36 protein-coding genes, 2 pseudogenes and 1 riboswitch are annotated in these 42,576 nt (G+C 58.2%); of the genes and pseudogenes, 14 read left to right on the top strand and 24 right to left on the bottom strand.

The window, feature by feature from the left end:
• Window positions 1-486: 486 nt before the first annotated feature.
• Window positions 487-1,227 carry a class I SAM-dependent methyltransferase gene (locus DC522_RS23265; RefSeq protein WP_116530995.1) on the top strand — a complete coding sequence of 247 codons (741 nt, stop codon included), beginning with the start codon at window positions 487-489 and terminating at the stop codon, window positions 1,225-1,227.
• 66 nt (window positions 1,228-1,293) lie between these two features.
• Here DC522_RS23265 and DC522_RS23260 read toward each other — a convergent pair whose 3' ends face one another.
• From DC522_RS23260 to DC522_RS23205, 12 genes and pseudogenes are all read right to left on the bottom strand, one after another.
• Window positions 1,294-1,725, bottom strand: coding sequence for a recombinase family protein (locus DC522_RS23260; RefSeq protein WP_245444440.1), 432 nt, complete (start codon window positions 1,723-1,725; stop codon window positions 1,294-1,296).
• On the bottom strand, window positions 1,697-1,939 hold the full coding sequence (locus DC522_RS23255; protein ID WP_116530993.1) for a WGR domain-containing protein: 243 nt from the start codon (window positions 1,937-1,939) through the stop codon (window positions 1,697-1,699). The genes DC522_RS23260 and DC522_RS23255 overlap by 29 nt, the downstream gene beginning before the upstream one ends.
• Window positions 1,932-2,201, bottom strand: coding sequence for a helix-turn-helix domain-containing protein (locus DC522_RS23250; protein WP_116530992.1), 270 nt, complete (start codon window positions 2,199-2,201; stop codon window positions 1,932-1,934). The genes DC522_RS23255 and DC522_RS23250 overlap by 8 nt, the downstream gene beginning before the upstream one ends.
• Before the next feature lie 18 nt (window positions 2,202-2,219).
• A complete protein-coding gene (locus DC522_RS23245; protein WP_133239351.1) occupies window positions 2,220-2,516 on the bottom strand; it encodes a helix-turn-helix domain-containing protein in 297 nt (98 codons plus the stop codon).
• Between the two features lie 99 nt (window positions 2,517-2,615).
• Window positions 2,616-3,002: pseudogene (locus DC522_RS23240) on the bottom strand (DUF763 domain-containing protein); the annotation flags it as partial.
• A gap of 58 nt (window positions 3,003-3,060) precedes the next feature.
• Entirely contained in the window at window positions 3,061-4,122 is a 1,062-nt protein-coding gene (locus DC522_RS23235; RefSeq protein WP_116530990.1) for a patatin-like phospholipase family protein, read from the bottom strand.
• Between the two features lie 119 nt (window positions 4,123-4,241).
• Complete coding sequence (locus DC522_RS23230; protein ID WP_116530989.1) at window positions 4,242-5,483, bottom strand: Zn-dependent hydrolase; 1,242 nt, start codon at window positions 5,481-5,483, stop codon at window positions 4,242-4,244.
• Between the two features lie 78 nt (window positions 5,484-5,561).
• On the bottom strand, window positions 5,562-7,001 hold the full coding sequence (hydA, locus tag DC522_RS23225; protein WP_116530988.1) for a dihydropyrimidinase: 1,440 nt from the start codon (window positions 6,999-7,001) through the stop codon (window positions 5,562-5,564).
• A gap of 91 nt (window positions 7,002-7,092) precedes the next feature.
• Window positions 7,093-8,085, bottom strand: coding sequence for an ABC transporter substrate-binding protein (locus DC522_RS23220; RefSeq protein ID WP_116530987.1), 993 nt, complete (start codon window positions 8,083-8,085; stop codon window positions 7,093-7,095).
• Window positions 8,086-8,120: 35 nt separating this feature from the next.
• Entirely contained in the window at window positions 8,121-9,080 is a 960-nt protein-coding gene (locus tag DC522_RS23215; protein WP_116530986.1) for an ABC transporter permease, read from the bottom strand.
• Window positions 9,077-10,003, bottom strand: a complete 927-nt coding sequence (locus tag DC522_RS23210) for an ABC transporter permease (RefSeq protein WP_116530985.1) — start codon at window positions 10,001-10,003, stop codon at window positions 9,077-9,079. The genes DC522_RS23215 and DC522_RS23210 overlap by 4 nt, the downstream gene beginning before the upstream one ends.
• The gene (locus DC522_RS23205; RefSeq protein WP_205769730.1) at window positions 9,993-10,790 is read right to left on the bottom strand and encodes an ABC transporter ATP-binding protein; all 798 of its coding nucleotides are present in this window, start codon (window positions 10,788-10,790) and stop codon (window positions 9,993-9,995) included. Before DC522_RS23205 ends, DC522_RS23210 begins: the two co-directional genes overlap by 11 nt.
• 344 nt (window positions 10,791-11,134) lie before the next feature.
• Between DC522_RS23205 and rutR the strand changes: the two genes are divergently transcribed.
• Window positions 11,135-11,773 carry an HTH-type transcriptional regulator RutR gene (gene rutR, locus DC522_RS23200; protein WP_116530984.1) on the top strand — a complete coding sequence of 213 codons (639 nt, stop codon included), beginning with the start codon at window positions 11,135-11,137 and terminating at the stop codon, window positions 11,771-11,773.
• Window positions 11,774-11,849: 76 nt separating this feature from the next.
• Here rutR and preA read toward each other — a convergent pair whose 3' ends face one another.
• The 8 genes from preA to DC522_RS23160 all read right to left on the bottom strand — a co-directional run bounded on the left by preA (window position 11,850) and on the right by DC522_RS23160 (window position 21,992).
• Window positions 11,850-13,181, bottom strand: coding sequence for an NAD-dependent dihydropyrimidine dehydrogenase subunit PreA (gene preA, locus DC522_RS23195; RefSeq protein WP_116530983.1), 1,332 nt, complete (start codon window positions 13,179-13,181; stop codon window positions 11,850-11,852).
• Between the two features lie 12 nt (window positions 13,182-13,193).
• On the bottom strand, window positions 13,194-14,558 hold the full coding sequence (locus DC522_RS23190; RefSeq protein WP_116530982.1) for an NAD(P)-dependent oxidoreductase: 1,365 nt from the start codon (window positions 14,556-14,558) through the stop codon (window positions 13,194-13,196).
• 474 nt (window positions 14,559-15,032) lie between these two features.
• Window positions 15,033-16,640 (bottom strand): NAD(P)/FAD-dependent oxidoreductase, encoded by a 1,608-nt coding sequence (locus DC522_RS23185; protein WP_116530981.1) that lies wholly within the window; start codon window positions 16,638-16,640, stop codon window positions 15,033-15,035.
• Between the two features lie 49 nt (window positions 16,641-16,689).
• Window positions 16,690-17,475, bottom strand: a complete 786-nt coding sequence (locus DC522_RS23180; protein WP_305777713.1) for an amino acid ABC transporter ATP-binding protein — start codon at window positions 17,473-17,475, stop codon at window positions 16,690-16,692.
• Between the two features lie 49 nt (window positions 17,476-17,524).
• Window positions 17,525-18,499 carry an amino acid ABC transporter permease gene (locus tag DC522_RS23175; protein WP_116530980.1) on the bottom strand — a complete coding sequence of 325 codons (975 nt, stop codon included), beginning with the start codon at window positions 18,497-18,499 and terminating at the stop codon, window positions 17,525-17,527.
• A gap of 44 nt (window positions 18,500-18,543) precedes the next feature.
• Window positions 18,544-19,830, bottom strand: a complete 1,287-nt coding sequence (locus DC522_RS23170; protein WP_116530979.1) for an FAD-binding oxidoreductase — start codon at window positions 19,828-19,830, stop codon at window positions 18,544-18,546.
• 51 nt (window positions 19,831-19,881) lie between these two features.
• Complete coding sequence (locus DC522_RS23165) at window positions 19,882-20,709, bottom strand: transporter substrate-binding domain-containing protein (RefSeq protein WP_116530978.1); 828 nt, start codon at window positions 20,707-20,709, stop codon at window positions 19,882-19,884.
• A gap of 551 nt (window positions 20,710-21,260) precedes the next feature.
• On the bottom strand, window positions 21,261-21,992 hold the full coding sequence (locus tag DC522_RS23160; RefSeq protein WP_116530997.1) for a GntR family transcriptional regulator: 732 nt from the start codon (window positions 21,990-21,992) through the stop codon (window positions 21,261-21,263).
• A 363-nt stretch (window positions 21,993-22,355) separates the two neighbouring features.
• On the opposite strand from DC522_RS23160, the gene DC522_RS37380 reads away from it, so the two are divergent.
• The 3 genes from DC522_RS37380 to DC522_RS23145 all read left to right on the top strand — a co-directional run bounded on the left by DC522_RS37380 (window position 22,356) and on the right by DC522_RS23145 (window position 27,218).
• Complete coding sequence (locus DC522_RS37380) at window positions 22,356-22,691, top strand: PfkB family carbohydrate kinase (protein WP_165820268.1); 336 nt, start codon at window positions 22,356-22,358, stop codon at window positions 22,689-22,691.
• Window positions 22,692-22,850: 159 nt separating this feature from the next.
• Window positions 22,851-23,057: riboswitch (cobalamin riboswitch) on the top strand.
• A 104-nt stretch (window positions 23,058-23,161) separates the two neighbouring features.
• On the top strand, window positions 23,162-26,020 hold the full coding sequence (locus DC522_RS23150) for a ribonucleoside-diphosphate reductase subunit alpha (protein ID WP_116530976.1): 2,859 nt from the start codon (window positions 23,162-23,164) through the stop codon (window positions 26,018-26,020).
• A 79-nt stretch (window positions 26,021-26,099) separates the two neighbouring features.
• Window positions 26,100-27,218, top strand: coding sequence for a ribonucleotide-diphosphate reductase subunit beta (locus tag DC522_RS23145; protein ID WP_116530975.1), 1,119 nt, complete (start codon window positions 26,100-26,102; stop codon window positions 27,216-27,218).
• Between the two features lie 184 nt (window positions 27,219-27,402).
• Here the strand turns inward: DC522_RS23145 and DC522_RS23140 are convergent, their stop codons facing one another.
• The 3 genes from DC522_RS23140 to DC522_RS23130 all read right to left on the bottom strand — a co-directional run bounded on the left by DC522_RS23140 (window position 27,403) and on the right by DC522_RS23130 (window position 31,265).
• On the bottom strand, window positions 27,403-29,025 hold the full coding sequence (locus DC522_RS23140; protein WP_116530974.1) for an ABC-F family ATP-binding cassette domain-containing protein: 1,623 nt from the start codon (window positions 29,023-29,025) through the stop codon (window positions 27,403-27,405).
• 128 nt (window positions 29,026-29,153) lie between these two features.
• On the bottom strand, window positions 29,154-30,152 hold the full coding sequence (locus DC522_RS23135; RefSeq protein ID WP_116530973.1) for a Gfo/Idh/MocA family protein: 999 nt from the start codon (window positions 30,150-30,152) through the stop codon (window positions 29,154-29,156).
• A 21-nt stretch (window positions 30,153-30,173) separates the two neighbouring features.
• Entirely contained in the window at window positions 30,174-31,265 is a 1,092-nt protein-coding gene (locus DC522_RS23130) for a LacI family DNA-binding transcriptional regulator (RefSeq protein ID WP_116530972.1), read from the bottom strand.
• Window positions 31,266-31,424: 159 nt separating this feature from the next.
• On the opposite strand from DC522_RS23130, the gene DC522_RS23125 reads away from it, so the two are divergent.
• The 9 genes and pseudogenes from DC522_RS23125 to DC522_RS23080 all read left to right on the top strand — a co-directional run bounded on the left by DC522_RS23125 (window position 31,425) and on the right by DC522_RS23080 (window position 42,122).
• Window positions 31,425-32,666 (top strand): ABC transporter substrate-binding protein, encoded by a 1,242-nt coding sequence (locus DC522_RS23125; RefSeq protein WP_116530971.1) that lies wholly within the window; start codon window positions 31,425-31,427, stop codon window positions 32,664-32,666.
• Window positions 32,667-32,744: 78 nt separating this feature from the next.
• Window positions 32,745-33,680: a carbohydrate ABC transporter permease gene (locus DC522_RS23120; protein WP_116530970.1), complete on the top strand. Its 936-nt coding sequence runs from the start codon at window positions 32,745-32,747 to the stop codon at window positions 33,678-33,680.
• The gene (locus tag DC522_RS23115; protein WP_116530969.1) at window positions 33,677-34,561 is read left to right on the top strand and encodes a carbohydrate ABC transporter permease; all 885 of its coding nucleotides are present in this window, start codon (window positions 33,677-33,679) and stop codon (window positions 34,559-34,561) included. The genes DC522_RS23120 and DC522_RS23115 overlap by 4 nt, the downstream gene beginning before the upstream one ends.
• A gap of 3 nt (window positions 34,562-34,564) precedes the next feature.
• Window positions 34,565-35,644 (top strand): ABC transporter ATP-binding protein, encoded by a 1,080-nt coding sequence (locus tag DC522_RS23110; RefSeq protein ID WP_116530968.1) that lies wholly within the window; start codon window positions 34,565-34,567, stop codon window positions 35,642-35,644.
• Between the two features lie 72 nt (window positions 35,645-35,716).
• The gene (locus DC522_RS23105; protein WP_116530967.1) at window positions 35,717-36,484 is read left to right on the top strand and encodes a sugar phosphate isomerase/epimerase; all 768 of its coding nucleotides are present in this window, start codon (window positions 35,717-35,719) and stop codon (window positions 36,482-36,484) included.
• A 5-nt stretch (window positions 36,485-36,489) separates the two neighbouring features.
• Window positions 36,490-37,668: a Gfo/Idh/MocA family protein gene (locus DC522_RS23100; protein WP_116530996.1), complete on the top strand. Its 1,179-nt coding sequence runs from the start codon at window positions 36,490-36,492 to the stop codon at window positions 37,666-37,668.
• 13 nt (window positions 37,669-37,681) lie between these two features.
• Window positions 37,682-38,324, top strand: a pseudogene (locus DC522_RS23095) (ThuA domain-containing protein).
• Between the two features lie 87 nt (window positions 38,325-38,411).
• Window positions 38,412-38,750 (top strand): hypothetical protein, encoded by a 339-nt coding sequence (locus tag DC522_RS23090; protein WP_116530966.1) that lies wholly within the window; start codon window positions 38,412-38,414, stop codon window positions 38,748-38,750.
• A gap of 2,169 nt (window positions 38,751-40,919) precedes the next feature.
• Window positions 40,920-42,122 (top strand): nucleotidyltransferase family protein, encoded by a 1,203-nt coding sequence (locus tag DC522_RS23080; protein WP_133239350.1) that lies wholly within the window; start codon window positions 40,920-40,922, stop codon window positions 42,120-42,122.
• Between the two features lie 46 nt (window positions 42,123-42,168).
• On the opposite strand, the gene DC522_RS23075 is transcribed toward DC522_RS23080, so the two are convergent.
• Window positions 42,169-42,576 (bottom strand): transposase (locus DC522_RS23075; RefSeq protein ID WP_205769729.1); only part of this gene is annotated, 408 nt, incomplete at its 5' end.

Genomic DNA, 42,576 nt, shown 5'->3' with positions numbered 1-42,576 from the left:
ATCTGCAAGATCTGGACAGCCGAGCCAAAACGCTTCAGGCTCAATCCAATCCACCACATGCCGGGACTGAACACCTAAGGGCGAAGGACACCTGAGATAGGTCGGTCTTTCCTGGCAGGTCTGTACAGTCATCAACGGACGGCACACATAGGTCCGAACTTCTGGGATTAGCCAGGATGTCGCATGAAAGAGCCTGCCGGACGGCCCTAAGAGCCATGATTTTTGATCCTACTATTAAATATATTTGCTCATTTATTAGCTTAAATGCCTTAAATTTAGAATAAAATCTTTATAAATGCTTCCAATCCCATATCAATTCAAAAATATTTGCATGTTATTTCAACGAATGACTTAGCCTAATAACAAATGGCTAGCCCTATTGCTCATCTAGGCAGATGGCTAACCCTATTGCTCATCTAGTCAGATTTATCAGGTTTTAAATAGACTTCACCGCAGACAAGTTTATGACCAATATTTGGGACTCACATGTACAAACATGTTCCGAAGGCACTCAAAAATCACTTGCGGTGGCCCTATTATGTTGCGTCGGTTGTATCCGAGCTTCAGGGCCGCCACCCGCGTGAGTGTAGCTTATGCGGCTACACAGGATATTTTCGAGCTTTCGGCCACCCTCCACGCTATGACGCGCAATGCCCTAAGTGCCGTAGTCTTGAGCGGCATCGCCTCCTTAAACTTTGCCTGGACCGAAACTCAAAAATTCTGCGCGATAGCGTGGACGCTTTGCATTTTGCGCCCGAACCCATCGTCGAACACCTCCTTCGAGCGAGGGTTCCTCGATATAAAAGCGCTGACTACGAACCCGGATTAGCAGAGCTCACTCTCAATATTGAGGAATTGGACTTACATGATAATTCGTTTGATTTGATCATCTGTTGCCATGTTCTTGAGCATGTTGATGATAGGAAAGCCCTCCGCGAGATGTTCCGCGTATTGCGGCCGAACGGCATTGCTCTGCTGATGACGCCCGTGATCGAAGGGTGGTCGCAAACATACGAGAACCCGAACATCACCTCTACGACTGACCGCCTCTTGCATTTTGGACAAGAAGATCACGTCCGGTATTTCGGATCTGATATTCGGGATCGCATTACAGCAGCCGGTTTCGAGTTGGAGACGTTCGTTGCGATCGAGCCGGATGTCGCGCGCTACGGCTTGGGTCGCGGTGCAAAGGTATTCATCGCACAGCGACCAATTAACGAGGGGTAAGCTATAGATTGCCCCCCTTAGACTGCCAGAACCTCAATCGATATCCTTGAGGCTTGGCCTGCGATCTCAAGCCTCAATCATTCTGGCAATGGCGGCTGCCGCATAGGGCTTGCCAGTGTCCGTGACGAATTCAGCCTGGGCAAGTTCGCCTGCGATCTCCCGCAGGGTGCGCTTGCGGCCCTGGACCTTGTACCGCCGCAGCTTCTTGGCCAGAGCGACCATCTCCGGATTGATTTCGGCGTAGTTCTTGCGGCCCTCAACCTTCACGCCTGTAGCGCGCTTGCGATCCCGCGCCCCTTTCAACTTCGAGACCACCATGGCCTTCTCGAACTCGCTCACGGCCCCGAGAACCTGCCGGATGAGTTTGGCCGTGGGCGTATCATCGAGGAAGGCATCCGGCTTGTCGGCGGCGATCAGATCGATGCCGCGCTCCTTGAGTATCCCATAGCCGGTTTCCTGCACGATCAGATCACGGGCAAAGCGGTTTGCTGTCTCCACAATGATGGTCCGAACACCATTGGAGGCAATGCGCATAGATCTCGGACTTCTCCTGTCCCTTGGTGCCGATCCAGCCCCAGTTCCTCACAAGGCGGATGGTCCCGAAGAGGTCTCGCTCGATCATCAGCGAGTAGAAGCGCCGGATGCCCTGCTCTTGGTTGATCCGGTACAGCACAAGGTGGTGCTTGATCGGAGACTGGAGATCGTCAGGCATCCACCTGCCGTAGCTTCTCAGCGAGGTGAACAGGAAGCGAGTACTCCACTCCCCTGTAGATCCAATCGAGGCTCGCACCGGTCTTGGCAACGATCTTCATCGCTTCATCGAGCGAGATCCGGCGCTTGCCTGTCTCGTAGTTGTAAAGCGCTTGGTCTGAGAAGCCGACAAACTGGCAAAAGGCCCGCGCCTGATCATAGCCCAGCGCCTCGCGGAGCAGCCGAATCCTGCCCCCGATGATCTCTGGTCTATCGATAACCACTTCTCCCCCGACCCTTTATCAGTCGCGCTCCTTGTCAGCCACGACCACTTCCAGCAGGCGCTTGGCGAGCCCATGGGGAAGCATGGCGTCCTGCCCACGATAAATCCAATCGAGTGTGATGTGATACTTGTCGCACAGCTTCATGGCTGCATCGATCCCGATACGGGAGAACCCTGCTTCGATATTGTGCCACATAGTCCGCGCAACGCCGGTCTCGCGAGCGAAGTCGGCCACGGACAGCCCTGTAGTGAGGCGCAGCAGCTTCATCCGATGTGCAATGGCGGGCAGGGTGCGCATATCGAGGCGGATTGGCACGTTTCTCGTTGTTATCTGCCCTACCCTCATCCGCCCCGGCTCTGCCGAATGCCCTGTAACAGGCGGTCCAAGGCTGCTTCAAGTTGAGGGTTTGGCTCAAAGGCTAATGGAGGATGCCAGAGCCGATCCGTCAAAGCCCACGCGCTCGCCAATGGACACCAGCTCTTGCGGTGTCTGCCGCGAATGGCGCCCTCGCCCACCGCACACGTGGATACCGAGTTCTTTTGACAAAGGCGTCAGGCCGCGTTTCAGCGCACCGATGACGCTGGTGGTGATGCCCGACGAATGCCAGTCCATCCCCATAACAGCGCCGAACGACTGGAACCAGAATGGATGTGTCAAGCGGCGTAGCAATTCATCGCGCCCATAATGATGAACGATAGCCTCGCTCATTACGGCACCAAGACGCGTCATGCGGTCAGCAAGCCATTTCGGCACGTGCCCGCTGTGCAGCGGCAGGTCCGCACTTCCTGCTTTTCGTGCCATGAGAAAGGCCCTTCGCCGGCTCTTGTGATCTGTTGTGATATACCCACACTAGCTAAGACTAAGCATTGGTGAGATCAAGCGTGCTCTCGCGCCCCAGAGCCTGAAAGTTCGTTGCCAGCCAGTCGCGAGCCGCGGCGCGGCCCAGATTCTTCAGTTTCTTGAAGAAATCCCACCTTGCATTGAGGCGCGATGACGCAGCATAGATGTCGAGCTGCGCGCCACCATGAATCCGGTGCATCAGCACGCGCTTGTACTCGTCGGTCGAGAGTTTTCCCTCATCGATCAGTCGCCGGACGAATCCGATCGCCCTGAGCTCGTAGAGAAGATTAGCGTTGAAGGTGATTTCGGTCAGCCTGCTGCGGATCTCCTCAGCGGTCCGTGGTGTTGATCGGCGTTCAATAGGATTGATCTGAACGAGCAAGATGTCGTCTGACTCAGCCTCATAGAACAGCGGAAAGAGCGCCGGGTTACCGGTGTATCCCCCATCCCAATAAGGCTCGCCATCTAACTCGACAGCCTTGAAGATCGTCGGCAGACACGCAGATGCGAGAACGTGATCGACGGTCAGTTCCGAGGCCGAAAAGACTCTGATCTTTCCGGTCCAGACATTCGTTGCCGAGACAAAGAGCTTCGTCTCCTGACAAGCCCTGACCCGTTCGAAGTTGATCAACTCGTTCAGCGCATCCTTCAGTGGATTGATGTCCAGCGGATTCAAGTCGTAGGGACTTGCGACATGAGAGAACGCTCCGCTCCATATATTCGTCGACCCGTGAGTTCCGCTCCAGTAGCTCAGGAAGTGGTCGAAGAGAGAGCGCTGAATGGGCGAGAGCCCGCCGTCAAGGCTGACTCTCTTCCAGAACGTCCGCAGTTGCTGGCGAGCGCCATCTCGGCCGCCCTCCAGCCAACCTTCCACGAGGACGACCGCGTTCATCGCACCAGCACTCGCGCCTGTAATTGCCTCAATGGCCAGCCGGCCATCCTCAAGTAGGTAATCCAGGACGCCCCAGGTGAACGCCCCATGCGCGCCCCCGCCCTGCAACGCCAGGGAAACAGTCTTCTCGGCATTCGGACCAACGAGACCGAGCAGCTTGGTAGATTTGGTTGAGGCTCGCCCTGTCATCCCGGTCTCCGTTCATCGTTCCCGGTGCAGGATGTAGCACAAATGCCCCATATGTGCAGGAAGCCTGCGACATCGAGACGAGCAGAGGCCGGCATGTGACTGGCCTCGCATCCTTTAAGCTACTGACTGAAGCGCTGGTCGTATTCCAGAACGGCGTTCAGCAGAACCTGAGCACCGGCAGCGCATTCCTCGGGCGTTGTGCTTTCAGCCTCGTTGTGGCTCAAGCCTCCCTCGCAAGGCACGAAAATCATCGTCGTGGGAGCTACGCGCGCGATATAAGCCGCATCGTGCCCTGCGCCAGATACCATGTCACGAGACAAAAATCCTGCTTTCTCCGTGCCTTTGCGGACTGCGGAAATACATTCAGGATCGAAGCGGACTGCAGGAGAGTCCCAAACCTTCTTCACCGAAAACTCCAGGCCGATTTCCTTCGCGATGGCAGGAATAGCGCTCATGAGCTTGCCCTCCATGGCTTCGAGCACCGCATCGTCCGGATGCCGGAAATCGACCGTGAAGAAGACATGTCCGGGAATCACATTGCGTGAGTTGGGTTTCACCTCCACCAAGCCAACGGTGCCGACGGCGGAGGGTGAATGCTCCAGGGCAATCTGGTCCACGCGATCAATGATACGGGCGGCTCCCAACAGAGCGTTCGTGCGCAGGTTCATGGGGGTCGAGCCGGTATGGGCCTCACGTCCTGTGAGCTCAAGCTCGTACCAGCGCATGCCCTGAACGCCTGTCACGACGCCCACCATCTTTTTCTCGGCTTCGAGAATGGGCCCTTGCTCGATGTGAAGTTCAAACATGGCGCCGAACTTCACGGAACCGGGTGCCGCATCGCCCCGGTAACCAATGCTCTCGATGGCATCGCCGAACTTCACGCCCTGGCGGTCCTCTCGGCTGTCAGCGAACGCTCGGTCGAACACGCCGGCATAGACACCGGAGCCGAGCATCGCGGGTGCGAAGCGCGAGCCTTCCTCATTGGTCCAGTTCACGAGCATCAGGGGCGCATTGGTCTCATAGCCGAGGTCGTGCATCGTCCGCATGACCTCAAGGCCGCCGAGGACACCGAGAACGCCGTCGAACTTGCCGCCTGTCGGCTGCGTATCGAGATGGCTACCGATGGCAATGGGGGAAAGATCGCTCCGCTTGCCGGGTCGCGTGGCAAACATATTGCCGACCTGATCGACAGCGACCGTGCAGCCAAGCGCCTCGCATTGGCTGCGGAACCAGTCGCGCACCTGGCGGTCGAGATCGGTCAGCGTGAGGCGGCAGATGCCACCCTTCTCCGTGCCGCCGATCTTGGCTGTATCCATCAAGCTGTCCCAGAGACGCTGAGGGTTGATGGTAAGATTCTGCATGATGTGATCTCAAGATGAACGCAATGAGTCTTGCTACGGGAGCCCTCCTCCCGCATTCGGGAGGAGGCGAGCGCACAATCAGCGCGCGACGGCCTTCGGCGCAGTATTCGTTTTCCAGAGGCGCTGGGCTCGGGCAAAGGCCGGCAGCGGCGGACGCGCCACGAAGCGGCCCTGGCCGCGTTCGGCCCTGACCTGACCATCCTCCGCTGCAAGCCTGCCACGAAGATAGACCTTCGCCGGAAGGCCTGTGAGTTCGAAACCTTCGAACACGTTGTACTCGATACGGCTAACCTGGGTCTTGGCCGAAACGGTCTTGGTCGCCTTCGGATCCCAGATCACGATATCTGCATCCGCTCCGGGCATGATGACGCCCTTCTGCGGATACATGTTCAGAATGCGAGCCGAGTTCGCAGAGGTGACGGCGACGAACTCGTTCGGCGTGAGCCGTCCCGTATTGACACCTGCGTTCCAGAGCACGGGCATGCGGTCTTCGAGACCACCCGTGCCATTCGGGATATTGCGGAAGTCGCCCAAGCCCATGCGCTTCTGTTCCATCGTGAAGGAGCAATGGTCGGTGGCGACCACCTGGAGCGAACCGGCCTGCAAGCCCGCCCAGAGGCTGTCCTGGTGCACCTTTGGCCGGAAGGGAGGTGACATCACGCGTTGGGCCGCATGATCCCAGCTCTTGTTGAGATAGTCCGTCTCATCGAGCACGAGGTGCTGGATCAACGGCTCGCCGAAAACACGCTTGCCTTCGGCCCGTGCGCGGGCAATCGCATCGTGCGCCGGCTTGCAGGAGGTGTGCACGATATAGAGCGGGCAGCCTGCCATGTCCGCGATCATGATCGCGCGGTTTGCTGCCTCGCCCTCTACCTCGGGCGGACGGGAATAGGCATGAAACTCGGGGCCAGTCTTGCCTTGCGAAATGAACATGTTCTGCATCTGCGCAACGACATCGCCGTTTTCGGCATGGACGAGAGCCGTGGCACCCAATTCTGCGCAGCGTTTGAAAGAGCGGAAGAGGATATCGTCATCCACCATCAGCGCGCCCTTATAGGCCATGAAGTGCTTGAAGGTGTTGACGCCATAGGTGTTCACGATCTCACCCATCTCGCGTTCCACCTGATCCGACCAGGATGTGATGGCAAGATGGTAGGAGTAGTCACCTGCAGCCTTTTCGGACTTGTTTCGCCAGTCACGATAGGCATCAATCAAGGATTGGCCTGCGCCGGGAATGCAGAAATCGACGATAGTGGTGGTTCCTCCGGAGATCGCCGCCTTGGTGCCCCACTCGAAATCATCCGCAGACACGGTTCCCATGAACAGGAACTCCATATGCGTGTGGGGATCGATGCCTCCCGGCATCACGAAGGCGCCACCGGCGTCGACGATCTGTGCGCCTGCAGGTGCTTCGAGATTCTCGCCTACGGCGACGATCCGCTCACCGTCCACCAGCACGTCGGCACGACGGCTCATATCGGCATTCACGACGGTTCCGCCACGGATGAGAAGAGACATGGTCCTGTTCCCTGATCATTTTATGATTGGTGGATGGGGCAAGGCGTGACGCCTCGCCCCAACATTCACTGATATGTACGATGTAAGAGTCTCACATTTTGGCGTCGACGACAGCGTGCGACCAAGCGCCCTCGGGCTTCTTGGTGATCACGGGCGCATCGCCGCCGGAGGAGAGAAGAGTTGCAACCGTGCGGTCGAAATCCGCCGGGTCGAGCTTGCCTTTGGCGGAGGTGTCGAGCAGCTTGGCGATCTCGCCTGCCATCCGCTTCTGGTGCTTCTCGGTTTGCGCGCCGGAAGCATCGTTGTCGAGGACGATGGTGGCTGCCTCTTCCGGATTCTGGCGCATGTAGTCCCAGCCCTTCTGAGAGGCAGCCACGAACTTTGCCATCTTGGCGACGAAGGCAGGATCCTTCAGCTTGTCCTGCATCACGTAGAGGCCGTCCTCGAGTGTTGCGACGCCCTGATCCTCATACTTGAAGACCACGAGCTGCTCCGGCTTGAAGCCCGCATCGATGACCTGCCAATACTCGTTGTAGGTCATGGTCGAGATGCAGTCGGCTTGTTTCTGGATGAGGGGGTCGACGTTGAAGCCCTGCTTGAGAACCTTCACGCCGCCGGCCGATCCATCCGTCTTGAGACCGAGCTTCGCCATCCAGGCGAGGAAGGGATATTCGTTTCCGGAGAACCACACGCCAAGAGTACGTCCCTTCAGGTCCTGTGGTGTCTTGATGCCTGTCTCGGCGCGGCAGGTGAGCATCATTCCGGACTTCTTGAACGGTTGCGCGATGTTGACCAGCGGCACACCCTTTTCGCGGGCAGCGAGAGCCGATGGCATCCAGTCCACGATGACGTCCGCGCCACCGCCGGCGATAACCTGAGGCGGTGCGATGTCCGGGCCACCAGGCTTGATCGTCACGTCAAGGCCAGATTCCTTGTAGAACCCCTTGTCCTTGGCGACGTAATAGCCAGCGAACTGGGACTGCGTGACCCATTTGAGCTGGATCGTTACCTTGTCCGCCTGCGCGAAGGCGGCGCTGGTAAAGCCGAGTGCAAGTGCCCCCGCCAGTAGTGTGGTCCTGATCATTCTTCTCTCCTCTTAAACGCCGCCCACGGTTCCCCTTATGTGCGGTACGACGGATGCCAAAAGGTTGCGCCGCGCTCAATGAGAGCGACAAGCCCATAGAATGCCGAGCCCGCAATCGCTGCGAGCGCGATTTCTGCCCACACCATATCGAGAGACATGCGAGCGACTTCGATCGAGATGCGAAAGCCCATGCCGACGATGGGCGTGCCGAAAAACTCCGCGACGATGGCACCGATCAGCGCGAGCGTCGAGTTGATCTTGAGAGCGTTGAAGATGAAGGGCAGCGCCACCGGCAGCCGGAGCTTGATGAGACTCGTCCAGTAACCCGCTGCATAGGAGTGCATGAGGTCCCGTTCGAGCTTGCCGGCTGCAGCAAGACCTGTGACGGTGTTCACGAGCATCGGGAAGAACGTCATCACCACCACGACAGCCGCCTTGGACGGCCAGTCGAAGCCGAACCACATGACCATGATGGGCGCGATGCCGATGACCGGCAAAGCAGAGACGAAATTGCCGAGCGGCAGAAGCCCCTTGCGCAGGAAGGGAACGCGATCCGCGATGATGGCGACCAGGAAGCCTGAAAGACATCCCATCGCGTAGCCGGACAGAACCGACTTTACGAAGGTCTGGACAAAGTCGTCTCGCAGCAGCGGCAGTGAGGCAGAAAACTTTGCGGCGATGGCGGAGGGCGCAGGCATGAGGACTGACGGAACCCCTGCCCCTATCACGATCACCTCCCAAAGAAAGAACAGGAAAGCGCCGAAAAGAACCGGCACCGCGAGCCCGGTCGCACGGCGCGCAACCGGCTGTTTCAGTTTTAGATGTGACAGACCGCTGATGGCGAAGCCCGTAAGCAGCCACAGGGCCACGATGAAGGCCCAGAAGGCCAATCCAGCTTGTCCTGCGACATCCGGTCGATGCACCAGATAAAGAGCATAGAGGCAGCCGAGAATGGCCAAAGGGGTCAGGATTAGAGCGTGGCGGCTGGCACTCATGCTCGGTGCACTCCCATGCGGCGGTTCACGATCCGCTCCGCCAAGCTTACGATGGCAACCAATATCGAGGCCAAGATGGCTGCACCGAAGAGAGCGGCCCAAATTTGAATGGTCTGGCCGTAGTAGGATCCGGCGAGAAGACGCGCACCGAGTCCGGCCTGTGCACCGGTCGGCAACTCGCCGACGATGGCACCCACAAGGCTGATAGCGGCGGCCACCTTCAGGCCTGCAAAGAGATAGCTCAGCGAAGCTGGAAGACGCAGTTTCCAGAAGATCTGCGCCCCGGATGCAGAATAGGTGCGCATCAGATCGCGTTGGATGGGATCGGGCGAGTTCAAGCCCTTCACCATGCTGATCGTTATGGGAAAGAAGCACAGATAAGCGGAGATGATCGCCTTCGGCAAAAGACCCGTGATTCCGATGGAGCCCAGAACGACGATGATGATCGGTGCGATGGCAAGGATCGGGATTGTCTGGGACGAGATGATCCAGGGCATCAGGCTGCGCTCAAGGGTCTTCACATGGACGATGAGAACCGCCAGTACGATGCCGAGCAAGGCGCCGAGGCCGAATCCTAGGAGCGTTGAGGACAGCGTCACCCACGCATGGAACAGCAGATTGCGCCGCGATGTGATTGCGATGTCGAACACCGTCTTTTTCAGCTCGGCCACAACCTGATGCGGAGCAGGGAGAACAGGTCGCTCTTGATCCAGTGTCCCGAGAAGGATCTCGCCAGTGGTGTGCTGCTCGCCCGTGCGCGAGAAGGCGTCGGTCACACCCTGCCAGTTCATGAAGATGGCGGCCACGTACCAGAGCGCCAGGATTACCAACACGACCACGAGAACGGGACCGGTACTCCCTTCCCGGCGCGGCACCTTGCGGCGCGCTGGAGGCGCAGCGAAAATGAGAGCCTCAGTCGTCATAGGAATGCCCCGCTCTCAGACCCTCGCGGACCCTATGCGCAATCTTCAGGAATTCAGGAGTCTCGCGAATGTCGAGCGTCCGATCACGTCCTAGAAGGCTTGCATCGATGATATCGATGATGCGTCCCGGACGCGGCGACATGACCACGATCTTAGAGGAGAGGAAAACCGCTTCCGGAATGGAGTGGGTGACGAACAGTACCGTCTTGCCGGTTTTATCCCAGAGCTTGAGCAGCTGCTCGTTCAGATGATCGCGCACGATCTCATCCAGCGCACCGAACGGCTCATCCATGAGCAGGAGCTTTGGGTCAAAGGAAAGAGCTCGAGCAATGGACGCACGCTGCTGCATCCCGCCGGAGAGCTGCCAGGGAAACTTGTTCTCGAACCCTTTCAGGTTCACAAGCTCAAGCTGCTTCGATGCCTTCTCACGCCTCTCGGCTTTGGAGACGCCGAAGATTTCAAGCGGCAGTTCGATGTTCTTCTGAATGGTGCGCCAGGGATACAGTGCAGGAGCCTGGAAGACGAAACCATAATCACGGCGCAACCGCGCCTCTTCCGGGCTCACGCCATTGACGTGAATATCACCGCCTGTCGGCTGCTCGAGATCTGCGATCACCCGCAGCAATGTCGTCTTTCCGCAACCGGAGGGGCCGATGAACGAGACGAACTCCCCTTCTGCGATCTGCAGATCCACGTTGGAAAGAGCATAGACAGGGCTGTCCGCTGCCTCATAGGTCAGTGACAACCCCTTGATCTCGACGACAGGCGGCAATGCGGGTTCTTTCATGGCGCCCTGTGCAGCAAGCGTAGCCGGCATCTCGTTGTCACCGATCCATTCATTCGTTACGCGCTTCAGCACTGTCCCACTCTCCAGAGGCTCTGGTCTTGTTTAAGCAAGAATCGTGCCGTTCTCATTCTGCCGGAAATTCCGCGACCCTCATTCGAGGGGATTGCCCTGTTCATAAGCACTGCGCCGCCGCTTTGAGCATCTCGTGAACGACGCCCCCTGACTCTTTCCAGTCGCATCTCACGAGTGATATTGCGCGAGGACACATCCGCAACGTAATGTCCACTCCAGGAAGAACGAGAAGGTTTCGATCGGTGGCTGACGAGATAGGCCAGGACCCGCAAATGTCCTCGCGCAAGACCAGAGCGGGAGAAGCGAATGTTCAACGCATTCTTGACTCGGCTCTGACTGTTTTCGCCGCCTACGGCTTGAGGGGCGCGCGTATCGACCAGATTTCCGAAGCCGCCGGCCTGTCGAAGCCGAATCTTCTCTATTACTTCCGCACCAAGGAAGAGCTTTACACCGCAGTTCTCGCACGAACACTCGATATGTGGCTTGAGCCTCTGCGCGAGCTTGATGGAACGAGCGACCCGCGAGTCGCGCTGAGTGCCTACATTGGCCGCAAACTCGAATACTCCCGCACGCACCCTTCGGCCTCGCGCCTGTTCGCTTTGGAAGTGCTGCAAGGCGCGGCACATTTGAAGGCGGCCCTCACTGGCACCTTGCTTGAAATCGTGGAGGCGAAGTCCCGCATTATTGAAAACTGGATTTCCGAGGGAAAGATGCGCCCCATCGACCCTAAGCACTTCATCTTCGCTATCTGGGCAACCACGCAGCACTATGCCGACTTCAGCGCCCAGATCGAGGCGCTCACGGGCAAGACCATTGCCGACGATGATTTCTACAAGACTACCCACAAGACGCTCACGAGCATTCTCCTCGACGGCGTTCTGCCATGTGGATCTGAAGGATTGGAGGATTGAAGCAGTCATAGCGACGATCCAAGGATATCGATACGCAAATGGAAACGGCGCCAGTCACCCGGCGCCGTCATACTGTTCACTCTGCAGGCTCAAGCGGCTCGAGGGGTTTCTTCGCGACTTGAGGATTGTTCGGGTGTTGGGTCCAGTTGAGGTATGAGCCATCCACGAGGCGCCCTGTGCGACGATCCACTTCGTCCACGAGCGGCACCATCGTGATGCATTTCTCGATTGGACAGATGCTGGCGCAGAGATTGCAGCCGACGCATTCCTCATCGATCACCTCGAAGTGTCGCACGCCATCTTTCAGATGCGTGATCGCCTGATGCGAAGTGTCCTCGCAAGCCACATGGCAGCGGCCGCATTTGATGCAAAGATCTTGATCAATATGCGCCTTCACAGCGTAGTTGAGGTTAAGGTACTGCCAGTCCGTCACGTTCGGGACGGCTGCGCCGACAAAGTCGGGAACCTTGGAGTAGCCGCGCTCGTCCATGAATGCCTCAAGGCCCGTGATCATCTCCTGAACGATCTTGAAGCCATAGACCATGGCTGCGGTGCAGACCTGAACCGTGCCGGCGCCTAAGGCCATGAACTCTGCTGCATCGCGCCAAGTTTCGATACCGCCGATGCCTGAGATCGGCAGGCCATGGGTTGCGGGCGAGCGGGCGATTTCCGCTACCATGTTGAGCGCGATCGGCTTCACCGCAGGGCCGCACATGCCGCCGTGGGTTGCCTTACCGTCCGTATGCGGCCGCGGAATCATGAGGTCGAGATCGACACCGACGATGGAATTGATCGTGTTGATGAGCGACACCGCGTCGGCACCGCCGCGTTTAGCGGCCTCTGCAGGCTTGCGGACATCCGTGATGTTGGGCGTGAGCTTCACGATGACCGGCATGCGCGAATGCGTCTTGCACCAGCGCGTGACCATCTCTACATATTCCGGCACCTGGCCGACAGCCGCGCCCATGCCGCGTTCGGACATGCCATGGGGACAGCCGAAATTGAGCTCGATGCCATCGGCTCCCGTCGCTTCGACGCGGGGAAGAATGCGTTTCCAGGCTTCTTCCTCGCAAGGGACCATGAGCGAGACGACGATGGCCCGATCAGGCCAGCGGCGTTTCATCTCGGTGATTTCCTGCAGGTTCACCTCGAGCGAGCGATCTGTAATGAGCTCGATATTGTTGAAGGCGGACACACGCCGGTCGGGCCCGTGCACGACGCCGTAGCGTGGACCTGAGACATTGACGACCGGGGGGCCCTCCTCACCAAGGGTCTTCCAGACCACGCCGCCCCAGCCGGCGCGGAAGGCGCGCTCGACATTGTATGCTTTGTCAGTGGGCGGTGCTGAGGCAAGCCAGAAGGGGTTGGGCGATTTGATGCCGCAGAAATTGACGCTGAGATCGGCCATGACTCTCTCCCCTTATTCCGCTGCCATCGGCACGAAGCCTTGAAGGGTGCGATCGATCGACAGGGCTGCCTGCTTGCCATCCTCGACAGCCACCACCGTGAGATCGCGCCCCCCAACCACGCAGTCGCCGCCAGCCCAGACATCCGGCAACGACGTGCGGCGATCAGCATCAACCACAATGCGTCCACCATCGAGATCGAGCACATCGCTCGAACCTTCGAGAACCTGCGGCACGAAGAGCTGGCCGATGGCTTTGAAGAGCTGATCCGCCGGCAGTTCGAAAATCTCGCCCGTATCGACAAGGCGCCCATCGCGCTCCACCGTTGCCGCGAAGGTAACGGACCGGAGCACACCGTCCTCGCCATGTACAGCGACAGGTCGCGCCCAGTGACGCACCACGACGCCTTCAGTGAGCGCCAATTCCTGCTCGTAGCGGCTGGCACCCATCTGCTCTGCACCACGACGGTAAACGATGGTCACTTCCTCGGCCCCGAGTTTCTTCGCTTGCACCGCAGCATCGACAGCTGTCATGCCGCCACCGACGACCACGACGCGCCGACCAATCGGCAGCTTGGAGAGATCAGTCGACTGGCGGAGAGCCTCAATGAAAGCCACCGCATCCTCGACGCCGCGCAGCCCGCCATCGTCAATCCCGAGTGAGTTCACCGCCTGAAGGCCGAGGCCGAGGAAGACGGCATCGAAGTCGCGCCGCAGCTCGGTCAGGGTGTAGTCGCGCCCGAGCATTTGATCGCACCGCAGCTCGATACCTCCGACGCTCAGAATCCAATCGACTTCGGCTTGCGCGAAATTGTTGGTCGATTTGTAAGAGGCGATCCCATGCTCGTTGAGACCGCCCGCCTTCTGCCGCTTGTCGAATACCACCACGTCGTAACCAAGCGTGGCGAGCTTATGCGCGCAGGAAAGGCCTGCAGGGCCTGCTCCTACTACTGCGATCCGCCTACCGTTCGGCACACCGTGCTTGTAGAGCTGGCGCCCCGAGGCCATGACCACGTCGGTGGCGTGACGTTGGAGCTGTCCGATGATCACGGGTTTTCCTTCCGCCTCGTTGCGCACGCAGGCCTGCTCGCAGAGCGTTTCCGTAGGGCATACGCGGGCGCACATGCCGCCAAAGATGTTTGAGTCGAGAATGGTCTTGCCGGCGCCTGTCGCATTGCCGGTGGCGATCTGTCGAATGAAGAGCGGAACATCGATGCTCGTCGGACAAGCCGCGACGCAGGGAGCGTCGTAGCAGAACAGGCAGCGCTCTGCCGCCACTCGCGCCTCATGAGCATCGAGAGGAGCATGGAGATCAGAAAACGCGTTACAGTAATCGCCCGAGGGCAGCCGCCCGGCTCGAATATCGGGTGCTGAAGACATAGGTCCTCCTGCGCGCTCGAGGCGCGTTTTACAGGCTGTCGATCCGTTCACCTCGGCCCGCCTCTTTTGGACAGGCTCTTGTTTGACCATCCGATCAAAACTTTTGAATACTGTCAAACACTGTTTAGAATGATTTTTATTGGCACGACCTTCCAAGTGTTCGCCGAGCATCTGCGAAAGGTTCGACCAAACAACGCGAAAAGCACAAGGATTCGGCAGTTGGATACAATCCTCGGCTGAGCGTGCCCGTAGACGGGCGATGTGTGCCTAAAATAGGTTCACGCGGAGCTTGCGCCTCTTCGGTGAAAGAATGCGTGAGGTTCAAGTTCAATGAGAGCTCCGGCACGGCACGAAGCTCCCGACGATCCAGGCGTATTCGGTCTCAGGGCGCATAATAGAGTAGAATCGGCACTATGATGCCGGCTCTGAGATGATCGATCCTGCTTGTCTATCTGAGGGCAGCCGCGAGGCGCGTCAGCTCAACCGCCGCATGTCGGCCATGACAGCGCGCGCTGCGTTATGGCCGGGCGCGCCCGTGACGCCACCACCCGGATGCGTACCTGCGCCACACATATAAAGACCTGTGATCGGGGCGCGGTAATCCGCGTGACCCAACATTGGTCGAGCACTGAAGATCTGGTCGAGGGTCAGAGCGCCATGGAAGATATCGCCGCCGATCAGGCCGAAGGTCCGCTCGAGATCGAGCGGGCTCGTGATCTGCCGTCCTACGACACTCTCCTTGAAGCCGGGAGCATAACGGTCGACAGTGGCTACCATCAGATCAGCCACCTCCTCGCGGTGATCGTCCCAGGAGCGGCCATCCGAGAAGGTCGGTTGGACATGTTGGCAGAACAGGCTTGCCACATGCGCGCCCTTGGGTGCGAGGCTGTCATCGAGGGTCGAGGGGATCAGCATCTCCACCACCGGCTCGCGGCTCCATCCGAAATGCTTCGCGTCGTCATAGGCATGGTCCATATAGGCGAGCGACGGTGCGATGATGATGCCAGCGGTATGGTGATCGGCCACCTCTCGTCCAGGAAGAGCCGTGAAGCTCGGCAAGGATGAGAGCGCCACATTCATGCGGAATGTGCCCGAACCCGACTTCCAGCGCCGCATACGGTTCAGGAAGTCCGCCGGCAGGGCATCTTCCGGGACCAGCTTATCGAAGAGCAGTTTGGGGTGGACGTTGCCAGCCACGGCGCGCGAACGGATCGTACGCCCGTCCTTCAGGACGACACCAGCCGCCCTGCCCTTCTCGACGATGACCTCGCGAACCGGGGCGTTGGTCTCGATCTCGACGCCGCGCTCGCGGGCGGCCTTCGCCATGGCCTGCGTGATAGCGCCCATTCCGCCGATGGCGTGGCCCCAGGCGCCCTTCTTGCCATTCACCTCGCCGAAGACGTGGTGAAGCAGCACATAGGCCGTATTCGGCGTATAGGGACTCGCAAAATTGCCGACAATGGCATCAAAGCCGAAGGCCGCCTTCACGCAATCCGTCTCGAACCAGCCGTCGAGATAATCGCCCGCTGATTTGGCAAAGAGATCAAGGAGCGCTCGCCGATTTGCCATGGAGAGCCCGCGCAAGCGATTACCCGTCATCAGAGCGCGCCAGCCCTCTGACAGAGCCGCACGCCAGCCGCCGGCTACGAGGTTCGGAGGCTGCTGAAGCACGAGATCGCGGAGCACGTCAGCAATTGCGTCAATTTCGCTGGAATAGGCATCGTAGCGCTCGGCATCCTTGGCACTGAACCGCGCGATCTCGGCACGGGTGACGCCCTCGCCGATCTTCAGATACTGGTCATTAGGAAGCGGCAGGAAGTTGGACAGGCGGCGTTCGACAACTTTCAGCCCATGACGTGGCAAGTCCAGATCGCGAATGATCTTGGGGTTGAGCAGGCTTACCGTGTAGGAGGCCACGGAATTGCGAAAGCCGGGATAAAATTCCTCAGTGACGGCCGCGCCCCCCACGACGGAACGCTGCTCGAAAACCTTCACCTTGTATCCGGCCGACGCGAGATAAAAGGCGCAGACGAGACCGTTGTGCCCTGCCCCGATGATGACAATATCGCAATCGCTTGCCACGCTTCGCTATCCCTAGTCCGGTGATTTATCTGTAATTATTGAGCCTAGATCAGTGAAGGATCTGGCTCAAGAAGGTACGAGCGCGCAGCTCCTTGGGATTCGAGAAGAACTCGGACGGTGTGCCTTGCTCGACAATCTCGCCGCGATCCATGAAAACGACCCGATCGGCCACTTGTCGGGCAAAGCCCATCTCGTGTGTGACGACGGCCATGGTCATGCCCTCACCGGCGAGCTGCGTCATGGTGTCGAGCACCTCCTTGACCATTTCGGGATCGAGCGCAGAGGTCGGTTCGTCGAACAGCAGGATGTCGGGCTGCATCGACAGGGCCCGTGCAATGGCTACACGTTGCTGCTGTCCGCCGGAGAGTTGCGAGGCATATTTATGAGCCTGGTCCGGGATGCGTACCTTGCCAAGATAATGCAGCGCCCTGTCTTCTGCCTCCTTCTGCGAGACGCCGCGCACGAGCCGCAACGCGAGCGTGCAGTTTTCCAGCACCGTCAGGTGAGGAAACAGATTGAACTGCTGGAAGACCATGCCGACCCTTTTCCGCACTGCCTCCACGGCTTCGGGCTTTCGGGTTAACGCGATGCCATCGACAATGATCTGTCCCTCCTGAAAACTCTCAAGCGCATTGATAGTGCGGATGAGCGTCGACTTCCCCGAACCCGAAGGGCCACAGATGACGAGCTTCTCACCGCGGGTAATGGTGAGGCTGACGTTCTTCAGGGCTTGAAAGGTGCCGTACCATTTCGACAGGTTCTTGATCTGGACGGCAGGGATTGCTCCCATGGATTCAGGCGCCGTTTCCACGAGAGAGAGCTTTTTCTTCTGCATCACGAATGAATCTCCTCTCAGACATGCCTGGTTCCGGTCGTGACAATCGTCATCGCACTTGGGCCCTGTTGAAGCGCCGCTCGATGCGCGTCTGGATGAGTTCCAGAATGATAGACAGGATCCAATAGATCAGCGAGGCGGTGATCATCATTTCCACATGACGGAACTCGGTCTGTCCCTGGGTGCGGGCAAGATACATGAGCTCCCACACGCCAACCACAGACACCAGCGAGCTGTCCTTCAGCATGGCGATGAACTGGTTTCCTGTCGGCGGAATGATGATGCGCATGGCCTGGGGAAGGATGATGCGGGTCAACGTGTCTCTCGGCTTCAACCCAAGAGCGCGGGAGGCCTCCCACTGGCCCTTCGGAATGCTCTCGATGCCAGCGCGGAAGATCTCGGTCATGTAGGCACCGTAGCAGAGCGACAGGGCCAGGATACCTGCGGGAACCGCGTTGATGACGTATCCAAGCTGCGGCAGACCAAGATAGATCATGTAGATCTGCATGAGCAGCGGCAGGCCGCGGAACAGAGAGGTATAGAAATTCGCTATTCCTAAGGCGATTCCGTTGGAGGACAGCTTGGCGATAGCGCCAATCATCGCCAGGACGGATGCGACGACAATCGAGATGGCCGACACATACAGGGTCGTCACCAAGCCCTGCGTGAGCAGGAAACCGATCTTGCGGCGGATGAACTCGAAACTGAGATCGAACGAATAGAAAAACAGCAGGACGAGAAGTGCCAGTTCCACCCATACGGCATACATCTGATGTCTGATGCTGAGCCGCATCACCACGGCCACGTTCAATGCAACGACAGCCGTGATGACCAGGGCGACAATGACGTTTGCCGCAAACGGTGAACCCTCCGCCAAGCCAAAAAGTCCCGCAAGCGCTTTGCCGAGTGATGTGGCTCCAGCCTGCGTGTAGAGAAGAACGCTGAAGAGAAGCCCAAGACCCGGAATGTAGATGGACGGTCGGGACAGCAGCCTCGGGTAATCGACGTTATCGGCGTAATGCATCAGGCCAATCCTCTCTCAAACCCATTTCAATGGCAGCATCAATTTTAGGCCGACTTCCGCTCTCGAAAGAGATCCGCCGCCTGATAGGCCCAGTATGTCAGCTGAGCGGCTACGCGGCCGGCAATCCAGCCATTCCAGGCAAGACCGAAGGGAGCAAACAATTTGTACCGATCCGTCTCACCGAGGATCGCTTCTGCAATCACGCGCCCGCCGATGGCGGTGGTGTTCATTCCGTGTCCGCCAAAGGCCGTGCAGTACCAGACACCAGGCTGCAACCGTCCAATCTGAGGCATCATGTGGCGCGCATAGGACATCAGGCCCGACCAGACGATCTCGACATCGAGATCCCTCAGCTGCGGGTAGGTCGAGACCATCGTCTTGTGCAGCAGATGGCCGAGAAGGCGCGGCTCCGTCGTACGTGTCGTGATCTTGCCACCCCAGAGGACACGTTCGCCGCCATCGACGACGCGATAATAGTCACCTGCACGCCGGTCATCGCCGATAGCCGCATCGGTTAGAATCGCGCTCGCAATCAGCCCCCGGTTAGGCTTGGTCAGCATCACATAGGTCGCGATGGGCAGATAGCTATGCTTGAGCTGTGGAATGAGATTTCCCGTGTAGCCGCCTGATGCAATCACCAAATCATTCGCGTCAACCGAGCCATGTGCCGTTTTGGCGATCTTGGTCGCACCATTCAGGGCAACCGCAACGGCAGCCGATCCTTCGTAAATCTTACCTCCTAACCGCTCGATTTCCGCAGCAATTGCCTGGGCATAGGTGAGAGGATTAAAATGGAAGGCATTAGGATCAAACAGAGCCTGGTAGTAGCGCGGCGAGACGAGCAGCTGCTTCAATTCATTCCGGCTCTTGAATTCGATCTTGTAATCGAATTCCTTTTCCAGCCAATCGCGATGTGCCTTGAGATCATCCGTCGCCTCGTAGCGTACAGCGCCCAGGATGCCATGGGTCGGCTTTGCATCTTGAATGGCGAAGGCGTGGACGTTCTTCAGAACATCCTCCATGCCTTCGATGGAAAGGCGGTGCAGCTCCTTGGCATGATCCGCGCCGACCATCCGTTGGATGTTCTTGTAGCGGGCCGCCCAACCGGGGCTCACGAAACCGCCATTGCGCCCCGAGGCGCCCCAGGCGACGCGGTTGGCTTCCAGCAAACAGACCTTCCGGCCTTTCCGCACCAGTTCGAGAGCGACTGTCAGGCCGGCCAGCCCCCCACCCACAACACAGACATCAGCCTTCACGCGCCCTTCGAGCGCCGGTCTCTGGACAGCATCCGGACCCAGTGCCCGGCGGTAATAGGTTTCGATGTAGGACATGATCGGTTGTGTCGTGTTGCGGGTGGGAGATTTAATCAGGTTGAGGCAAGTTTACTTGCTGTAATCTGCGCCGTACCACTTCGTGGTCAGCTTGCTCAGAGTGCCGTCATCCTTCATGCTCTGGATGATGCTGCCGAGCTTGGCGGTCCATTCCGGATCACCCTTGTCCGTCACCACTACGAGTGGCTCCTTGAAGGCAGCGTCGCCGGGCAGGATCTTCACTGGATACCTGTTTTTGATGGCGTTCTGGGCGGTCTGCTCCGGTGCGATCACCGCATGGATGCGCGTGCCGTCGCCTAAACGCAGATCGTCGAATGGCAGCATCGAGTCGGCATAGGTCTTCACCTCACCGGGTGTCAGCGTATACTGGATCGGCGGAATGCCGGGGGCATCGATTTCGAGACGGCGATTGATGTAATCCTCGGAGGTCGTTCCGGTCTCGACACCGATCTTCTTGCCATTCAGATCGCTGCGCGAGGCGGCCTTGCTGTCTTTGTGCACCACGAACACATAAGGGCTGTAGTAGTAGATGCCTGCGAAGTCGATCACCTGGGCGCGCGCCTTGGTGGGCGTCACGGAGCCAACGGCCACATCGAATCGGCCATGCCAGCGACCGCCGGTCATCACGTTCCATTCCGGCGTCTCGAAGCTTACCTTTACGCCGAGGCGCTTGGCGATTTCATTGGCGACGTCCACGTCAAAACCAACGAGCTTGTTACTGTCATCAAGGTAGCTCTGCGGAGGCCACCCGCTGTTGGTCGCCACCTTCATCTCACCGGCCTTCATAACCCGGTCCATGGTCGGGCCAGCCTGAGCCGCTGTATTCATGGCCGAGACGAATCCCAGGGCCACCATTGTGCCAAGAAAGAGCTTACGCATCCTTCATCTTTCCTCTTGTGGTTGGATAACAAGGCGATAGGTTTTTCCTATTTCTTGGAGCCGTAGCTCACGCCCAGTGCGACTGAGCGTCAAAACAAGCTTCCGCCCCATCAGGCGATGGAAGCTCTGAAAATCTTTTGAGAGAAGGACCGGTTCGAAACAAAGACACCGGACGGCTCGCCCTACGCTAACCACACTTGGAGCCGCGCAGCCGGGCAACACTCGTCTCAGTGACCGAAGGGCTGCGCATGGACTGATCTAAGCAGTTCCAGAATCCGCAGCCTGCGAGGCTCATGTTCCGCAACCTGCCGAAAGCGATCAGCCTTCAGCACACGCGAGTTGCTGCGAAATCAGCCACTTATTCATTTGAACTCTCCCTCACGGCGTTTTCGCCAATTTATGTTGTCTGACAGCAGACGACTAATCTTCGTTGCTGTCAATAGCGCAGACGCTAGGGAAGGGAAAGTTTCAGCCGCTTCAAGCCTGAGTGGGAGACGCACCCGGGTATACTGCCTAAATCCAGAGTTCAGGCAAGAAGCTAAGAGACGGCTTTATTTGCGGATGAAACTGAACGAGAAACGACTGCCGCGATGGTAGTCCTTCGCGAAGACTACGGGAACTCCTGTCGGTGTGAAAGCTGTTTCCGTGATCAAGAAAGCCGGACCAAAATCATGCAGGTCGTTTCTCTCGCTGACATCATGCGGCAGCATGACGGACGCAGCAACCGCTGCGGACATTCGCGGACGCATGTCATGACGCTCCAGCAGATCGAGTAAGGATCCGCTCCAGTCGATGTCGTAGAGACGATCGGAAGCGACGGATCGCGGGATATAGTCGAGGCAGTAGACCAAGACCTCCTCCCTCTGCATCCGTAGCCGTTCCAGGCGAATGACTCGAGCACCGGGGGAGAGACGCAAGGCTGCCTGCACTTCCTCTGATGCGACCTCCTCGGAAATCGACACAACCTTGTTGGTCGAGCGATATCCCGACTTGTGCATCATATCCGTAACGCTCTCGAAGCAGGTGATCGGCCGCTCAACTTGGAGAGCCGCCGCGGCAGAGACAAAGCGGCCCTTGCCATGCTTCACATAAATGGCGCCATCCTGCTCTAGAAGCTTCAACGCCTCTCGCAGAGCCGGCCGCGAGATCTGAAACTTCCGGGTGAGTTCCGCCTCCGTCGGCAGCTGATCGCCTGGTTTTAGACCCCGCTCCTCGATTAAGGCGCTAATCGCATCGCGCAGTTGTAAAACTATGGTTCGCTCGTCTCGGAGCGGAGTGATCAGGGACATATCGGGCTCAGCTCACTCTTGAGGCTAGTTGTTAGCCCACGCAGAATGGAACGATCTTTAGCCTGGGCGCAAGTTTCTCAAGCAGCCCCCTTTGGCGGTCCAGCATCCAGGTCTCTCCTCCTGTCAAAATCGTAAACCTGACCAATGGATAATAAAGCCCGGCATTAAACAGGCTTGACAGCGTGTAGTTTCCCAGTCCCTAGGCGTCAGACGACTGTCATTAAGCCGTCCCCAATTCCGACATTGCTCAGGAACCCACATGCTGAGCTTCGATGAAGAGCGTTTCTTCAGGTTCTGTTGCAGATAGGGTAGGTCCATATCGTATGGCTCGACGATGGAGGCGCTCTGCGTCGTACATTGAGCGCCTTCGGGATCAGTGTCTCACAGGACATCTCTACCAACAGCGATGCTCATCATCTCGGTATTGAAGGACTCGATGTTGCCTTTGCCTCTGCTGAAGAGGATTTGGATCACGCGGAGCAGCTCCTGAATACCCTTCTTTCAAGAGGCACGAATCTCGCTGTTGTGACATGCGGCTCTCGCGGCAGCATGGATTCCGATGACACCCGCATAAGAAGGACAGGCATCAAACCTGTGGAGGTCGTGGATACGATTGGAGCCGGCGACAGCTCTATTGCCTGGTACTCCAGCGGACAGGACCTCCAAAGACCCTGGAAATGGGACGAGATATAGCGACCGGGGCTCGCTGCCATGTCGGTGGCTTTCCGCAACCGGTGCTCCCTCTCTGAGGCCGGAGACATTGTAAGGCTGACCTTGAGCCGCCCAAGGAAGTTGGGGACACGCACCGCCGCACCTACCTTCACTATATTGACGGAAACCGCCTCACATGCACTATATATTGTAGTCATGGGTCTTCGGATTCGCATCCGAAGCTAAGAGGGAATCCGGTGAGCCTTAAGGGCAAATCCGGGGCTGCCCCCGCAACTGTGAGCGACGAGTCTCCTGCCATCACATGTCACTGGTGAGCCATCACCGGGAAGACCGGCAGAAGGTGATGACCCGCAAGCCAGGAGACCTGCCCAGGACTGACGATCATGTCCTCGGGCGGGGTGCCCCGAAGGATCGCTCTGCTCACCGCGTATGATATGCACGGTCTGCCTCGCGTTCCTCGGCCCATGCCCCCAACATTTTGGGGTTGCCGAATGTCAAATTCTCTCTCCACGACACAGACCGCTACTGCGGTGCCTTTCGCCTCTTCCGCAGAGCCGCCTGCTTCATCTGCATCCGGCCACCGCATCATCCGCCGTAACGGCAGTGTCACGCCTTTCGATGCCGCGAAGATCGGGCTGGCACTGACCAAGGCTTTTCTCAGCGTCGAGGGTTCGACGGCTGCCGCCTCCCGTCGCGTCCATGAAACGGTTTCATCTCTCACCACAGAGATCGTTACCGCCCTCACCCGCCGGGCTGAAGCAGGGTGCACCTTCCATATCGAGGAGGTTCAGGATCAGGTCGAGCTCGCTCTCATGCGTGGTGGGCATCACAAGGTGGCTCGCGCCTATGTTCTTTATCGCGAGCAACGCGCCGCCGAGCGGGCCAAGGCTGCGCCGGCACTTACGCCTCAAGAGCCACCGCTGCACATGACGCTGGCCGATGGCACGCGAGTTCCTCTGGACATGATGCGTCTGCAAGTGCTCGTAGCAGAAGCCTGTCAGGATTTCGCAGATGTCGCAGCGAACGACATCTTGGCCGAGACCCGGCGCAATCTTTACGATGGCATCCAAGAGGCGGAGCTGGCGCTCGCGCCCGTTCTGGCCGCACGCACCCTGGTTGAACGGGAGCCGAACTACTCCTTTGTCAGCGCCCGCCTGCTGCTCGACAACCTACGCAGGGAGGCTCTGAGTGCCGTCTATGGTGAACGGCAGCAGGCCACGCAGGCTGAGATGGTTGAACGTTATGCCGAGTATTTTCCGAAATATGTGAAAAAGGGAATCGAGGCAGAACTGCTCGACCCTGAACTCGGGCGCTTCGACCTTCGTCGTCTGGCAGCAGCGCTGAAACCGGAGCGAGATCTGAACTTCCAGTATCTCGGCCTGCAGACCCTCTATGATCGCTACTTCCTGCACATTGCGGGCACCCGGTTTGAATTGCCCCAAGCATTCTTTATGCGCGTGGCAATGGGCTTGGCTTTGCGCGAGATTAACCGCGAGGAGAAGGCGATCGAGTTCTACGATCTCCTGTCCTCCTTCGGCTTCATGGCCTCGACGCCAACCTTGTTCAATGCCGGCACGACGCGTCCACAACTCTCCTCTTGCTTCCTGACAACCGTCCCAGACGACCTCGATGGCATCTTCAAGGCTGTGAAAGACAACGCGCTGCTCGCCAAATACTCGGGCGGCCTCGGCAATGATTGGACCCCGGTGCGCGGTCTGGGCGCTCATATCAAGGGCACCAATGGAGAAAGCCAGGGCGTCGTGCCTTTCCTGAAGGTTGCAAACGACACGGCCATTGCTGTGAACCAGGGCGGCAAGCGAAAAGGCGCTGTCTGCGCCTATCTCGAGACATGGCATATCGACATTGAGGAATTCCTGGACCTCAGGAAGAACACCGGCGACGACCGCCGCCGCACCCACGACATGAACACCGCCAACTGGATTCCGGACCTGTTCATGCAGCGCGTTTCCGCGGACGGTGTGTGGACCCTGTTCTCGCCAGACGAGACGCCAGATCTGCACGATCTCTACGGCCCGGCTTTCAAGGAAGCCTATGAATCCTATGAGGCCAAGGCTGCACAGGGCGCCATCAAGATCTTCCGGCAGGTCCGAACGGTGGATCTTTGGCGGCGCGTGCTCACCATGCTGTTCGAGACGGGACATCCCTGGATCACCTTCAAGGACCCTTGCAACATCCGCTCGCCTCAGGGACATGTGGGTATCGTGCATTCGTCCAATCTCTGCACGGAAATTACCCTCAATACATCGCCTGATGAAGTCGCCGTCTGCAATCTCGGCTCCATTAATCTCGCCCATCACGTGACGTCACAAGGAATTGACCACGAGCGTCTAGCGCGCACGGTAGCGACCGCCATGCGGATGCTCGACAACGTGATCGACATCAATTTCTACACCATCCCCGAGGCCCGTCGCTCAAACTTGCGTCATCGCCCCGTCGGCCTCGGGCTCATGGGCTATCAGGATGCACTCCACACCCTTCGCCTGCCGATCACATCCGAAGGGGCTGTTGCCTTTGCTGACGAGAGCATGGAGATCATCAGTTTCCATGCCATCTCGGCGTCTTGCGATCTCGCCGCAGAACGCGGTCGTTATCCGAGCTTCGAAGGCTCGTTGTGGTCGCAAGGAATTCTCCCCATCGACTCTCTCGAGCGGCTTGCGGAAGCCCGCGGAGGACTGGAACTCGACCGCTCGGTGACCCTCGACTGGTCCTCCCTGCGCGAGCGTGTCATGAAGATTGGCATGCGCAACTCCAATGTCATGGCCATCGCGCCGACAGCGACCATCTCGAATATTTGCGGGGTCTCGCAATCCATCGAGCCGACCTTCCGCAACCTCTATGTGAAGGCCAATATGTCGGGCGATTTCACTGTGGTGAACCCGGCGCTTGTACATGACCTGAAGGCGCGTGGCCTGTGGGACGAGGTGATGATTGCGGACCTGAAATACTTTGATGGAAGTCTCGCTCCCATCGACCGGGTTCCAGACGACCTCAAGGCACTCTATGCAACGGCCTTCGAGATCGAACCATCCTGGCTGATCGAAGCAGCGGCGCGCCGTCAGAAATGGATTGATCAGGCGCAGTCGCTCAATCTCTACATCGCCAATCCGAATGGACGAAAGCTCGATGGCATGTATCGCCTAGCCTGGGAGCGCGGGCTCAAGACGACCTATTACCTGCGCGCCACGGCTGCGACCCATGTGGAGAAATCGACCCTCAGGAGGACGGACGGCAAGCTGAACGCCGTGCAGGTTACCCCGGCTCTTGCAAGCGATACATCTGAGGCCAAGGCCTGCTCCATCGACGACCCCGCCTGCGAAGCCTGCCAGTAAGCGGCTTCTGCCTTCTCGATCCTCTCTGCACGGCCGCGCTCGCATGCGCGGCCCATCTCGATCATTCAAGGAACCTTCTATGCTCGACTGGGATACCCCTCGGAACACTGCTCAACCCACGTTCATTCCCTCTTCCTCCCTCGCCGATACGACGGGCCTTGGCTCCATCGACCGCAGCGGCGGGCGTGTCAGTGTGGATGAGAAGGCAATGATCAATTGCCGCGCCGATGTGAACCAATTGCTGCCACTCAAATATAAATGGGCGTGGGAAAAGTATCTCGCGGCCTGCAACAATCACTGGATGCCGACTGAAGTTTCCATGCAGGCGGATATCGCACTGTGGAAGTCTCGCGACGGGTTAACGGAAGACGAGCGGCGCATGGTCAAGCGTAATCTGGGCTTCTTCGCAGCCTCGGAGAGTCTGGTTGCCAACAACATTGTTCTCGCAATTTATCGGCAGCTCACCAATCCGGAATGTCGCCAATATCTGCTCCGCCAAGCATTCGAGGAGGCGGTCCACACGCACACTTTCCAATACATCGTCGAGAGCCTTGGCCTCGATGAGGGCGAGCTGTTCAACATGTATCGCGAGGTTCCTTCGATTACCGACAAGGCCGCCTGGGCGCTCAGGCACACACAAGGAATCGAGAATCCCTCATTCGTTACGGGAACTCCGGAAGCAGACCAGGCTTTTCTGCGCGATCTCATCGCTTTTTACGTCGTCTTCGAAGGTATGTGGTTCTACACGGGCTTCGCGCAGATCCTGGCTCTGGGCCGTCGTAACAAGATGGTCGGGATCGCGGAGCAGTACCAATACATTCTACGCGACGAGAGCATCCACCTGAATTTCGGGATCGATGTCATCAACCAGATCAAGATCGAGAACCCGCATCTCTGGACGCTCCCCTTCCAGGAGGAGGTTCGCCAGATGCTACGCGAGGCAGCAGATCTTGAAGCGGCCTATGGCCGGGACACTATGCCTCGCGGCCTCCTTGGCCTGAATGCGACCTTGTGCGAGCAATACATGCACTTCATCGCCAATCGGCGCTGCGCTCAGCTTGGCTTGAGCTATGTCTTCGCCGAGGTCGACAATCCCTTCCCCTGGATGTCCGAGGCGATGGACCTGAAGAAGGAAAAGAACTTCTTCGAGACTCGCGTCATCGATTACCAGAGCGGCGGCGCTCTGGCTTGGGACTAGAGCATCGTGCGGAAAAGTGGATCCGGTTTTCGCTGACGCGGACCTCCGGTTCCGCTCTCAACGATGCTCTGCTTGGAAGAGAAAGCATCGGATGGGTCCCAAAAGTGCAAATCCACTTTTCACGTCCGATGCTGTAGACAAAAAGTGAGGCGGGGCGCTCGACAGTGCCCCGCATTTGCTGAACTTAGTGCCGCAGACCAGGCGCCTCTTGGCCGGTACGAGCTACGTATTCGGTATAGCCACCGCCATACTGGTGAATGCCTTCCGGCGTGAGCTCAAGAACCCGGTTTGACAAGGCCGCCAGGAAGTGACGATCGTGCGAGACGAAGAGCATGGTACCCTCATAGCGCGAGAGCGCCTCGATCAGCATCTCCTTGGTCGCCATGTCCAAGTGGTTCGTGGGTTCGTCGAGCACCAGGAGGTTCGGCGGATCGTATAGCATCTTGGCCATCACGAGACGCGCCTTCTCGCCGCCTGAGAGCACGCGGCATTTTTTCTCTGCATCGTCGCCCGAGAAGCCGAAGCATCCGGCGAGCGTGCGCAGCGAGCCCTGCCCTGCCTGCGGGAACGATTCCTCCAGGAATTCGAACACGGTGAGCTCACCGTCGAGCACCTCCATGGCGTGCTGGGCGAAATAGCCCATCTTCACGCTGGCGCCGATGGTGACTGTGCCCTGGTCGGGCTCCGCAGTGCCCGCCACGAGCTTCAGCAGCGTTGACTTTCCGGCACCGTTAACGCCCATGACGCACCAGCGCTCCTTGCGGCGCACCGCGAAGTCGAGACCCTCGTAGATGCTGCGGCTGCCATAGCTCTTATGCACGTTCTTCAGGCTGATTACATCGTCGCCTGAGCGCGGCGCGGGAAGGAACTCGAACGCTACGGATTGACGCCGCTTGGGCGGCTCCACGCGTTCGATCTTCTCCAGCTTCTTCACCCGGCTTTGCACCTGCGCGGCGTGCGAGGCGCGGGCCTTGAAGCGCTCGATGAACTTGATTTCCTTGGCGAGCATCGCCTGCTGACGCTCGAACTGCGCCTGCTGCTGCTTCTCGTTCAGCGCACGCTGCTGCTCGTAGAACTCGTAATCGCCAGAATAGGTGGTGAGCGAACCACCGTCGATCTCGATGATCTTGTTGACGATACGATTCATGAAGGCGCGGTCGTGCGAGGTCATGAGCAGAGCGCCCTCATAGCCCTTGAGGAACTCCTCAAGCCAAATGAGGCTCTCAAGATCGAGATGGTTGCTCGGCTCATCGAGGAGCATGGCATCAGGACGCATGAGAAGAATACGGGCGAGTGCCACGCGCATCTTCCAGCCGCCGGACAAGGCGCCCACATCACCGTCCATCATCTCCTGGCTGAAGCCCAGGCCATCCAGCACCTCGCGGGCGCGACCTTCGAGCGAATAGCCATCGAGTTCCTCGTAGCGCGCCTGCACCTCGCCGTAGCGCGCGATGATCTCGTCGAAATTTCCCGCCTGATCCGGGTCCGCCATCGCGGCCTCGAGCCTCTTCAGTTCGGCCGCCACTTCACTGACGGGGCCAGCCCCGTCCATCACCTCCGCGACCGCGCTGCGACCCGCCATCTCGCCCACATCCTGGCTGAAATAGCCAATGGTCACGCCACGATCGACGGAGATCTGGCCCTCGTCCGGCTGTTCCTCCCTGGTGATCATCCGAAAGAGCGTCGTCTTGCCCGCGCCGTTGGGGCCTACCAGACCGACCTTCTCGCCCTTCTGGAGGGTCGCGGAGGCTTCGATGAAGAGGATCCGGTGACTGTTTTGTTTGCTGACGTTCTCGACGCGAATCATAGTTCCTAGGCCTAAAGCAGTTGCGGCGGCCTTATGGCATGGGTCGCGCCTGGGGACGAGGGCCTCAGGGCGGACAAAATGTCAGCCTCCCTCCTCACCTCTTTAGTCCTAGTCTCTGGACCTACCTGCTAAATGGCCTCCCAAGCCGCAGAGGCCTCCGAGCGCCGGAGCGCATCGAGAATACGCAGATTCTGGATTGCATCGTCCAACCCATAGGCCAAAGGCTCAGCTCCTCGAACAGCCCGGCTGAAGGCCTCGCCCTGGAGCTGATACTGGTCCACCACTGGAAATTCCGTGACTTGAGCCGATCCGCCACCATGAAGCGTGCCGTCATCCAAAAAGATCCGAACCGGCTTGTCCGCGGGAGCATTGAAGGGAATTTCGATTTCGATTCGCCCTCTCGTGCCAAGAGCCTGAATTCGCTGGAAAGGAATTGTCTGGGTTGAAACCGTAAAGGTCAGCTGCCGACCCGCACCGAAATCCATGAGCGCGCTCGTCATACGATCGGTTCCGAACGCGGGATCTCGGTCGGCCAGGGCGATCACCCGGAGCGGTTCCGCATCGAAAAAGTAGCGCCCCGCCACCACGGCATAGCACCCGATGTCCAGAAGACCGCCACCGCCGATATCGGCCTTGTTGCGGATATTGGCGGGATCGACATTGAAATAGGAGAAGGCCACCTGCAGGGCTCGCAGCTCGCCGATCTCACCGCCTCTGATCAGATCTCTGACATGCTGCCATTGCGGATGGTGTCGCACCATGAACGCCTCGGCAATCAGCACCTGGGATGAAGCTTCTTTCAGCTTCTCGGCCTCAGCGGACGTGATCGCGATTGGCTTCTCGCACAGGACATGCTTGCCGGCAGCAGCAGCCGCTAAAGTCATCGGAACATGCAGATGATTGGGAAGTGGGTTATAGATCGCCTCGATTTCCGGATCAGCCAGCAAGGCTTCATAGGAACCATAGGCTTTCGGAATTCCGAGCTCGTCGGCCATCTCCTGCGCGGAAGCCTCATGACGGGAGGCGACAGCCACTATGTCGCATAAAGAGCTCTTCATCATTCCCGGCACGACCTTCGTCCGGCCGATCCTTGCCGTACTCAGAATCCCCCAGCGTACAGGTTGCATACTGTCCTCCCATATAAAGTGTTATTGAGACAGAACCCGCGCGCGGGCCCGGCTCTGTCGCGATACCTTCTTCGTATCCTGCAAGAATGGACTTGTCGTGTCGCGTTCCAGCAGTGTCAACGGCAGTCGTACGTTCCAATCCTCCGGGTTCATTTCCTGGCGGATCATCTTAAGCAGCACATCTGCACCCTTTCGCCCAAGATCATGCAGCGGCTGCTGAAATGTGGTCAGTGTCGGCTCGACATAATCGGCAAACTCTATGCCATCAAATCCGATCACGGAAACATCCTCAGGAACGCGAATGCCAGCGGCCCGAACGACCTTCATGAATCCAATCGCGCTCTCGTCGGAAGACGCGCATATGCCTGTCGGTCTGTTCTTGAGGCGCAGGAAGGCTTCTGCAGCAGCAACCCCGGCCGAAAAGACGAACCGCCCCTCCCAACACACGAAGTCCCGTTCGGACAAACCTGCCTCGGCGATGCCTTCAAGAAAACCTGCAAGACGCTCAGCCGCAATGACGTTAGGAGGTGGTCCAGCGATGTATCCCAACCTTCTGTGCCCGAGCCGAACCAGATATTCAACGGCAGCGCGGGACGCCTCGCGATCCTGAACGACGATATTCGGGACCTTCTCGTCCTGGATAGCCGCGCACATGGCCACCATGGGAAGTCCAGCCTCCCTCATCGTTCGCTTGTCGCTTTCAGGAATGCGGCCATTCATCAGAATGACGCCATCGATCTGTCGGGACAAGGCAAGCTCGACATAGCGCGCCTCCCGCTCGGCACAATTGTCAAGATTGCCGATGACAAGGCCGTAACCTGATCGTGTGAGCTCATCATCGATCCCGCGCAGAATTTGAGCGAAGACAGGATTGGCAAGGTTGGGTACCACAACCAAGGCTGTCATCGTACGGCGCTTGCGAAGATTTCTCGCCATGCTGTTCGGGGTGTAGCCGCTGCGTCGTACAGCCTCCGCGACGAGGTCGCGCGTCTTCTGCCTGACCTTGTTCGGATCAGCCAGAACACGGCTAACCGTCGCGGTGGAGACACCGGCGAGCCGAGCGACATCGGCGATGCGCACTCCCTTTGCGGAACGCCAGCCTTTCCGGCTCATGGAGAATACTCCTGAGACTCCAACAAGATATCATCCCTCACTTCATAGACCATGTTTATGGTTTCCGTAGTGTCTTGACTTATTGTAAAAGTGATTACAACTTATGACACAAGATGTAATCGATTACAAAATTCGATACAACGCTTCTGGGAGGAAGCCATGCGCCTGAAGAAACGCGTTTCTGCGTATACCCTTGCTTTTGCCTTCATCTCGAGCTCTGGAGCACTTGCACAGCAGAAGGCTGAGGTACTCCATTGGTGGACATCGGCGGGTGAATCCGCCTCTGTCAAAGTCTTCGCCGATCAGTTCACGAAAGCCGGCGGCACCTGGGTCGATAATGCGATTGCAGGTGGCCCAAATGCCCGCACGGCCGGCATCAACCGCATTGTGGGCGGCAACCCGCCGACCATGATGCAATTCAACACCGGCAAACAGTTTGACGAACTTGTCAGCAACGACCTCGTCCGCGATGTCGAGAAGCAGGCGCAGGCTGGAAAATGGCGTGAGATCATGCCGAAGCCGATCGTCGACGCCACGGTTCGAAACGGCAAGTTTTACGCAGTACCCGTTAACATTCACGGTCAAAACTGGCTCTTCTACAACACCAAGATCTTCGCCGATGCCGGCCTCGAGCCTCCGAAGACCTTCCCTGAGCTGGTAAAGAGTGGTGAAAAGTTGAAGGCGAAAGGCGTGATCCCTCTCGCCTTGGGCGGTCAGCCGAACTGGGAGCACAACCTGTTCCGTGCGGTCCTCGTTGGCCATGGCGGAGCGGACATGTTCCGCAAGCTCTACGGGGCGCGTGACCAGGCAACGGTGAAGAGCCCCAAGTTCAAGGAAACAGTTGAGCTCTTTGGCAAGATGCGCGGTCTCGTCGATCCGGGCAGCCCGGGCCGCAACTGGAACGACGCCACGGCGCTCGTGATTACGAACAAGGCGGCCATGCACTTCAATGGTGACTGGGCCAAGGGCGAGTTCATCGCCGCAGGCCAAACCGCCGGCAAGGAATATAACTGCACCCTCGTCGGCGAAGGTGGCGGCAAGCTCGTGATCGGCGGCGACGTGTTCGTCTTCCCGACCACGAAGGACAAGAACGTGCTCGCGACTCAGGACAAGCTGATCGAGGTTCTCCTCGACCCGACCAGTCAGATCGAGTTCAACAAGAAGAAGGGCTCGATTCCGGTTCGCATGGACGTGGACGTGTCCTCCATGGATCCTTGTGCCCAGAAGTCCCATGCCGTTCTGAAGGATCCCGCAAACCAGGTTGAGGCGATGGAGCTGCTCAGCACGCCGAACTTCTCCGGCGCAATGCAGGATGCCGTCACTCAATATTGGAACAGCCCGAACATGACCGCGGATGCCTTCATCGAGAAGGTGCTCAGCGCCATGCGCGATGCAAGCTGACGAGTCACGGCTCGCCCCTTCGGGGGCTGGGGCGAGCCGTCCTCCGCTGGATCCAACATTTTCGACAGGGTATTCTCGATGGCGACCATTTCGATCCGCGCCCCTAGCATCAGTGCTTCGTCTTCGCCTCCAAGGCGCCGCCTTCTCACTCGCCTTCCTGCCGCTTTTGCTCTTTTGCCGACTGCGCTGATCGTCCTTGTCGTCTATATCGGCTGCATGCTGTGGACGGTGCGACTTTCCTTCACCAGTTCCACACTTCTTCCAAAGCTCGATTGGGTTGGCCTCGCGCAATATAGCCGCCTGTTTGCCAACGACCGCTTCCTGACATCGGCTTCAAACATCGTCATCTTCGGGGCCCTCTTCATTTCCGGCTGCCTCATCCTCGGTTTTCTTCTCGCTGTCTTCATCGACCAGAACGTTCGCGGTGAGGGCATATTCCGCACGTTGTTTCTTTATCCCTATGCCATGTCCTTCGTCGTGACCGGCGTTGCCTGGCAATGGTTTCTCAATCCAGGCCTCGGCTTGCAAAAGCTCGTGCGCGACATGGGCTTTCCCACCTTCACCTTCGACTGGATCGTCAATCAGGACATGGCGATCTACACTATAGTCATCGCTGGCCTTTGGCATGGCTCCGGATTGACGATGGCGATCCTCCTTGCAGGCCTTCGCGGTGTGGACAACGATCTCTGGAAAGCCGCGCGGGTCGATGGCGTTCCCACGTGGCGTGTCTACACTTCGATCATCCTGCCCCTGCTCCGCCCCATGATCGTGACGGCCACCGTTCTTCTCGCCACCGGCGTCGTGAAGCTCTATGATCTCGTCGTGGCCATGACCCTGGGCGGCCCCGGGATCGCCACGGAGGTCCCTGCAAAGTTCGTGATGGACCATCTGTTCGAGCGCAACAACATCGCACTTGGGACAGCAGCTGCAACGATCATGCTGATCGCCGTCGTCTCCATCCTGGCACCGTGGGTCTACACGAAGTACGTCCGCCAGCAAGGGAGGCACGCATGAGCCATGTCGTTCCTCAGGGTCGCCGCCCGCGGCACCTCACTCCCGGACGCATCGGCGTCTACGCTTTCCTGATCACGGCGGCGCTCTTCTTCCTCCTGCCGCTCTGGATCATGGTGGTAACCTCGCTCAAGCCCATGGATGAGATCCGCCTCGGCAACATTCTGGCTTGGCCCCAGACTCTGACTTTCGAGGCGTGGCTCAAAGCCTGGTCGTCCGCCTGCACAGGCCTTGAATGCAATGGCATCAGCGTGGGTTTCTGGAACTCGGTGCGCATCCTGATCCCGTCTGTGATCTGCTCGATCATCGTTGGTGCCATTAACGGCTACGCCCTCTCTTTCTGGCGTGTTAAAGGAGCGAATGTGCTGTTCGGCGTTCTGCTCCTCGGTGCCTTCATCCCCTACCAGGTATTCCTCTATCCTCTGGTACGCATCTTCTCGATGACGGGCGTTTATAACTCGCTGCTCTGCATCGTGGTGGTGCATGTGATCTTCGGCTTGCCGACCATGACGCTCCTGTTCCGCAACTATTATGCAGGCCTGCCGATCGAACTGTTCAAGGCGGCACGCATCGACGGCGGTGGCTTCTGGGCCATTTTCCTCCGAGTGATGCTGCCTATGTCGACGCCGATGCTGGTCGTCGCGACTATCCTGCAGGTCACAGGCATCTGGAACGATTTCATCTTCGGGCTCACCTTCGCCGGCCGGGAAAACCTGCCGATGACGGTACAGCTCAATAACATCGTTCACTCGACTCAGGGTGAGCGCGCCTACAACGTCGACATGGCAGCCACCATGCTCGCAGCGTTGGTTCCTCTCGTTGTCTACTTCGTTTCAGGACGCTGGTTCGTTCGCGGCATCGCTGCCGGCGCGGTGAAGGGATAAGACATGTCTGCTGTTTCAGTTCGTGATGTCACCGTTGCCTTCGAGGCTTTCCGCGTTTTCGATGGTCTCTCGCTTGATATCGAGGAAGGCGAATTCATCGTCCTTCTCGGCCCTTCCGGTTGTGGCAAGTCGACTCTCCTCAATGCTATCGCTGGCCTTCTCGACGTCGCCTCGGGCCAGATCTGGATCGGCGGCAAGAATGTCACCTGGGAGGAGCCCAAAGACCGCGGCATTGCCATGGTCTTCCAGTCCTACGCCCTCTATCCACGGATGAGCGTCCGCGAGAACATGTCCTTCGGCCTCAGGATGGCAAAGACGCCGAAGCCTGAGATCGAGCGCCGTGTCAATCGGGCGGCGGAACTCCTGCAGATCACGCATCTGCTGGATCGTAGGCCCGATCAGCTTTCCGGTGGCCAGCGCCAGCGCGTCGCCATCGGTCGGGCGCTCGTGCGCGATGCGGCGGTGTTCCTGTTCGATGAGCCGCTGTCCAACCTCGACGCCAAGCTCAGGAACGAGTTGCGCGTGGAGATCAAGCGCCTCCACGCAAGGCTCGGAAAAACTACGATGGTTTATGTGACGCACGATCAGATCGAGGCCATGACCCTGGCCGACCGGATCGTGGTGCTGAAGGAGCAGAAGGTCCAGCAGATCGGGAGCCCGGATGAAATCTATCGCCGTCCCGCGAACCTCTTCGTGGCAGGCTTCGTGGGTTCCCCGCAGATGAACTTCATCAAGGGCCGCATCGAAGGCAACGGCGCCGGCCCAGAGTTCGTTTCCGGCAAGCGTCGTTTGTCGCTCGCAGGGTATCAATTCACTGACACGCCGCAGCCGGGTCAGGAGGTTGTCCTCGGCGTCAGGCCCGAACATCTCGATGTTGCCGGCGCGGGCACCTGGCCGGGCTTCAAGATTGATATCGTCGAGCCTATGGGCGCCGACACGGTCATCTGGTGCAGCGATGGCGAGGGCTCCATTCAGGTACGCACGAGCGGAAGCAAACGAGCTGCTCGTGGTGAAGCTCTCTCCATCGGTGTCGACCCCGCACAAATCTCTCTGTTTGCCGCAGACACCGGCGACCGCCTTTGATCCAAACCATCTCCCGATCTGCGAGACGACACCCCTCGTCTGCTCGCCCTACCGTCAAATCTCGAGGACCCGATGAGCGCCACAGACTTTCTTTCCATCCAGCTCTATACCTTGCGCTCGCTGGAGGACATCGACCGCATTCTCGATGCCGTGGCCGAAGCCGGCTATCGCTATGTGGAGACCGTTGGTTCGCATCTCGAGAATGCCGCAAGCATCAAATCGAAGCTCGACGCGAGAGGGCTCAAGGCATCGTCGAGCCATGTCAGCTTGGCAGCCCTGCGCGAGAAGCCCGAGGGCGTCATCGAAGCGTGCCGAACCCTGGGATTCAAGGATCTTTTCATGCCGGCTGTTCCACCGGAGCAGCGCGACATGGAAGCAGATGGCTGGCGCTCCCTCGGGCGTGAGCTAGGCGAGATGGCTCACCGCTTTCACGAGCAAGGCGTCAGGCTCGGCTATCATAATCACCATTGGGAGCTGAAACCGAAGGATGGCAGCCAGACTGCTCTCGAACTGATCTTCGAAGCGGCAGGAGACAGCCCTCTTGCATGGCAGGTGGATGTCGCATGGCTCGCACGCGGCAATGTCGATCCGAAGGAGTGGATCCACCGTTACCGCAGCAAGATCACCGCTGCCCATGTGAAGGACATCGCACCCCTTGGGCAGAACGAGGACCAGGACGGCTGGACCGATGTCGGCTCCGGCATTCTGAATTGGCACGACTTGTGGCGCGCCTGCCGGGAGGCAGGCGCCCAATGGATGGTGGTCGAGCACGACAAGCCTGCGGACCCCGAAAAAACCGCCCGCGCCAGCTTCGCCTTCCTGCGCACCATCGAGGATTGATCATCATGGATACCCTGAACGTCGGCATTATCGGCTGCGGCAACATCTCCGGCATTTACCTGCAGAATATTCCAGCCTATCGCGGTCTCTCGCTGCGTGCCTGCGCGGACATGCGGCCCGAAGTGGCCCAGGCCCAGGCGTCCCGCCATGGCATCGAAGCGATGTCCGTTGACCAGCTTCTGTCCCGCGACGACATTAACCTCGTGGTCAATCTCACGATCCCAAGTGCTCATTTCGGCGTATCGCTTGCAGCGCTGAACGCCGGCAAGCACGTGTTCTCAGAAAAGCCGCTTGCCGTCGATTTCGAGCAAGGCCGCAAGCTGGTGGATGAGGCGGAAGCCCGCGGCCTCCTTCTTGGGTGCGCACCCGATACCTTCCTGGGCGCAGGCGGGCGCCTCGCACGCAACCTCATCGATGACGGTTCCGTGGGACGGATCCTGTCGGGAACGGCCTTCCTGATGTCGCACGGCATGGAGCATTGGCACCCCGATCCGGAATTTTTCTTCAAGCCGGGCGGCGGTCCGATCTTCGACATGGCTCCGTATTATCTGAGCACGCTCGTGAACCTGATCGGCCCTGTCAAGCGCGTCTTCGCCATGGCGAGCATCGGTTTTCCCGAGCGCATCGTGACGACGGAAGCCTCCCCCAGAAAGGGGGATCGCATCACCGTCGAGACGCCCACCAATGTCATGGCGCTCCTGGAATTCGCTTCCGGAGCCCAGGTTACTTTGTGCATGAGCTGGGACGTGTGGAAGCACGGGCACCCGGCCATCGAGTTTTACGGAACGGAGGGATCCCTTCGTGTGCCGGATCCGAACTTCTTCGGTGGTCATGTGGAGATAACCGAGCGTGGTAGCGATTGGCGTACGCTGGACTCAAGCACCATGCCCCTCGGCGCTCCCAACTGGCGCTCACCGAACTGGGCGCCCGATGTACCGACGCGTGCCAATTATCGTGCCCTTGGTCTGGCCGATCTCGCCAGCGCCGCCCTGCGTGGCACGCCGCACCGCTCCAGCGGACGCCTTGGGCTTCACGTCCTCGAGGTCATGCATTCCATCCTGGAAGGCGCTGCCACGAGCCAGCCGAAGGCAATCACGACTACGTTGGAGCGCCCGGCCGTTCTCGACGAGGGCGATGCGGCCGAACTCTGGAAAGGCCTTCCTCAAACCGCATCTGCAGCCTGAGGGAGCAGCCTGAATGCGCGAGGCACTGATCGTCTGAGGTGGCTGGAGCGGGCTTGAGCCGGAGCAATGCGCCGGCATCATCGCCAGCATGCTGGAAGAGGACGGCTTCAAGGTCCGCATGGAAACCTCCACCAAGGCGTTCGCCGATCCAAACCTCGCGCAACTTAGCCTCATCGTCCCAATCTACACCATGTCAAAGATCGAGAAAGATGAGGTGGCCAATCTCTCCCAGGCTGTGCGCGAAGGCGCGGGCCTAGCGGGTTATCATGGCGGGATGGGAGACGCCTTTCGTGAAGCCGTCGAGTACCAGTTCATGTGCGGCGGCCAATGGGTCGCCCACCCCGGCAACATCATCGATTATCGGGTCAATGTGACCCGACCCGATGATCCAATCATGCAGGGCATACAGGACTTCGATTACCACTCCGAGCAATACTACATGCACGTCGATCCTTCGAACGAGGTGCTGGCAACGACAACCTTCTCCGGAGAGCACCCACTATGGATCGAAGGTGTCGTCATGCCGGTCGTCTGGAAGCGCCGCCATGGTCGGGGCCGTGTCTTCTACAGTTCCCTCGGACATGCGGCGAAGGAGTTCGAGGTGCCGGAGATGCGTACGATTTTTCAGGCGTGGGATGCTCTGGGCTGCTCGATAAGGCTGTCATAAAACTGTCGTATAAACTTCATTAGGCGGCACAGTATTGGTCTGTTATCCCTCCCCCGTCATTCGATGGGGAAGCCAGATGGCGAAGACCGATAAAGATTCACTTCAAAAACTGTCCGCACTTATGGCGAAAGCCGTGCAGCGCGGCGAAAAGCTCGAACGCACCCTCACCAAGCTTGTTGCTCAGTCAGAGCCCGGCTCGGCAACGGAGGATCTCCTGAAGGCTGTTCAAGGGGGCCTCAAGGCCATCCGCAAGAACGTCAAGTCGATGGAGCGCTCGGTCTCCGCTGATGCGAAGAAGGCTTCAAAGGAAAAGGCCCAGAAGAGCGACAGGAACCCCGAAAAGCACAAAGCCACCCCCAAGAAGCCTGCCTCTGCTGATATTACCCCGCTTGCCGAAGTGAACGGCCGGGAGTGAAACCACCACACCCCATCACCAAAGAGCTTTCACTGGAGGGCCTGCCCTGGGCCCTTCATCGCCGGACGACCCGCTCCATAGGAGCCCTGACCCAGGACCGGGAGGATAATGCGGGTTTACAGGCCTTCCCTATCGAGGCCGCTTCTACCTTCGAAGGACCACAAATCGGATGCAGGCCATACAGGCTGCCGCATTGGCCCATGAGCTGCCAGCGCTTTAGAATACTATAGAGACGGATGACTCCTTACTGTCTCCGCACAGATGATCTTAAGGAGCCTCGGCTCATTCTTGGACCATAATCTTTACTTTCCACAGGCCCGTTGATGGGGCTATAATCCCTATGAGGTACTGCCAAAGAGATTTCAAAATGGTTTTGGTGTTCATGGTGAGTGCTCTGATCGGAGCAGCGGCTACTCTTGGGGCCCTTTGGCCCCTGGGTGCGGCCATCGCGCTGATCGGGGCCCCATTCGGTGGAAGCCTGTTAGCCCTTCTTGTGGCTGTTCTCCTGACTGCACGAACTTCAGAAGCGAAGAAGGCAAGCTCCTCACACGCCTGATAGCCGGCAACACTCTCAGCCGCTCTCTGCCTGAAACCCACACAGCGCTGAACCACGCCGGCTAGAGCATTGGACGTGAAAAGTGGACTTGCACTTCTGAAGTTCGATCCGATGCTGTAGAGCGCAAAACCGGATCCACTTTTCGCTGACGCGGATCTCCGGGGCCGCACGATGCGCTAGGTGAGGCGTGGCCTCACTGTCCTTGCGCATGATCTAATGAACGAACCGCGCCATTGAATTGGTTTGACAAGTGCAGACCTAAATCACTTATGTCTCGGCGCCCTCGCCTGACAATCCCGCCGATAGCCTTCTTTCTAGGTATTCGAGGGGGCGCGATTGCGGGACCCGATATGGATTGTCCCTGTCTTTACCTACATCGGGCTATACCTCCAGCATTCTGCCTATGCCATAGTTGGCTCGCCAATGGTTCTCTTGAGCGTAAGAAGTAATCGTATTGAGCAGGTTGCAGACATGAGCCTGTGATGAGATTTGTATCTAAAATTCTTCCTCCACGGCACTCATCCTCGGATGTGTTACGCATGTTCAGCACGGATATGACTGCAAGCACAGACCCACTTTCGATATCGTCTCATCCGCTCAAAGCCTATCAAAGGGGCAAGGCTCAATGCTCAGTTAAGATACATTTAGGGTCGAACTTCCGGCATTCGAACCGGCACGCGTATGCCTAGATTCTGCACTCAAGAGGTCTCTGAGACCTCAGTGCCGGCAATCACATGGAGGTTGATGACGAAAGATGAGCACCGCAAGAACAAGAGCATTCCGAGAACGGCGCAACGCCGGCATCGTATACCGGCCACATGTAAATATCTCCTGGGAAGACATTGCATATTTTATACGATGTGGCCTGCTTACATCCGATGAAATCCAGAATCGAAACAAGGTTGAAGCAGCTGTTCAAGTCGCATGGAGGCAGATGATTGTAGAGGGACGAAGATCTCAGGAAGCTGCCACCAATGGCGTGTGGAGCCGATCTCTTGATCTGGCGCCACGAGAGCGCTGAGGCATAATCTATGAGCCTGTTTCGCCAACGAGAAAACCACGACCGGGCTTGAATATCAGACCTTGATCGAGGCTTCGCATCAATTATTGCAATACGATGCCAGTGGCTCCTGATATCACAGGAATTTCGCCCTCGTCTCTATTAAAGAGTTGATCGACTGGCCACTTCCCATGTCTTCGTCGTGATCACCACGAACACGATGGAAAGCGTCTCCCTGGTCTACCTTGTGAAGGCAGTCTGTCCATCGGGCGAGATCAATACCATTCTAACCGTGACCTCGGCGCATTCAACATCTCCTGGCGGCAAGCAGTATCGGCTGTCGAGTATAATTGATGTCGCTTCCACATATGCAAATCACACGCCTTCATAACCTTCAAAGCCTTCAATGCAGCGTGACGCTTGCTCCTATTTGCCACTCCACTCCGACGCCATCTTCAATTCCGTTTGGAACCTCTCCAAGCTCACATCTGGATTGGTTGCTTTGCAATACGGATAATGTGCACGATATCCGCCTCATCGCGCGGCAGGGAAGTGATGTCGGCTAGCGGCTGTTGATCTGAGTTAGCTTAACTGGCCAGGAGTGGCACATTACGTGAGGGGCAATGAAACCAACCGTAAGTTTCCAACCATGGCGGGCCTAAATTCTGTTGAAGCCGGCATTCTCTTGGCAACTGCAAGTACTCACCTTTCTGATGCGGGGCGCCTGCGTCTGCGGAGCGGCCTACAGAATGGCGCTAATTGGGCGGACATAGTGGAATCTGCCCTGGTGCATGGAACGGCTGGATTGTTATGCCACCACCTCTTGCAAGATGCTGGAGATCTACTGCCTCCTGATCTGCAGTCAGTAGCGTCGGAGTTTCTCGCCAGCCAACAGCGAAGAAATGCTTCCGCGATACAACAGCTTTTTCAGATCCTCGGCGCTTTGAGTAATGCGGGTATCGCCGCTATGCCCTTCAAAGGGCCCGTGCTGGCGCAAGCAGCATACGGAGGCGTTCATCTCCGAGGGTTCCGAGACCTGGATATCCTAATTCGAGAACAAGATATCGAGCCGACGATGGCGGTTCTCGCAAGTCTCGGGCACAGATCAAGAACGAGCGGATTGAGAAAACGCCGTCTGCTGTCTTTTTACCGCGATACAGGTCAGGATATCTGTTTCGCTGAAGAGTTAACGCCCGTAGAGCCACACTGGACATTCGCTCCACGCAGTTTTGTTGCAGAATTCCATACTGTCGATGTCTTTCAGCGGTCCTCCCCCCTGCTCCTAGCGGAGCGTAGCATTCAGACTCCTTCGGCAGAGGACGCGTTTATCCTGCTTGGATTGCATCGCTCGAAGGAAAGATGGAAACGCCTCGTTTGGATCTCTGATGTCTCTGAGTTCGAAAGATCCCATCCAAGTCTCGATTGGGATATTGTTCTAGGGCGTGCGCGAAGCAGCGGCCTTCTCCGGATGGTTTTGCTAGGCTGCGCTTTGGCTAATCGGATGTTAGATTCTTCAATCCCGGATGTCGTTCGCCAAGCCATAGATGCCGATCGCACTTGTCAGGCTCTGGTCGCGCAAATCACAGAGAGCAAGTTTGCCCCCCAGCACATCGAGACATCCTTCCAAATCAAACGCTTCAACTGGATGATACACGATCAGTTTTCGAACCGCATGCGATACATCTTTAGGGATAGAGCATCGGTCGGGCTCGAGATCTACCACTTAGTCGATCTTCCTGACTGGCTTGCTTGGGCATACCCTCTCGTGAGAGGGTTTTACTCGATAGCTAAGAGACCCTTCAAATCGAAAGCATGATTCAGGTTATGGAATCATCCCTACCTAGGTAGAGGACGCATTTGCTTCACTCGGTTGTGACGGCGATGAGCGCGAGGTCCGCGAGGTCGCTGCGGGCCAGCCGGTCGTAGCGTGTTGCAATGCGCCGCCAGTTCTTCAAGCGACAGAACAGGCGCTCGATCAGGTTGCGCCGGCGATAGGCTGTGCGATCGAGCGGATATGGCATGGTGTGGTTGGCTGAGGAGGGAATGACCGCCTTGATGCGGCGCTCCTTGAGCCTGCGGCGCAGGCTGTCCCCATCATAAGCCTTGTCGCCGATCAGGCGCTTGGGCGTTGTCACCGCGCGAAGCAGCGGCAGAGCCATGCTGATGTCAGCGATGGTGCCGGGCGTCGGCGCGGGGACTGTCGGAATTTCCGTGTAAGGGCCGGGTTCATCAAACCGGCCTGAAGCGGCCGTCGAAGAGAATGGCGAACT

It is taken from the genome of Microvirga sp. KLBC 81, from assembly GCF_003075415.1.
Classification (GTDB): domain Bacteria; phylum Pseudomonadota; class Alphaproteobacteria; order Rhizobiales; family Beijerinckiaceae; genus Microvirga.
The sequence above is the reverse complement of the archived record's forward strand: the minus strand, read 5'-3'. Positions and strand labels throughout refer to the sequence as shown.

Coding starts and splice junctions, on each gene's coding strand:
- DC522_RS23100 (WP_116530996.1), top strand. CDS start 36,490: ATGGATACCCTGAACGTCGGCATTATCGGCTGCGGCAACATCTCCGGC.
- DC522_RS23265 (WP_116530995.1), top strand. CDS start 487: ATGTACAAACATGTTCCGAAGGCACTCAAAAATCACTTGCGGTGGCCC.
- DC522_RS23140 (WP_116530974.1), bottom strand. CDS start 29,025: ATGATTCGCGTCGAGAACGTCAGCAAACAAAACAGTCACCGGATCCTC.
- DC522_RS23135 (WP_116530973.1), bottom strand. CDS start 30,152: ATGCAACCTGTACGCTGGGGGATTCTGAGTACGGCAAGGATCGGCCGG.
- DC522_RS23105 (WP_116530967.1), top strand. CDS start 35,717: ATGAGCGCCACAGACTTTCTTTCCATCCAGCTCTATACCTTGCGCTCG.
- rutR (WP_116530984.1), top strand. CDS start 11,135: ATGTCCTCGCGCAAGACCAGAGCGGGAGAAGCGAATGTTCAACGCATT.
- DC522_RS23215 (WP_116530986.1), bottom strand. CDS start 9,080: ATGAGTGCCAGCCGCCACGCTCTAATCCTGACCCCTTTGGCCATTCTC.
- DC522_RS23205 (WP_205769730.1), bottom strand. CDS start 10,790: ATGAAAGAACCCGCATTGCCGCCTGTCGTCGAGATCAAGGGGTTGTCA.
- DC522_RS23165 (WP_116530978.1), bottom strand. CDS start 20,709: ATGCGTAAGCTCTTTCTTGGCACAATGGTGGCCCTGGGATTCGTCTCG.
- DC522_RS23255 (WP_116530993.1), bottom strand. CDS start 1,939: ATGCCTGACGATCTCCAGTCTCCGATCAAGCACCACCTTGTGCTGTAC.
- DC522_RS23210 (WP_116530985.1), bottom strand. CDS start 10,003: ATGACGACTGAGGCTCTCATTTTCGCTGCGCCTCCAGCGCGCCGCAAG.
- DC522_RS23180 (WP_305777713.1), bottom strand. CDS start 17,475: ATGCAGAAGAAAAAGCTCTCTCTCGTGGAAACGGCGCCTGAATCCATG.
- DC522_RS23230 (WP_116530989.1), bottom strand. CDS start 5,483: ATGCAGAATCTTACCATCAACCCTCAGCGTCTCTGGGACAGCTTGATG.
- DC522_RS23110 (WP_116530968.1), top strand. CDS start 34,565: ATGTCTGCTGTTTCAGTTCGTGATGTCACCGTTGCCTTCGAGGCTTTC.
- DC522_RS23190 (WP_116530982.1), bottom strand. CDS start 14,558: ATGTCTTCAGCACCCGATATTCGAGCCGGGCGGCTGCCCTCGGGCGAT.
- DC522_RS23145 (WP_116530975.1), top strand. CDS start 26,100: ATGCTCGACTGGGATACCCCTCGGAACACTGCTCAACCCACGTTCATT.
- DC522_RS23150 (WP_116530976.1), top strand. CDS start 23,162: ATGTCAAATTCTCTCTCCACGACACAGACCGCTACTGCGGTGCCTTTC.
- DC522_RS23090 (WP_116530966.1), top strand. CDS start 38,412: ATGGCGAAGACCGATAAAGATTCACTTCAAAAACTGTCCGCACTTATG.
- DC522_RS23170 (WP_116530979.1), bottom strand. CDS start 19,830: ATGTCCTACATCGAAACCTATTACCGCCGGGCACTGGGTCCGGATGCT.
- DC522_RS23235 (WP_116530990.1), bottom strand. CDS start 4,122: ATGACAGGGCGAGCCTCAACCAAATCTACCAAGCTGCTCGGTCTCGTT.
- DC522_RS23175 (WP_116530980.1), bottom strand. CDS start 18,499: ATGCATTACGCCGATAACGTCGATTACCCGAGGCTGCTGTCCCGACCG.
- DC522_RS23115 (WP_116530969.1), top strand. CDS start 33,677: ATGAGCCATGTCGTTCCTCAGGGTCGCCGCCCGCGGCACCTCACTCCC.
- DC522_RS23125 (WP_116530971.1), top strand. CDS start 31,425: ATGCGCCTGAAGAAACGCGTTTCTGCGTATACCCTTGCTTTTGCCTTC.
- preA (WP_116530983.1), bottom strand. CDS start 13,181: ATGGCCGATCTCAGCGTCAATTTCTGCGGCATCAAATCGCCCAACCCC.
- DC522_RS23220 (WP_116530987.1), bottom strand. CDS start 8,085: ATGATCAGGACCACACTACTGGCGGGGGCACTTGCACTCGGCTTTACC.
- hydA (WP_116530988.1), bottom strand. CDS start 7,001: ATGTCTCTTCTCATCCGTGGCGGAACCGTCGTGAATGCCGATATGAGC.
- DC522_RS23120 (WP_116530970.1), top strand. CDS start 32,745: ATGGCGACCATTTCGATCCGCGCCCCTAGCATCAGTGCTTCGTCTTCG.
- DC522_RS23130 (WP_116530972.1), bottom strand. CDS start 31,265: ATGAGCCGGAAAGGCTGGCGTTCCGCAAAGGGAGTGCGCATCGCCGAT.